General features: G+C 53.5%; 61 protein-coding genes and 3 pseudogenes (2 of these 64 only partly in view). 28 read left to right on the top strand and 36 right to left on the bottom strand.

Features of this window, described 5'->3' with window-relative positions; all coding sequences use genetic code 11:
• Positions 1-1,012 carry the 5' portion of a DUF4942 domain-containing protein gene (locus tag J1836_RS00580; protein WP_207249213.1) on the bottom strand. 713 nt of this gene lie to the left of the window's left edge, so 1,012 of the gene's 1,725 nt are visible here — the first part of the coding sequence; it begins with the start codon at positions 1,010-1,012; its stop codon lies beyond the left edge, outside the window.
• A gap of 11 nt (positions 1,013-1,023) precedes the next feature.
• Positions 1,024-1,212 carry a hypothetical protein gene (locus tag J1836_RS00585; protein ID WP_207249214.1) on the bottom strand — a complete coding sequence of 63 codons (189 nt, stop codon included), beginning with the start codon at positions 1,210-1,212 and terminating at the stop codon, positions 1,024-1,026.
• A gap of 310 nt (positions 1,213-1,522) precedes the next feature.
• On the opposite strand from J1836_RS00585, the gene J1836_RS00590 reads away from it, so the two are divergent.
• Positions 1,523-1,897 carry a hypothetical protein gene (locus J1836_RS00590; RefSeq protein WP_207249215.1) on the top strand — a complete coding sequence of 125 codons (375 nt, stop codon included), beginning with the start codon at positions 1,523-1,525 and terminating at the stop codon, positions 1,895-1,897.
• A gap of 134 nt (positions 1,898-2,031) precedes the next feature.
• Here the strand turns inward: J1836_RS00590 and J1836_RS00595 are convergent, their stop codons facing one another.
• Genes J1836_RS00595 through J1836_RS00605 form a run of 3 tightly spaced genes read right to left on the bottom strand, consistent with a single transcriptional unit; the run spans position 2,032 to position 4,094 of the window.
• A complete protein-coding gene (locus tag J1836_RS00595) occupies positions 2,032-3,012 on the bottom strand; it encodes a tyrosine-type recombinase/integrase (RefSeq protein ID WP_207249216.1) in 981 nt (326 codons plus the stop codon).
• A 6-nt stretch (positions 3,013-3,018) separates the two neighbouring features.
• Entirely contained in the window at positions 3,019-3,618 is a 600-nt protein-coding gene (locus tag J1836_RS00600) for a mobile mystery protein B (RefSeq protein WP_207249217.1), read from the bottom strand.
• A gap of 20 nt (positions 3,619-3,638) precedes the next feature.
• Positions 3,639-4,094, bottom strand: coding sequence for a mobile mystery protein A (locus J1836_RS00605; RefSeq protein WP_207249218.1), 456 nt, complete (start codon positions 4,092-4,094; stop codon positions 3,639-3,641).
• 179 nt (positions 4,095-4,273) lie between these two features.
• Between J1836_RS00605 and J1836_RS00610 the strand changes: the two genes are divergently transcribed.
• From J1836_RS00610 to J1836_RS00640, 7 genes are all read left to right on the top strand, one after another.
• Positions 4,274-4,606, top strand: a complete 333-nt coding sequence (locus J1836_RS00610; RefSeq protein WP_242632659.1) for a helix-turn-helix domain-containing protein — start codon at positions 4,274-4,276, stop codon at positions 4,604-4,606.
• Positions 4,607-4,696: 90 nt separating this feature from the next.
• Positions 4,697-4,993 carry a type II toxin-antitoxin system TacA family antitoxin gene (locus tag J1836_RS00615; RefSeq protein ID WP_207249219.1) on the top strand — a complete coding sequence of 99 codons (297 nt, stop codon included), beginning with the start codon at positions 4,697-4,699 and terminating at the stop codon, positions 4,991-4,993.
• Complete coding sequence (locus J1836_RS00620; RefSeq protein ID WP_207249220.1) at positions 4,990-5,532, top strand: GNAT family N-acetyltransferase; 543 nt, start codon at positions 4,990-4,992, stop codon at positions 5,530-5,532. Before J1836_RS00615 ends, J1836_RS00620 begins: the two co-directional genes overlap by 4 nt.
• Positions 5,533-5,597: 65 nt before the next feature.
• Positions 5,598-6,023, top strand: coding sequence for a DUF4143 domain-containing protein (locus J1836_RS00625; RefSeq protein WP_242632660.1), 426 nt, complete (start codon positions 5,598-5,600; stop codon positions 6,021-6,023).
• Positions 5,935-7,452, top strand: coding sequence for an IS21 family transposase (gene istA, locus J1836_RS00630; protein WP_207249221.1), 1,518 nt, complete (start codon positions 5,935-5,937; stop codon positions 7,450-7,452). The genes J1836_RS00625 and istA overlap by 89 nt, the downstream gene beginning before the upstream one ends.
• Positions 7,445-8,197 (top strand): IS21-like element helper ATPase IstB, encoded by a 753-nt coding sequence (gene istB / locus J1836_RS00635; protein WP_207249222.1) that lies wholly within the window; start codon positions 7,445-7,447, stop codon positions 8,195-8,197. The genes istA and istB overlap by 8 nt, the downstream gene beginning before the upstream one ends.
• Positions 8,198-8,529: 332 nt before the next feature.
• A complete protein-coding gene (locus J1836_RS00640; protein ID WP_207249223.1) occupies positions 8,530-8,976 on the top strand; it encodes a helix-turn-helix domain-containing protein in 447 nt (148 codons plus the stop codon).
• 252 nt (positions 8,977-9,228) lie between these two features.
• Here the strand turns inward: J1836_RS00640 and J1836_RS00645 are convergent, their stop codons facing one another.
• A complete protein-coding gene (locus tag J1836_RS00645; protein WP_207249224.1) occupies positions 9,229-10,002 on the bottom strand; it encodes a transposase in 774 nt (257 codons plus the stop codon).
• A gap of 230 nt (positions 10,003-10,232) precedes the next feature.
• Here J1836_RS00645 and J1836_RS00650 point away from each other — a divergent pair, with 230 nt between their 5' ends.
• The 6 genes and pseudogenes from J1836_RS00650 to J1836_RS00670 all read left to right on the top strand — a co-directional run bounded on the left by J1836_RS00650 (position 10,233) and on the right by J1836_RS00670 (position 17,142).
• On the top strand, positions 10,233-11,102 hold the full coding sequence (locus J1836_RS00650) for an IS982 family transposase (RefSeq protein WP_207249225.1): 870 nt from the start codon (positions 10,233-10,235) through the stop codon (positions 11,100-11,102).
• Positions 11,103-11,209: 107 nt separating this feature from the next.
• Positions 11,210-12,934, top strand: a complete 1,725-nt coding sequence (locus tag J1836_RS00655) for a Tn3 family transposase (RefSeq protein WP_207249226.1) — start codon at positions 11,210-11,212, stop codon at positions 12,932-12,934.
• A gap of 101 nt (positions 12,935-13,035) precedes the next feature.
• Positions 13,036-13,308, top strand: a complete 273-nt coding sequence (locus J1836_RS21345) for a hypothetical protein (RefSeq protein WP_242632661.1) — start codon at positions 13,036-13,038, stop codon at positions 13,306-13,308.
• Between the two features lie 55 nt (positions 13,309-13,363).
• A complete protein-coding gene (locus J1836_RS00660) occupies positions 13,364-14,254 on the top strand; it encodes an ISAzo13 family transposase (RefSeq protein WP_242632662.1) in 891 nt (296 codons plus the stop codon).
• 209 nt (positions 14,255-14,463) lie between these two features.
• Positions 14,464-16,248: an AAA family ATPase gene (locus tag J1836_RS00665; protein ID WP_207249227.1), complete on the top strand. Its 1,785-nt coding sequence runs from the start codon at positions 14,464-14,466 to the stop codon at positions 16,246-16,248.
• Positions 16,249-16,430: 182 nt separating this feature from the next.
• A pseudogene (locus J1836_RS00670) lies at positions 16,431-17,142 on the top strand (IS1 family transposase).
• 193 nt (positions 17,143-17,335) lie between these two features.
• On the opposite strand, the gene J1836_RS00675 reads toward J1836_RS00670, so the two are convergent.
• Genes J1836_RS00675 through serC form a run of 4 tightly spaced genes read right to left on the bottom strand, consistent with a single transcriptional unit; the run spans position 17,336 to position 21,512 of the window.
• Entirely contained in the window at positions 17,336-18,523 is a 1,188-nt protein-coding gene (locus tag J1836_RS00675; RefSeq protein ID WP_207249228.1) for a hypothetical protein, read from the bottom strand.
• On the bottom strand, positions 18,510-19,532 hold the full coding sequence (locus J1836_RS00680) for a 4-phosphoerythronate dehydrogenase (protein WP_207249229.1): 1,023 nt from the start codon (positions 19,530-19,532) through the stop codon (positions 18,510-18,512). Before J1836_RS00680 ends, J1836_RS00675 begins: the two co-directional genes overlap by 14 nt.
• 3 nt (positions 19,533-19,535) lie before the next feature.
• Complete coding sequence (gene mnmL / locus J1836_RS00685; RefSeq protein WP_207249096.1) at positions 19,536-20,423, bottom strand: tRNA modification radical SAM protein MnmL/YtqA; 888 nt, start codon at positions 20,421-20,423, stop codon at positions 19,536-19,538.
• A gap of 3 nt (positions 20,424-20,426) precedes the next feature.
• Complete coding sequence (gene serC / locus J1836_RS00690) at positions 20,427-21,512, bottom strand: 3-phosphoserine/phosphohydroxythreonine transaminase (RefSeq protein ID WP_207249097.1); 1,086 nt, start codon at positions 21,510-21,512, stop codon at positions 20,427-20,429.
• 203 nt (positions 21,513-21,715) lie between these two features.
• Here serC and J1836_RS00695 point away from each other — a divergent pair, with 203 nt between their 5' ends.
• From J1836_RS00695 to J1836_RS00710, 4 genes and pseudogenes are all read left to right on the top strand, one after another.
• Positions 21,716-22,621 (top strand): TauD/TfdA family dioxygenase, encoded by a 906-nt coding sequence (locus J1836_RS00695; protein ID WP_207249098.1) that lies wholly within the window; start codon positions 21,716-21,718, stop codon positions 22,619-22,621.
• Positions 22,618-24,329, top strand: a pseudogene (locus J1836_RS00700) (ribonucleoside triphosphate reductase). Before J1836_RS00695 ends, J1836_RS00700 begins: the two are co-directional and overlap by 4 nt.
• Positions 24,314-24,505 carry an anaerobic ribonucleoside-triphosphate reductase gene (nrdD, locus tag J1836_RS00705; RefSeq protein ID WP_207249099.1) on the top strand — a complete coding sequence of 64 codons (192 nt, stop codon included), beginning with the start codon at positions 24,314-24,316 and terminating at the stop codon, positions 24,503-24,505. The pseudogene J1836_RS00700 and the gene nrdD overlap by 16 nt, the downstream one beginning before the upstream one ends.
• A complete protein-coding gene (locus J1836_RS00710) occupies positions 24,499-25,095 on the top strand; it encodes an anaerobic ribonucleoside-triphosphate reductase activating protein (RefSeq protein ID WP_242632647.1) in 597 nt (198 codons plus the stop codon). The genes nrdD and J1836_RS00710 overlap by 7 nt, the downstream gene beginning before the upstream one ends.
• A 61-nt stretch (positions 25,096-25,156) precedes the next feature.
• Here J1836_RS00710 and J1836_RS00715 read toward each other — a convergent pair whose 3' ends face one another.
• From J1836_RS00715 to J1836_RS00775, 13 genes are all read right to left on the bottom strand, one after another.
• Positions 25,157-25,525: a group I truncated hemoglobin gene (locus tag J1836_RS00715; protein WP_207249100.1), complete on the bottom strand. Its 369-nt coding sequence runs from the start codon at positions 25,523-25,525 to the stop codon at positions 25,157-25,159.
• 89 nt (positions 25,526-25,614) lie between these two features.
• The gene (locus tag J1836_RS00720) at positions 25,615-26,328 is read right to left on the bottom strand and encodes an ABC transporter ATP-binding protein (protein ID WP_207249101.1); all 714 of its coding nucleotides are present in this window, start codon (positions 26,326-26,328) and stop codon (positions 25,615-25,617) included.
• Positions 26,325-26,780 carry a hypothetical protein gene (locus J1836_RS00725; protein WP_207249102.1) on the bottom strand — a complete coding sequence of 152 codons (456 nt, stop codon included), beginning with the start codon at positions 26,778-26,780 and terminating at the stop codon, positions 26,325-26,327. Before J1836_RS00725 ends, J1836_RS00720 begins: the two co-directional genes overlap by 4 nt.
• Before the next feature lie 12 nt (positions 26,781-26,792).
• Complete coding sequence (locus tag J1836_RS00730; protein WP_207249103.1) at positions 26,793-27,260, bottom strand: hypothetical protein; 468 nt, start codon at positions 27,258-27,260, stop codon at positions 26,793-26,795.
• 54 nt (positions 27,261-27,314) lie between these two features.
• Positions 27,315-28,508 (bottom strand): ABC transporter permease, encoded by a 1,194-nt coding sequence (locus J1836_RS00735; RefSeq protein ID WP_207249104.1) that lies wholly within the window; start codon positions 28,506-28,508, stop codon positions 27,315-27,317.
• Positions 28,505-29,650 (bottom strand): efflux RND transporter periplasmic adaptor subunit, encoded by a 1,146-nt coding sequence (locus J1836_RS00740; RefSeq protein WP_207249105.1) that lies wholly within the window; start codon positions 29,648-29,650, stop codon positions 28,505-28,507. The genes J1836_RS00735 and J1836_RS00740 overlap by 4 nt, the downstream gene beginning before the upstream one ends.
• A complete protein-coding gene (locus tag J1836_RS00745; protein ID WP_207249106.1) occupies positions 29,647-30,279 on the bottom strand; it encodes a TetR/AcrR family transcriptional regulator in 633 nt (210 codons plus the stop codon). The genes J1836_RS00740 and J1836_RS00745 overlap by 4 nt, the downstream gene beginning before the upstream one ends.
• A gap of 67 nt (positions 30,280-30,346) precedes the next feature.
• The gene (locus J1836_RS00750) at positions 30,347-32,041 is read right to left on the bottom strand and encodes a nitric oxide reductase activation protein NorD (protein ID WP_207249107.1); all 1,695 of its coding nucleotides are present in this window, start codon (positions 32,039-32,041) and stop codon (positions 30,347-30,349) included.
• A 17-nt stretch (positions 32,042-32,058) separates the two neighbouring features.
• A complete protein-coding gene (locus J1836_RS00755; RefSeq protein WP_242632648.1) occupies positions 32,059-32,829 on the bottom strand; it encodes a CbbQ/NirQ/NorQ/GpvN family protein in 771 nt (256 codons plus the stop codon).
• Between the two features lie 11 nt (positions 32,830-32,840).
• Entirely contained in the window at positions 32,841-33,275 is a 435-nt protein-coding gene (locus J1836_RS00760) for a bacteriohemerythrin (RefSeq protein WP_207249109.1), read from the bottom strand.
• Between the two features lie 17 nt (positions 33,276-33,292).
• Positions 33,293-33,535: a cytochrome C oxidase subunit IV family protein gene (locus J1836_RS00765; protein ID WP_207249110.1), complete on the bottom strand. Its 243-nt coding sequence runs from the start codon at positions 33,533-33,535 to the stop codon at positions 33,293-33,295.
• A gap of 4 nt (positions 33,536-33,539) precedes the next feature.
• A complete protein-coding gene (locus J1836_RS00770; protein WP_207249111.1) occupies positions 33,540-34,142 on the bottom strand; it encodes a cytochrome c oxidase subunit 3 family protein in 603 nt (200 codons plus the stop codon).
• A 67-nt stretch (positions 34,143-34,209) separates the two neighbouring features.
• Positions 34,210-34,665, bottom strand: a complete 456-nt coding sequence (locus J1836_RS00775) for a DUF2507 domain-containing protein (RefSeq protein ID WP_207249112.1) — start codon at positions 34,663-34,665, stop codon at positions 34,210-34,212.
• Positions 34,666-34,878: 213 nt separating this feature from the next.
• Here J1836_RS00775 and J1836_RS00780 point away from each other — a divergent pair, with 213 nt between their 5' ends.
• The 7 genes from J1836_RS00780 (at position 34,879) to J1836_RS00810 (ending at position 41,010) form a co-directional block, all read left to right on the top strand.
• A complete protein-coding gene (locus tag J1836_RS00780; RefSeq protein ID WP_207249113.1) occupies positions 34,879-36,792 on the top strand; it encodes a TonB-dependent receptor plug domain-containing protein in 1,914 nt (637 codons plus the stop codon).
• Positions 36,793-36,843: 51 nt separating this feature from the next.
• The gene (ubiU, locus tag J1836_RS00785; RefSeq protein WP_372447651.1) at positions 36,844-37,887 is read left to right on the top strand and encodes a ubiquinone anaerobic biosynthesis protein UbiU; all 1,044 of its coding nucleotides are present in this window, start codon (positions 36,844-36,846) and stop codon (positions 37,885-37,887) included.
• Positions 37,888-37,906: 19 nt separating this feature from the next.
• Positions 37,907-38,797, top strand: coding sequence for a ubiquinone anaerobic biosynthesis protein UbiV (gene ubiV, locus J1836_RS00790; protein WP_207249245.1), 891 nt, complete (start codon positions 37,907-37,909; stop codon positions 38,795-38,797).
• Positions 38,798-38,838: 41 nt separating this feature from the next.
• Positions 38,839-39,297 (top strand): ubiquinone anaerobic biosynthesis accessory factor UbiT, encoded by a 459-nt coding sequence (ubiT, locus tag J1836_RS21720; RefSeq protein ID WP_207249114.1) that lies wholly within the window; start codon positions 38,839-38,841, stop codon positions 39,295-39,297.
• Positions 39,294-39,986, top strand: coding sequence for a Crp/Fnr family transcriptional regulator (locus tag J1836_RS00800; protein ID WP_207249115.1), 693 nt, complete (start codon positions 39,294-39,296; stop codon positions 39,984-39,986). Before ubiT ends, J1836_RS00800 begins: the two co-directional genes overlap by 4 nt.
• A 161-nt stretch (positions 39,987-40,147) precedes the next feature.
• Entirely contained in the window at positions 40,148-40,759 is a 612-nt protein-coding gene (locus J1836_RS00805) for a Crp/Fnr family transcriptional regulator (protein WP_207249116.1), read from the top strand.
• 68 nt (positions 40,760-40,827) lie between these two features.
• The gene (locus J1836_RS00810) at positions 40,828-41,010 is read left to right on the top strand and encodes a hypothetical protein (protein WP_207249117.1); all 183 of its coding nucleotides are present in this window, start codon (positions 40,828-40,830) and stop codon (positions 41,008-41,010) included.
• 58 nt (positions 41,011-41,068) lie between these two features.
• Here the strand turns inward: J1836_RS00810 and J1836_RS00815 are convergent, their stop codons facing one another.
• The 8 genes from J1836_RS00815 to J1836_RS00850 form a co-directional block, all read right to left on the bottom strand.
• Entirely contained in the window at positions 41,069-42,847 is a 1,779-nt protein-coding gene (locus tag J1836_RS00815) for a cytochrome D1 domain-containing protein (RefSeq protein WP_207249118.1), read from the bottom strand.
• Positions 42,848-43,069: 222 nt separating this feature from the next.
• Positions 43,070-43,360 (bottom strand): hypothetical protein, encoded by a 291-nt coding sequence (locus J1836_RS00820; protein ID WP_207249119.1) that lies wholly within the window; start codon positions 43,358-43,360, stop codon positions 43,070-43,072.
• A gap of 134 nt (positions 43,361-43,494) precedes the next feature.
• Positions 43,495-44,706 (bottom strand): NnrS family protein, encoded by a 1,212-nt coding sequence (locus J1836_RS00825; protein WP_207249120.1) that lies wholly within the window; start codon positions 44,704-44,706, stop codon positions 43,495-43,497.
• A complete protein-coding gene (locus J1836_RS00830) occupies positions 44,703-45,650 on the bottom strand; it encodes a 4Fe-4S binding protein (RefSeq protein ID WP_207249121.1) in 948 nt (315 codons plus the stop codon). Before J1836_RS00830 ends, J1836_RS00825 begins: the two co-directional genes overlap by 4 nt.
• A 165-nt stretch (positions 45,651-45,815) precedes the next feature.
• Positions 45,816-46,283: an MCP four helix bundle domain-containing protein gene (locus J1836_RS00835; RefSeq protein ID WP_207249122.1), complete on the bottom strand. Its 468-nt coding sequence runs from the start codon at positions 46,281-46,283 to the stop codon at positions 45,816-45,818.
• Positions 46,284-46,442: 159 nt separating this feature from the next.
• Entirely contained in the window at positions 46,443-47,162 is a 720-nt protein-coding gene (locus tag J1836_RS00840; protein ID WP_207249123.1) for a glutamine amidotransferase, read from the bottom strand.
• A gap of 125 nt (positions 47,163-47,287) precedes the next feature.
• Entirely contained in the window at positions 47,288-48,661 is a 1,374-nt protein-coding gene (locus tag J1836_RS00845) for a cbb3-type cytochrome c oxidase subunit I (RefSeq protein ID WP_207249124.1), read from the bottom strand.
• 12 nt (positions 48,662-48,673) lie between these two features.
• Positions 48,674-49,108: a c-type cytochrome gene (locus J1836_RS00850; protein WP_207249125.1), complete on the bottom strand. Its 435-nt coding sequence runs from the start codon at positions 49,106-49,108 to the stop codon at positions 48,674-48,676.
• Positions 49,109-49,183: 75 nt separating this feature from the next.
• On the opposite strand from J1836_RS00850, the gene J1836_RS00855 reads away from it, so the two are divergent.
• From J1836_RS00855 to J1836_RS00865, 3 genes and pseudogenes are all read left to right on the top strand, one after another.
• The gene (locus J1836_RS00855) at positions 49,184-49,417 is read left to right on the top strand and encodes a helicase HerA-like domain-containing protein (RefSeq protein ID WP_242632665.1); all 234 of its coding nucleotides are present in this window, start codon (positions 49,184-49,186) and stop codon (positions 49,415-49,417) included.
• A 99-nt stretch (positions 49,418-49,516) separates the two neighbouring features.
• Positions 49,517-49,732: pseudogene (locus J1836_RS00860) on the top strand (type II toxin-antitoxin system HigB family toxin); the annotation flags it as partial.
• Positions 49,732-50,190, top strand: coding sequence for a helix-turn-helix domain-containing protein (locus J1836_RS00865; RefSeq protein WP_207249127.1), 459 nt, complete (start codon positions 49,732-49,734; stop codon positions 50,188-50,190). The pseudogene J1836_RS00860 and the gene J1836_RS00865, both read left to right, overlap by 1 nt.
• A gap of 242 nt (positions 50,191-50,432) precedes the next feature.
• On the opposite strand, the gene J1836_RS00870 is transcribed toward J1836_RS00865, so the two are convergent.
• The 5 genes from J1836_RS00870 to J1836_RS00890 form a co-directional block, all read right to left on the bottom strand.
• Complete coding sequence (locus tag J1836_RS00870; protein WP_207249128.1) at positions 50,433-51,344, bottom strand: ATPase, T2SS/T4P/T4SS family; 912 nt, start codon at positions 51,342-51,344, stop codon at positions 50,433-50,435.
• Positions 51,341-51,802 (bottom strand): ribbon-helix-helix protein, CopG family, encoded by a 462-nt coding sequence (locus J1836_RS00875; protein WP_207249129.1) that lies wholly within the window; start codon positions 51,800-51,802, stop codon positions 51,341-51,343. Before J1836_RS00875 ends, J1836_RS00870 begins: the two co-directional genes overlap by 4 nt.
• On the bottom strand, positions 51,799-53,859 hold the full coding sequence (traG, locus tag J1836_RS00880) for an IncP-type conjugal transfer protein TraG (RefSeq protein ID WP_207249246.1): 2,061 nt from the start codon (positions 53,857-53,859) through the stop codon (positions 51,799-51,801). The genes J1836_RS00875 and traG overlap by 4 nt, the downstream gene beginning before the upstream one ends.
• 5 nt (positions 53,860-53,864) lie before the next feature.
• The gene (locus J1836_RS00885) at positions 53,865-55,808 is read right to left on the bottom strand and encodes a DUF3363 domain-containing protein (protein ID WP_207249130.1); all 1,944 of its coding nucleotides are present in this window, start codon (positions 55,806-55,808) and stop codon (positions 53,865-53,867) included.
• Positions 55,809-55,891: 83 nt separating this feature from the next.
• Positions 55,892-56,005: the 3' portion of a hypothetical protein gene (locus J1836_RS00890; RefSeq protein WP_207249131.1), read on the bottom strand. Its footprint extends 87 nt past the window's final position; the window shows 114 of its 201 coding nt (coding positions 88-201); the start codon falls outside the window, past its right edge — the gene reads right to left on this strand; the stop codon is at positions 55,892-55,894.

Consider the following 56,005-nt stretch of genomic DNA (forward strand, 5'->3'; position numbering starts at 1 on the left):
AACCGTGGATATTGGCTTCGGTGAATTCCAGTTGGGCAACTTTTTTGTATTCCGCCTGAAAGGCTTTCAGTGCTGCCGTACTAAGCTGCTCATAGAACCTGATCCCGGACAGGATGTAGTTCCATGCTTTCTCTTTCAGCTTGTCATGTTCCTTATTGAACTGGTCTTGCACGCTGCGGCTGTCTACGGCACGGGCTGCCTGTTGCTGCATGACCCGTTTGCTGCGCTCCTGATCCGACTCCAACAAGGAACCACCAAGAATGCTTGACCAGCGGGCATACTCGCAGGCCAGAACAGCATCAGACTCCAGTTTCCGGTACAGCACATCCCGTGCCGCCCGGTAAGCCCTGACGGCTGTTTCAATAATGTTCTCCGGCAAGCAAAGGTCAGTCACATCCCCCCGGATTTCCCCAAACTCAAAGGTTTCATAGTCCAGCTTCAGGCCATCCAGATAGCTGTGGGCAACCGGCGTTTCCTTTTTAAGCCACACCAAGGCACATTCAACGGCGGTTGTCCGTTGGGTATCCGGTGCAAGGAATGCCCCCTCAACATACTCAACACTACCATATGTCCCAATCATCTCCTGAAGGTATTCCCTGTCCTTGGTATTGGGGTTTCTGAGTGTTTCAGCATTCAACAGGCAAACAATCTCGGCATTCCTGACAATATGCCACGCATGGATCAGGTGTTTGGCTCCCAGCCTGAACGGTGGGTTCATAATGATATGGGTGTACAGGCGTGATGGCTCGAACGCCAAAAAATCATGCCCCACAACACTCACACCAGCGGTCTTACCCAGTATCTCCAGCCGCTCCGGGTCAATCTCACACACATCCACGATAGGCCGGTTACTGCCATAACGTGATTCTGGTATGGCTTTCACCAGATCACCCGTCCCAGCACTCGGCTCAAGGATATGCCTATCCCGGTGCAGATAGGATCCATCACGAAAGGCTTCCCACATTCTCACTGCCAGACTGACAGGGGTAGGGTAATATTGTTCCTTGTCCATACCCGTTCCCCCTAGCAGTCATCACATTCAAAATGCACAGACTCAAGCATTGGTTCTTCACCATTCTCCAGCCTGAAGCCATCCAATGAGTGGTGTTCCTCTGCCCACTCGGTCAACTGCCTGACCAGTTCTTCCTTGCTGATAGTCTCGGCTTCCACGCGGAAACCAACATTTATCCAGAAACCTGTCCTTGCTTTCATCGCTCTTCTCCAGTTGATTTAAAAGGTTGCCAGCTCAAAGCCCGGCAACCCTTGCCTCGCTGGCGAAGCGTGGGGGTAGCAAGCCGCAAGGGGAGGGGGATCACCCGGCCTGCACAAGGGAACGCAGTGGACGCGGAAGGTTGGGGATACCCCTTGCGGGGCGCGTGGGGCGAAGCCCCTAGCCATCTTCAGGACTTACGCCAAAACGTAGAATGCGGTGCATCCCTAAAAAAGTTCTTTACATTGGAAAACTCTAATATTAGAATTCTCTTATATTAGAACTTAACTGAATTTGCTAGGAAACATACACATGAAATTACAAGCTATCGCATTCGCTGCCCTGATCGCCCTGTCTGGTGCTGCTTCCGCTGAATTCTTCGACGGATTTGACAACGGTTCTGCTGTTGGTAACAGCGCAGGGCAGGGGACTGGTACGACATCTGCCAATGGCAACACTTACGGTAATGGTGCTGGCGACGTGAACGGCTGGGGTCGTGGCAAAGGCGACGCGGACGGCGAAGTTGATTTCAGCATCAACTTCAAGGGCAAAGGCAAAACTGACATGGCTACCGACATGGCGGCCAACGGCAAAGGTAATGGTGACTGGTACGGTGCAGGCAATGGCTACGGCTACGGTGCTGGCAACGGCAATGGTTACGGCTACAGCAACACTGCCAAGCAATAAGGCTTCAAACTCATTCAGTGAAGGGCGTAGAACGCCCTTTACTGCGTGCAAAATTTCCTAGCAGAGGGAGGATTTCTTCGGGAATCCTCCCTTTTTATGTAGTGAATGCTTAAACCGTCTAGCCTGCCACATCGTTAGATGATGATCTTTTCCACTTCATCCAGTGAAATTTCATCATAGGTGCGGTCGTAGAGCTTGGTGGTGCGTGGTGATTCGTGGTTGGCCATTTGCTGGGCTTTTTCCAGCGTCCCGCCATTCTTCAGATAGGTCGTGATCCCGGTTCCCCGGAAAGAATGGTTGCAGATGCCTGACAGGGAAAGCCCTGCCGCTGCAACCCTGCGCTGCACCATCTGCCAGGCATAGGTTTGCAACATCCGGTTTTCGGTCATGGTTCCGGTCTTGCCCTTGAAAGTGCGGAACAAGAACCCTTTTGGATCATCCCTAATCCCGGCAGCCTCGATATACTCATCCAGATACTGTTCCAAGGTATGGTGGGCAGGCATTTCATGGTGTTTGCCACCTTTCTCGTGCAAACGGATCCACCAGCGTTTCCCATTCGGGTAGTAATCCTTGACCCGCATTTTGGCAGCCGCATCCACACGGGCAAAACTGTAAACCATCAGGGCCAGCAAGGCCCGGTCACGCAGGCCAATCAGGGTATCCACAGGAATACTGTTAAACAGGACGCGGGTATCTTCAGGGGTCAGGATAGGGGTCTTGCCCCGCTTGACCACATACTTGGGACCGCGCACCGCCTGTGATGGGTTGGTTTCCATTACATGCCCCACCACCAGCCAGTCAAACAACTTGCGGATTGCCGCCATATGCTGCTTTACCGTCGGCGCAGAAACATGTTGCTGCAACTGCTCAACATAGGTAGCCACATGAATGGAGTGTATCTGATGGAGTTGCAGGTTCTGGGAATGGCACCAAAGGAAAAACTGGCTGATGTCCGTGTGGTACGCACGCCGGGTATTGGGGTTGCGGATCTGGGCAGTGAAGAACTCGACGAAACGGTAAGTGGCACGTTCACCGGCAGCACAAATGAGAACCGGCAACTCAGTATTGCCGAGGGTGACGATGGCAGAATTTTGGGGGGTACTGGTCAGTAACATATGCCCTTATGTCTCCTTATTGGAGGAAACAAACGCAATCAGAGGCCCGTAATCATTCTTGTCCGCTGACCGCAAAGCCTGGATATAAACCTGGCGATGCGCCCCACTCTTATCAAGTACGTTGCCTCCCCACTCAATCGGTGGTACACCAAGAACCTTTTCCATGATGACATCCGTCACGATCCGTGCGTGCCTGCCATTACCATTGGGGAACAGATGAATCTTGACCAGACGATGATGAAAACGGGCAGCAAACTCTTCCCTGCCATAGGTATCATGTTCTACCCAGTAACGGGCGTCATTCAACAAGTTACGCAGTTCAATGCCGATATAAAAGCGGTCAACACCGATATTTTTGTCGGTACGGCGGAAATTACCTGCCCATGCCCATACTGCACCGAACAGGTGTTTGTGGAAATCCAGCAAAAAAGCTTCCGTGAGAAAATCCTTATGCTTGCGCTGACGCGCCAACCACTGGTAACCATCCTGGATGTTTTGTTGTTCAAGCTGATCCAGCTCACCACGGGTTTCAATGTGCGGGTGCTTCAGCCCTCCGATTTCATCAGGATCCAGTGGGGTTGCGCCTTCTGGGTATTCAATTTCCATGGGTTGCACCCTCCAGTTTGTTACGTTTCCCATAAATCGCGGGGCATCTCACGCAGTAAGCGTTCGGTTTCAGCATCAATCTGCATTTGCAGTTTGGCTACGGGGAGTTGCTGGGACTCCAGTGCCATCTGGATATGCGCTTTGTCAACCAGCATTTTGGCTTTTTGCTGTGCCTGCTGATGCAAATAGTCAGCAATAGGTCGGCGCGGAACCAGCGCATAATACAGGTCACAGTCCAAGGCATCCGCAACGCGGCGTAATTGCTTGAGGGTGATGCGGTCTTCGGTTTCCATCCGTTCCATCTGCGATGCTTGAGCCTTGCCGATACCAATTCGGCTAGCCAGTTGGGAAGCACTCATCCCTAAGGCTTTGCGAAGGGTGCGAATCCACCCTTCACGTGGGCGAACAATCCCCTTCAGATCGGGAAGCTGTCCCAATTTTGCCTGGTACTGTTCCAGGATGATGTGCTTCATCATGATTTCTACTACCTATATGTAGCCAGACAATACGTATATAGCTACATATTTATAGCCGTAATTAACTTATTTGGCAATATATTTATAGCTTTTACGCTCGTAACATATCCCCATCATTGATTTAAGGTAAACCAAAAAATACCATAATCATGATAGAGATACATTTGGTTTACCCTATAATGTCAAAGATCGAAGCAATCATGCCGCTTACCCTGAAACGCGCCATCAGGAAACTGGGCCATGACATCAACACCGCACGGCGGCGACGGCAGTTGACCGTTACCATGATGACTGAACGAGCGGGCATTTCCAAACCCACCTACCTGCGGGTAGAGAAGGGTGACCCGAATGTGTCTTTCGGCATCTACTGCATGGTGCTGTTCGCCCTAGGAGAAGCCGACAGGATCAATGACCTGCTGGACATTTCACGGGATGAAACAGGTCTGCTGCTGGATGAAGCTAGGTTGCCTAAGCGGGTACGCACCCAAAAACAAACACCAGCGGCATTCTGAATGCACCATTAGCACTTTCACCAACGGAACTAAATGTTGCCAAAATGGCAACATTTTGCTAATCTGCCGGTATCCAGTTCAAGGAGCATTATGATGTCAGCTACCCATTTAGACCCCAAAACAGAACGGGTTGTCAGCCGCGTTTCACCTGAGGTAAAAGCCCTTTTGGCACAAGCAGCATCATGGGCGGGTTTTTCCTCCATCAACCAGTTCATCGTCCAATCAGCACTCCGTGAAGCGGAAAGGATTGTCCAGCATGAGCAGGTTATCCGCTTGAGCCTGCGTGATACCCGCGCATTCCTGCACGCCCTGGAACAACCACCCAAGGCCAATGCCGCCTTACTCCGGGCTGCCAAGCATTACAAGGTAAGTGTCACCACCGAATGATGCTTCCATACGATGACAAACTGCTCATCCAACCGTTGGACAGTAACCACCTGCGCGGCAAGTTCGACTGCGGGCAAGCTGACTTGAACAGCTATTTGCAGCAGACCGCCCAACAACACCAAAAGAAACAGGTTTCCAGAAGCTGGGTGGCAGTGCGCCCGGAAGCCCCTGAAACCATACTGGGTTTCTATACCATCACGCTGGCGGAGATTCCTCCAGAACACCTTAACAGCAAAGACGCCAAGAAACTGCCCAAGGCCAATTTGCCCGTTGTCCGGCTATCAAGGCTGGCGGTTGACCAAAACCATCAAGGGTTACAGATCGGGCAACGCTTGCTGGTTGATGCCATCGTCAGAACGGTCCGGTTATTGGGTGACTTTGCGGTCGTTGCCATGATCGTGGATGCCAAGGATGCTCGCGCATCCTCTTACTACCAACATTTTGGGTTCATCCCATTGCTGGATGACCCGCTTAAGCTCTACCTGCCTGCCCAAACATTGATTGACGTTTATGCCAGCATGACCGACAGCCAAGTGTAAGTGCTTACACATAGCTGCTGGGTATAGAAAATCCTGTGCAATTGGCAGGTCATCCAGTAGTCGGCATGAGCTGGGAAGGCTTTGTACTGGAAAATCTGCTGGCCGTATTACCTTGGCGGTCATCGGCTTTCTTTTACCGGACAGCTAAAGGGGTTGAAATGGACTTGCTGATTGAACGTGCGGATGGCTCCCTATGGGCCATCGAGATCAAGCGTTCACTGTCGGCGAAGGTGGAACGCGGATTTTATGCGGCCTGTGAAGATGTCAAACCGCAACGCGCCTTTGTGGTCTATGCCGGTGATGACCGCTACTATTCCGCGACAATTATCTTGTCCGGTCGGCGACAATTACGGTGGCCGGTTGAGTTGGTAGACTCAGGCGCATTTCTCCAAGGAGAAACTGATGCCTGGATTCCCCATCAATACTCAACAATACAGGCTCTATATGAAACTCCGAGAAGCAGGGCTCACGCAAGTGAGCGCCGCCGTTAAGGCGGGCATTTCCGAACGGACAGGCCGCCGCCTAGAACAGCCAAACCGCGTTCCCCCCGATGGACATCAAGTCCCCCGAAGCTGGCGCACCCGTACTGACCCACTGGCTGGGGTTTGGGACAGTGAGTTGCTCCCGCTGCTACAAGACAACCCCGGACTGTTACCCAAAACCTTGTGGGAATACTTGTGCCAGCGTTATCCCGACCATTATGACAGCAAGGTGGAGCGCACCCTGCAACGCCGCATCAAGGCGTGGAAGCTGCAACACGGCAACCCGCTGGAGGTGATGTTTTTGCAACGCCATGAACCGGGGCAGCAGGGCATTTCTGACTTTACCCAACTGAAGCCCAACGGTATTACCCTCAAGGGGGAGGCATTTGCCCACCGCTTTTACCATTACCGGCTGGTTTACAGCGGCTGGTGCCATGTGAAGGTCATTTGTGGCGGCGAGAGCTATGAAGCCTTGGCAACTGGCTTGCAGGATGCGTGGTGGCGCAGTGGCGGCACACCCCGCGAGCACCGCACCGACAGCCTCAGCGCGGCCTACAACAACTTGGCGGAAGAACAAACACTGACCCAGCGTTACGCGGCGTTGTGCCGCCATTACCACGTCAAGGCCAGCCGCAACAACAAGGGTGTTGCCCATGAGAACGGCGCAGTGGAAGCCGCCCACGGGCATTTCAAGCGCCGCCTCACTCAAGCCTTGCTGCTGCGGGGTTCCAGTAATTTTGACGCACTGGCGGATTACCAGGCGTTTGTGGATCAGGTGGTGCTGGTCATCAACAAAGCGTGCCGGACACGCTTTGAAGAGGAAAAACCGCAGTTGCGTCCGTTACCCAAACAGCGCACCCATGACTATGCAGAACACCCGGTGATGGTATCCAGCAGCAGCACCATCCGCTTCAAACGCATCACTTACACCGTCCCTTCGCAGTGGGTGGGTACGCCATTGTTGTTGCTGGCCTATGACGAACGGCTGGAGTTGTACCACAGCACCGTCCATTTGCTGACCCTGCCGCGCTTGTATGTGCCCAAGGGCATTAACGGGCGTTGCGTCAATTACCGCCATGTGATTGATTCGTTGGTGCGTAAGCCCCAAGCCTTCCGCTGTTCACAAATCCGCGATGACCTATTGCCGAATGCCGATTACAAGGCCATCTGGGCGCAGGTGGACGCCACCTTGCCACCCGCCGAAGCCAGCCGCTACATGGTCAAGCTGCTGTATCTGGCGGCCCAATCAGGCCAGGAGCTAGCCATCGGGCAGTTTGTCATGCAACACCTGTCCAGCCCCGCGTTGCCCAGCATTGCGCAGTGCCGCGAGCGGTTTGCCCCGGAAACCCCCAGCCATATCCCGGTCATCCAGTCACAGACCGTGCCACTGGCGGCTTATGATGCCCTGTTGGGCATGACGGGAGCTGCCTATGGCTAGTCTGGAAGCCCTCCCCATCCTGTTAAAGGAACTCCGTCTGGGTACGATGGGCAAACGTTGGGAAGCCTTGGCTCAACAGGCATTGGACGGGCAATGGTTGCCGCAGCAATACCTCGCCTCACTGTGTGAGGAGGAGGTCAATGAACGCTACCAACAACGCCTGAAACGCCACCTGCATGAAGCCCAGCTACCCGCAGGCAAACGCCTATCACACTTTGACTTCAGCGCCGTCCACGGCATCAAGGCCAACCAGGTCAAGGCATTGGTCGAACAACCCCAGTGGGTCAAACAGGCGCATAACCTGCTGCTGTTTGGCCCCAGTGGCATCGGCAAGACCCATCTGGCGTGCGGCATCGCCGCAGGCTTGCTGGAAAAGGGCTTCCGCGCCAAATTCTTCAGCGCCACCGTCCTCGTCCAGCAATTGCAGCAGGCCAAACAAAAGCTGCTGTTGGCGGAGATGTTGCAGCGTCTTGACCGTTACGAGGTACTACTGCTGGATGACATCGGCTATGTCAAAAAGAGCAACCAGGAAACCCAAGTGCTGTTTGAGCTGATTGCCCACCGCTACGAAACTGGCTCACTCATCATCACCTCCAACCATCCCTTCAGCGAGTGGGGGCAAATCTTCGAGGACAACATGATGACCATCGCCGCCATCGACCGCCTCGTCCACCATGCCACCATTCTGGAATGCCAAGGCGAGAGTTACCGCCGCCAATCCGCCATGAACAGGAGGCAAAACTAACCCCCTTTCACACGACAACTAACCGGACAAGATAGTTGTCGCCGACCGGACAAAGTAATTGACGCGGCATACCGCTACCCCATCGCGGAGGGGGTTGAGGCCATCAGCATCCGGGGGATGATAGGGGAGTTGCTCGCGGACAGCCCGCTGACACCGTCTCTGGCATGACGGGTGTGAACTTTTGCTGGGGTGTTTTTGCGCCCTACATTACATATGATAAAAGGCATTATCATATGCAATGTGACCATGATCGACTGATCAGCATGACACTTTGATAATTATTTGGCCTATAATTTTGGGTACTATTTGGCGTATCCCGGAGGCCGCACAACATGGATGGATTGGCCACACTGTCAGAACAAGATCGGCAAATTGCCTTGGAACGGTTCCATCTCCTCCAGCCGTACTTGGAGAATCAGGTACGGTTGCGCCAGATTGCACAGGATATCTCCATCCCTTACCGGACACTCCAACACTGGATTGCCAATTACCACCAATTGGGTTTGGCAGGATTGACCCGCAAAACCCGTTCCGACCAAGGCAAACGGCGCGGCTTGTCGGTTGGGCTACAACAGTTCATTGAGGGGTTGGCGTTACAAAAGCCACCGCTCCCCATCACAGCCATTCACCGTCAGGTTAGCCAACTGGCCAATGACCGGCAGGAAAAAATACCCCATTACCACCAAGTGTACAGCATCATGGGTATTTTTGCCCAAACCGACAAATCGGACTATTCCACCATTTTCCCACGTTTGAATAGTACAACGTTGGCGCACTAGCAAGGTTTCCATCGCCTGCCAGCAGGCCACCACCGTGGGGAGGTGCTGCGGTTGGGGGGCTTTGAGATGCCGGTTGGCGGTGGATCGCCGCGAATGGCGTGGCAGGTAACGGCTACAGAAGTGGAAGCGGAATGCCCCCAAGGTATTTTTCAAGGTGTCAAACAGGGTTTCAATCCGGGTGCGGTGGCAATACAGGGTGAGGATCGTTTCCGTGTCCAGCGCCAAATCCGAACACATCAGCAGGATCGGGCCTCAGGGAGTGACTGCCCACACAAATTGCAGCGGCTGCCCCAAGGGTTTCCACCACAGGATAGGGGACATCAGGCGCACCTGCTCCTCCTTGCCATAAATGCACAGGGTCACATCGCGGAAGAAATCGTCATGGTCAAAGGCTTCCCATAACACCAGCTTCATCCCGTACTGGCGTTGCCGTCCGCGTTTTCCCGGTGGTTTGGGGGGAGCCGGGAAGTACGCCACGTAGTTCTTTTTGGCGCGGGTGATGACCTGCACCAGTGGCTGTTGCAACGCCACCGACCAAACCGAGCGTGCCAACCGGAACACAGAAGCCGTTGCAAAGAACGCATCCAGCACCAGCCACACCGGGCGGTCATTACCCAGCGCAAACGACAACGCCATCTGCACCACCCGTGTCCCCAGCTTGAGCGCCGGGTCGTGGGTGTCTTCCTCCCCCAAATGCCGGAAACCCTGATGGAGCTGCAAACTCAGTGGCAGGCAAAAACAGGCGGACAGACTCCCCACCAGCAAACCCACGGCTCCCCAACACTGCCCCCGGAAATAGTCCGGTTTGCTTTGGGTCTCCGAGGTTTCCCGCAAGGAAACCACTCCCGGCATCCGCCCACCATCCTTGACCACGTGGGTAGGGTCGCCCAGCACCACCAAACGCCCCGCCACTTCCACCAGCGGCGCATGGGGCAACACCCACCGATGCCAGCTCGCCCGCAACCGCTCAGGATGGTAAGACCCGGCACGAAAAAAAATGGAGCAACCGATAGTAGCCCCGTTCATCCGATAACCAGTAACGGCACATCGACGTGACCCCGCCCATCTCGGTGGTCGCCAAGAAACTCAGGATGATGGCACAAAACAGCAGCCAAGCCTGCTGGCGCGAAAATTCACTTTTAAAGTGCTGAAGGCTCTAGTATAACCTGAGTTCGGGATAAAGAAAGGAAGCAGCCTTTCATGGGACAATGTGAGTAACCACACTCTGCGTTGACCCCACCAAAGGCTGCCCCCAAATGCTAACACGCTTATTCTGTGAGATTGACGATTTTTGTCAGGACTTCCTTTCCGAGTGGAACAAGACGTTGTTGACACCGAAAGGTGGGCATCGCCGTCGCCATTGTGGCCTCAGCGAGAGTGAAATCATGACGATTCTGGTGCACTACCATCAAGCAGGGTATCGCACCTTCAAATGGTACTACCAACGCCATGTCGCCGTTTTCCTCAAGGGCTATTTCCCGCAACTTCCCAGTTATCAACGCTTTATTGAATTAATGCCGCGCGTTCTCTTGCCGTTAACCCTGTTTATGCAGCAACGCTGTCAGACGGGACGGGGTATCGCCTTCATCGACTCTACCCCCTTGAAAGTGTGTGAGAATCTGCGCATTCCCCGTCATCATACCTTTCGCGAAAACGCGGGACGGGGCAAATCGTCAACGGGCTGGTTTTACGGGTTCAAACTCCACTTGGTCGTGGATGACTGCGGCAACATTTTGTCGTTTGCCCTCACTTCCGGTAATACGGATGACCGTACACCGGTTCCTACCTTGCTGAAGGCTATCGTGGGCAAAGTCTTTGGTGATCGGGGCTATATTTCCAAAGCCTTGACGGCATCATTGGCAGAACAGGGGATCGAGTGGATTACCTCGTTGAAGAAAAATATGAAAACAGTGGCGCGGGATACCTTCGATGTACTGATGCTGCGCAAACGGAGCATCATCGAGACCATCAATGACCCGTTGAAAAACATTTCGCAGCTTGAGCATACACGCCACCGTTCCCTCGCTAACTATATGATTAACATCATCGCTGGCTTGGTGGCATATTCCTATCAAGACAAAAAACCAGCGCTGAATTTGAAAACATCAGCACTGGTGGTGATTTGAATTAGCAGTGAGCTTATCCCGAACTCAGGTTAGTATAAATCGGATAGCATGATGTCCCTTGGATAATAGGTCGCTGGTAACGCCTACTCTAAGGGATTTCATACTGCTTGGGGGAATCGGGAGAACTTACGACTGTTGAGACTGACAAAGCACCCACCGATTTTCTGGAAGCAGAGGAAAGTGCCGCGCTAGTCCGGGAATATGGGACATTCCGCCCTTCGCTTTACAAAGTTTTCCTGTTCCAGCACGTTGCTGAAGCGGTCAAATCCGGTCACTTGAATCTCCCGCAATCCTACAAATACCGCCCGATGGACAGCTACCTGATTGACCGGGAACGTTGGCAACGTGACAAACAGATGCTGTTGGAACGGGCAGGGCTTACTGGCTTCATTGATCCCGAACCCGTACTCAAAACCTTGGATGCCGCCTTGTTACGGCAATATCAGGACACCAACGCCGCCATTGGCAACAACCCGCACCTGAACTTTCGGGCTGATGGCAGTTTCTACGTACACACACCGGCACTGGATGACAACGAAACCGGCACGCTACAGGAACTATTCCCCCAGCGGCACGATGTGCCGCTGGCCCAAGTACTGGACACCATCGACCAGCATTGCGGGATGCTCAGTGCTTTCGGGCACTGGCAGCAAACCCATACCCCGCAAGCAGCGTCACGGCCTGTGCTGCTGGCTGGCATCATGGGGCTGGGCTGTGGGATCGGTGTCCGCAAAATGGCACGGATTTCTTCGCGCCTGACGGAAAACAAGCTGGAGCATGTGGTCAACTGGCGCTTTTCGCTGGAAAACATCCGCTCCGCCAATGACCGGGTACTCAAGGCGATGGACGCGATGGAACTGCCCAACCGCTACCGGCGTGAGGCGGGTAGGCTCCATACTGCCAGCGATGGCCAGAAATTCGAGGTGCGCGGTGAGTCCCTTCATGCCAGCCGCTCGTTCAAGTATTTTGGGCAGGGGCAAGGTGTCAGTGCCTACACGTTTGTGGATGAGCGCCACTTCCTGTGGCATTCCCTGATGATCAGCGCGGCTGACCGGGAAAGCGCCTATGTCATTGACGGGCTGATGCGCAACGATGTGGTCAAAAGCGACATCCATTCCACCGATACCCACGGCTATACCGAAGCCATTTTTGGTATTATCCACCTGCTCGGCTTTTCCTTTGCCCCGCGCATCAAGGGCATCGGCAAACAGACCCTGTATATCTTCCGCCCCAAAAACCGGGCAGACCCGGACTGGAAAATTGCCCCGGACAAAACGGTCAACGCTGACCTGATCCGCGAAAACTGGGATGACCTGTTACGCCTTGTGACCACCATCCAGCTCAAGGAAAATACCGCCTCCGACATTTTCCGCCGTCTCAATTCTTACTCCCGGCAACACGCGCTTTACCAAACGCTGAAGGCGTTCGGTCAGATTATCAAATCGTTGTTCATCCTCCGCTATGTCAACGAAATCGAACTCCGACAAGCCATTGAAAAGCAGCTCAACAAGGTTGAACTGTCCAACAAGTTCGCCCGTGCGGTGGCGGTTGGCAACCCCCATGAATACACCCAAACCGAAAAGGAAGAGCAGGAAATCGCCGAAGGCTGCAACCGGCTGATCAAAAACAGCATCATCTGCTGGAATTACCTCTATCTGGAACGGCAACTGGAACGGACGGTTGACCCGGAAGCCAAGGAAAAACTGCTGCGCACGATTGCCACCCATTCACCCATGAGCTGGGCGCACGTCAACATGCTGGGGGAATACGATTTCTCTGACGAAAAGCTCAGGGATTCGGTCGGGGTTCTTCCCCCGAAATCGGTGGCTTGAAACGGGGGGAATTCCGGGGAAGGCTAAAATGCTTAGGAACTGTCCCGAAATAACTTCCCTCTTTTCTGCCAACAGCGAATGGGGGAAGATAGCTCCCCGCAATGCCAATCAGCACCAAGGATGAGCCAGTGGATGTTTACCCATCAGCCGTAGAAAAACAAATGCAGCGTTTCTACCAGTCCCTCAATGAACGTGACCGCCGCCGTTACGCTGCGGTGGAAGCCGTCCGGCTTGGGCACGGGGGGCAGGACTACATTTCCCGGTTATTAGGCTGTGACCCCAAGACCATCCGCCACGGATTAACGGAGTTGGAGTCAGAGGACGGCTTGTCCACCGTAGGGCATCGAAAAAAAGGGGCGGACGCAAACGGTTGAACGACATGCTCCCGCAATTGGGGGAACATTTCTGCCAAGTTTTACAGGCGACCCGATGCGTGAGGCGGTGAAATGGACGAACCTGTCACGTCGACAGATTGCCCAGCGCGTGCAGGCATTGGGTACATCGGCAGGGAAAAACGTGGTGTCGCGCCTGTTGCGGGAACACGGTTATCGTCGCCGCAAGCCCCAAAAGAAACGCACCCTGGGGCAACACGCCGACCGAAATGCCCAGTTTGAAAAGATTGCCCAACTCAAACAAACCTACCTGCAAGCAGGCAAACCCGTGATCAGCATTGACACCAAAAAGAAGGAACTGCTGGGCAACTTTTACCGTGAAGGGGTGACGGATGCCGTCGAACCCACGGAGGTCAATGACCATGACTTCCCCAGCTATGGCAATGGGCAAGTGATCCCCCACGGCATCTACGACCTTGCCCGCAACGAAGCGGCACTGCACCTGAACACCAGCCACGACACCACGGAGTTTGCCTGCGAAAGCCTTGGCTTATGGTGGCGCGAGCAAGGAAAACCTAACTACCCCGAAGCTGACGGGCTATTGATCCTATGTGACGGTGGTGGCAGCAACAGTTCCTCTGCGTACCTGTTCAAGCAAGACTTGCAGGCATTGGCGGACAACCTGAACCTGAAAATACGCATCGCCCACTACCCGCCCTATTGCTCCAAATACAACCCGATTGAACACCGCCTGTTCCCCCATGTGACCCGTGCCTGCCGGGGTGTGCCGTTGGAAACTGTCGAAACAGCCAAACACTACATGGCAAAAACTGAAACCACCACTGGCATGAAGGTCGTTGTCCGCATCATCAGCAAAGCCTTTGAAACCGGGCGTAAGTATGCCCAAGCGTTCAAGGAGAACATGACCATCCAGTTCGATGATTTCCTGCCAAAATGGAACTACTCTGCTGTCCCTCAGTTTCCCTGATTTCGGGAAGTTATTTCGGGACAGTTCCTTACAGACCTTGTGAATTCAGGCTAATGCAGAGTTTCCTTGGTACCTTTATGCAGATAGACCCATTTCTTAACAATTTTCTGGGTGAAGCCGTCGCGTGATGGTTGCAATGGCTAATCACGAACAGCCCCCCTCACCCGTTGTGCTATTCTGAAGGCATCAACATTCTAGGATTTGTTAGCATGATTCGCTTTCCTTACGGCATCAGTAATTTTCACGCCATCCGCACTGAAGGCTATTTATACCTTGACCGTACTCAGCATATTCCCCTGCTGGAAGAAGCAGGCAAGCAACTGGTGTTCCTGCGCCCGCGCCGTTTTGGCAAATCCCTGCTGCTATCCACACTTGCGAATTATTACGACATCAAGACCGCTGACCAATTCGATACCTTGTTTAGCGGGCTGGAAGTCGGGCGTAACCCAACCCCAGAGCATAACCGTTACCTGATCCTGCGCTGGGATTTTTCCAAAGTATCGGCGCAAGGCAGCATTGATGACATTAGAAGCAGTTTATTCGAAGTGTTGAATCAGGAGTTTGAAGGATTCATTGAAACCTACCGAGATCATCTAACTTCTCCGGTGAACATCCGTGAAGATGCATTGGCTACCTTCATGGCGGTGCTGAATAGCGTACATCTGAGCGGGCAGCAGCTTTACCTGCTGATTGACGAATACGATAACTTCGCCAACGAAGTATTGGTGCGTGACCCGCACAACAGCCGCCGCTATCAGGATTTGCTGGAAGGTGAAGGTATCCTCAAATCGTTATTCAAGATCATCAAGGGCAGTGCCGCTGAAGGCAAAATCGGGCGCGTGTTTATTACGGGTGTATCGCCACTGGTACTGGCGGATATGACCAGCGGCTATAATGTAGCCACCGATATTTCCCTCATGCCACGTTTCAACGCCCTGTGTGGTATTACCCAATTGGAACTGGGCGGGCTGGTAACAGGTGTTTTGCAGCACTGCAAACAGGATGAAAATCAACGCGACGGCTTGCTGCAAACCTTGAAACAGTTTTACAACGGCTACCGTTTCTGTGACCAACTGGACAAGCCGCTGTTATACAATCCCATCCTGTGTTTTTATTTCCTGCGTCACTATCAGGATGAATGCAAAGCCCCGCGCCAAATGCTCGACGGCAACCTGATGATGGACGCCGCCCGTATCCGTTACCTCGCCACCCAACCCAGTGGCACGGGTGTGGTGGAACGTATTCTCGATGAAGAAAACACCATCACCCTCGACATCCTCGAAACCCGTTTCGGCGTGGAAAAACTCGCTGACCTGCAACAGGATGAACGTTACCTGCTGTCGCTGTTGTATTACTTCGGCGTACTGACCATTGTTGACACCGATATTTTAGGCAAACTGACGCTGGGCATCCCCAATCTTGTCACCCGTGCCTTGTACGTGGACGAATTGCGCCAGCGCATTCTACCAGCCCCCAAAGACCGCATTGCGGTTGCGAATATGGCAGAAAAGTTCTACCAATCCGCCGACCTGCAACCTTTGGCGGATTATCTGGAGCAAAAATATTTCGCCGCATTCAACAACCGTGATTATGCGTGGAGTAACGAACTCACCATCAAAACCGCATTCCTGACCCTGCTATTCAACGACATTTACTACGTGGTTGATTCGGAAACCGCCCTGCAACGCCGTTATGCCGATCTGGTGCTGGTCATCCGCCCCAGTATGCGCCAGTACCCTACCCTGAAAGACATTGTGCTGGAATTCAAATACCTGTCGTTGAGCGATCTGAAACTAACAGGCGAACAAGTGCGCGAACAATCCCGTGAGAGTCTGGCACAACTGCCTGCTGTGCAAGCTGCCCTGAACGCAGCCTTGCAACAATTGCAGCACTACCGCTCAGTATTGGCGGAAAAATACCAAGAACCGCAGCGGTTGCATTGCATTGCCGTGATCGCCTTGGGCTTTGACCGTGTGGTGTGGCAGGCACTATAAGCTGTCAGTGGGTAGCTGGCGCAGGCAACTCTGCCAGCGTCTGCTTGTGCTTGACCAACGGGCGCAACGATACCCCCCACCCCCGCCACTGCCCCTAGGTAATACAACGCGGTCGTGCTTTAGATGAGTTGGAACCTGGTTTGAAGTAGTATGGGCTTTTTGTCTTGATGAGGTCGTAACCGATGGCAAGCATTCTGGTGAAATGTCCATCCTGTCAAAGTGAGTTGGTCTACGACATGGCAAAGCACGCAGTGGTCTTCAACGCTATCGCTGCCGTGACTGCCAGCACTGCTTCCAACTGGACTACCTGTACGAAGCCAATAAGCTTGGTGTTGCTGACAAGATTGTGGATATGGCTCTCAACGGTTCTGGGGTACGTGATACCGGACGTGTGCTGGGGATCAGCGTCACCACGGTCATTGCCCACTTAAAAAACTCGCCCCACCGACCGTCTCACCGATCCCGTTCAATGCCGTCAGCGACACAATCGGGCTAGAATGGGTCTGCGAAATGGATGAGCAGTGGTCTTATGTCGGTAAGAAATCGCAACAACGCTGGTTATGGTATGCGTGGTCGCCGCATTTCAAACGGATATTTGCTTATGCTTTTGGCTCGCGGGCTGATGAAACGTTCAAGACCTTACTGGAGAGGCTCAAAGGTTTCACCTTCCGTCTGTTTTGCACGGATAATTGGGGAGCCTATGATCGGCTGTTGCCAGAGGACAAACACCTAGTCACCAAGCAGTTCACCCAAAGCATTGAACGCCAGAACCTCAACTTCCGTACCCGGATCAAACGCCTTCAGCGCAAAACCATCTGCTTCTCAAAGTCAGCAGAAATGCACGATAAAGTCATCGGGGAGTTCATCAATCGGGAGTTCTTTCAACTCATCTAAAGCATGACCCCCGCTTATACTCAGGAAATCGCCATGCTTGCCGGAAAAACTTTAACAGTATGCTGAAGGCTAAAAAATGCTTACAGACCTTGTGAATTCAGGCTAATGCAGAGTTTCCTGTGGGACTTTTGGTATCTTTGTTGGGATGAACCCGATGTTACGCCGTCCGGGCGGAGATCCAGTACAATAGAGTTTATTTATGAGTAAATCTGACAAACTGGTCTGCGGACAGCAAATATTTGAGGACAGCCTGCCTGCATCGCCCTCTTTGTAGGTTGTCGGGTACTTCAAGGGGCTGAACCTCACCATACTGGATAGCAAGCTGCTTGGCGGCAAAAGTACGCACCGGGGTTTCCGGGAAATTAGACAGGCTGACGTGATCCAGCGCATGGCTGTTGATGGCCTTGCTCAGAGCTTTGCGCAGGATGGGAAGGACATGGGTGCGGCGCTCATCTTGGGCGGGGATGCTGGGAAGAGTGTCAGCCACGATGCGTTTGCTGCTACTGTATTCTGCTACCCGCTGTTCCAACCATACCTTTAGCTGGGCAAAATCCCTACCGCCGTTTTGCCGTCGGTATTCACCAAAGGTCAGATTGCTGAACCTGTCCATGAAGGCGTAGTACCTAAAACGTTTTAGCCCAACGCTGACTAACTGGTGTTGTGCCGGGATACCGAAACGGTCATCCACAATATCCGCCGTCTGCTTGCCAGGTATGCCCAGCAAACGGTTATTGCCAAGCGCCAGCTTGCCGTATTGCAAGCGTGGTTTTCCAGCCCCCTCAGCGGCAAAATCAAGGATATAGACCATGCCTTCTTCCGCCAGATTGCCGCCGATGCGGGCGGGATAGAGGTGGATGACCGGAACTTTGCCATCCACAGCCTGCAAGGTATTGCCCGATATTTCACCGCTCAGCAAGCCATTAATGACAATGAAATGTTCCCCAGCCGTCTGGATGCGGTTACCGACCAACCTGAGATTAGCAAACAGCCCATCCGCCCCGAAAATACCTTGCAAAGGGCTGGCACGGGAACGGATGGCGCAACCGTGAACCGTGACATTCTCCAGAATTGCCCCGCTCATCTGGTCGCAAACCACCCAGTCCTCCCCCTGAACACCCGCCATTGAGCGGCGGCTCTTGTCAATCGTCCGGGGCGGGATCAACTGAATGGCATCCCGATGGGCTACCGTGTAAACCCGCTTATCCAGAATATTCAGGTTGGTGACGAGGGCATTGCCTTTCCAGATATGGACGGCATCGGTTTGGCTGCCAATAAGTTCAATGGAGCGTCCGCCCGCTAGTGTGCCGCCCGCATTGCCGTCAGCCATGAGGGTGGCACTTAGCAGCAGACCAGCCAGCCAGTGGGCTTTAGGATAAGCCACTGTATTCCCGCCTTACCGGATAGGTCTTGCGCAACTGGTCGAAATAGCGGGCAGTATCCAGCGTCTTGTCATGCAGCAGTGCTTTCAGCCGCCCGTCATCAGAGCGGATGTCGTAGGTGTGGAGGCTGTCACGCCGTTCCACCGGGGCAAGCGGGGATTCCCAACGCGGTGCTACTTGCAAGAATTCGCAGCAAGCTCGGTAGACCATTTCCGTGCCACGGATTTTGCCATCCAGACTGTAACCGGCAATATGCGGCGTGCCGAGTAGGGTATGTTGGAGCATTTCCAAGTTGATGGCGGGTTCATTTTCCCACGTATCCAACACCACATCCAAATCAGCACGGGTTTGTAAGCGTGCCAGCAAGGTGCTTTCATCCACCACCCCGCCGCGTGCCGTGTTCAGCAGTAACGTGCCGGGGCGCAAGCGGGCAATCCGTGCCGCATCTAGCAGCCGGAAGGTCGGGTGTTCACCAGCGTGGGTAAAAGGGACGTGGAAGGTGACAATATCGCAGGCAAGAGCCGCTTCCAGTGAATACAAATCGCTGTACCCTGGCGTTTGTAGGGGCGGGTCATTGACCACGCAACACATACCTTGTGCTTCACACAATTGCCTGACCCGTGAGCCAACATTGCCATGCCCGATAATGCCAATGCTGCGCCCCTGCAACGGTTTGTCCCGCAGCAATGCCCAGTGGCTAAGGGCAGTAAGCACATATTCCGCCGCCGATACCGCATTGCAACCAGGCGCACGCGCAAAGCCGATGCCCTGTCCGCGCAGGTAGTCGAGGTCAATGTGGTCAAAGCCCGCCGTGGCGGTGGCAACAAAACGCACCGGCGTACCTGCTAGCAGTTGCGCATTCACCTTGGTGACGGAACGGACTACCAGTATATCAGTCTCCTGCAAATCGGCATTGTGCATGACCCGTCCCGCTACCAGTCGGGTTTGTCCCAGCGTATCGAAGGCTTCCGCAGCGTGGGGGATGTTTTCATCAAGGGTAATTGTCAGCACGGTTTAAGCTCCCAATTGTTCGGCAATTTTGTTCAGTACCAACCACTTTTTGCTGCACCATTGTGGCGCAAGCAGGATGTCAGATGAAGCGGTGGCGGTTACACGGTGAAAGGTAACGTCCGGTGGCGTTTTGCGGATCAGGGTGACGGCAAGTTCCACGTATTCATCCAATGTCAGAGGTTGGTATTCATTGCACCGCCATTCATTTGCTAATTGCGTGCCTTTGACGACGTGTAACGGGTGTAATTTCAAGCCTTCCACGCCCAAATCCAGTATCCGTTGCAGAGTTACGTGACTGTGGGAAGCACCTTCACCGGGTAATCCGGCAATCAGGTGGGTACACACCGGCAACTGGCGGGCATGGGCGCGGCGCACCGCATCCACGTAGGCGGCGAAGCCATGCCCCCGGTTAACGCGGCGCAAGGTGCGGTCGAAGCTGGATTGCAATCCCAGTTCCAGCCATACCTCATAGCCTTGGTCGCGGTAGCTGGCGAGTAAATCCAGTACCGCATTGGGGACGCAATCCGGGCGTGTGCCGATGCTCAAGCCAATCACGTCGGGTTCTGCCAAGGCTTGATCGTACAGCGGCTTTAGCACCGCCAGCGTGGCATAGGTGTTGGTGTATGCTTGAAAATAGGCAATAAATTTTTTCGCGCCAGTACGTTTTGCCAATACCGCCCGCCCTGCGGCAATTTGTTGGCTAATGCTGGGCGGTTGCCTACCTTGTGGGTTAAAGGAAGCGTTATTGCAAAAAGTGCAACCGCCACGCCCAATGCTGCCATCGCGGTTGGGGCAGGTGAAGCTGGCATTGAGGGCGAGTTTATGCACCCGCTCGCCGTGGCGGTGCAGCAGGTATTGCCCGAAAGTGTTGAGGTGTTTGGCAAGGTTCATTGATTAGCCATACCGTGGCATGAAATCTTGCATAAAATCCACCAACGCATCTACGCCTGCTTCAGGCATGGCGTTGTAGATGCTGGCACGCATTCCACCCAGAAAACGGTGCCCTTGCAGGTTAGCAAGTCCTGATTCCAAAGCTTCCGCTAAAAACAGGTTTTCATGATGCTTATCAGCCAGCATGAATGGCACACTCATCCGGGAACGGTACGGCGGTTCAACTGGGTTTTGATAGAAACCGTGAGATGCATCAATGGTTGCGTATAATTTCTGGGCTTTACGCGCATTAGTAGCCGCGAGGCTTGCCACCCCACCTTGCTGCTTAATCCATTGGAAAACCAGACCGGATAAATACCACGCATAGGTGGGTGGGGTGTTATACATGGATTGGTTATCAGCAAGTATTTGGTAATCGTACAAGCTTGGCGTGCCACTGACGCTGTTATCGAGAAGATCATCACGGACGATAACCACGACCAAGCCTGCTGGGCCGATGTTTTTCTGTGCGCCAGCATAAATCAGCCCGAACTGACTAATATTGACTGGGCGCGACAGGATGCTGGAAGACATATCCGCCACCAGTGGTACATCGCCAGTTTCTGGCACAAAGGGGAACTCAACGCCCCGGATCGTTTCGTTCGGGGTGTAGTGAAGGTAGGCAGCATGGGGGTTACGATTCCAGCTAGTGAATGCCGGAATACGGGTGTAGCTACTGGCTTTCGTGGAAGTAACTACATTGGCGTTGCAGTATTTGTTCGCTTCGTGGATGGCTTTGGATGACCAATCCCCCGTTTCAACATAATCAGCAGTACGTTTGCCACGCAATAAATTCATCGGAATCATGGCAAATTGGCTGCTGGCACCACCTTGCAAAAACAGCACCTTATAATTCGGTGGGATACCCATAATGTCACGCAAGTCCGCTTCTGCTTGGGCGGCGATGGACATAAATTCCGCTCCCCGATGGCTCATTTCCATGACAGACATTCCCGTGCCTTGCCAGTTGAGCATTTCACGTTGCGCTTGTTCGAGGACGGGTTGCGGCAACATAGCGGGGCCAGCACTAAAATTAAATACGTGGTTCACATTGACTCAACTCTGGGGGTTAAAGGTGTAACGTTGTCCGGCAACAGGAGTGGCTTGCCTCCTTGCTTGGTGTATGCCTAGTGTAATTTTCTTAGTCTTCACCGCATTGACTTAAGTCAAGGTTACTCGCTTGAAACCTACATATAGTGTTTTTCTTAAACTAAAATACTACATGTAGTACTCAAAACGAGGTATCACTAACGATGTATAGCCCTTTCCTGCCCGACAATGATGCTCTGTACCAACGCTGGCGTGAGCAAAAGCTGCAACACTACCCTGTGTATCTGGAAGACCTGATCGTGGAAGTCCGTGACCCGCGCAACCTAAGTGATGCCGAGCATCAAGCGATGCTGACACGTTGCCGCAAAGCCAATATGGTGATTTATGCGGGCAAGACCGGGGATGATCCCGACCGCTCCATTCCGCACAGGATGGCACAACAATTTGGTTTACAGCACCTCGACCATAACTGGTTGGCGGATGATGACGGGCTGACTTCCCTGACCGTTGCTGCGGCGGATAGCGGGGAGCGTGAACATTACATCCCCTACAGCAACCGTCTGATCCAGTGGCACACCGATGGCTATTACAACCTGCCAGAGCAACAAATCCACGGCCTGCTGCTGCATTGTGTGCGTAGTGCGCCGGAGGGTGGGGAAAACCGCTTGCTGGATCACGAAATTGCCTACCTGCGCCTGCGTGACCAGAACCCGGATTACATCCGCGCCCTGATGCAGTCGGACGTGATGACCATCCCTGCCCGTACTGACGGCGATACGGTTGCCCGTGCGGAAAATGTCGGGCCTGTGTTTGCCGTTGACCCGCTGACAGGGGATTTGCACATGCGCTACACCATCCGTGGGCGCAATGTGGTGTGGAAGGATGACTCACTGACCCGCCAAGCACTTGCCGCCCTGAGTGACTGGCTGGAATGCGGCTCCAGCTACATTTTCCGGGGCAAGCTCGAACCGGGCATGGGGCTGGTCAGCAATAACGTGCTGCACGACCGCAGCGGCTTTACGGACACTGAAAACCACCGCCGCCTGCTGTACCGCGCCCGCTATATGGACAGGATTGCAGGCACAAGTATCCGGGAGTGGCTGGCATGAGCTGCGTGGAGGTTGCCGACACCATCGACAGTTACCTGCAACAGCGTGACTGGCGGGTGAATGCCAACGCCAATCAGGGTTATTCCGTGGGCGGGCTGATCCTGAACACGGCCGGGAAAATGATTGCCAATTACTGGCTTGATCATGTGTACCCACCGGAGATTGGGCAGGCGCACCGTGAGGGCGATGTGCATATCCACGACCTCGACATGCTGGGGGGGTATTGCGCGGGCTGGTCATTGCGTACCCTGTTGCACGAAGGCTTCAATGGTGTGCCGGGGCGTACCGATGCCAAAGCACCCAAACATCTGGACAGCGCCTTGTGGCAGGCGGTGAATTTCCTCGGCACATTGCAGAACGAATGGGCGGGCGCACAGGCGTTCAGTTCCTTCGATACCTATCTTGCTCCCTACATCCGCAAGGATGCGCTGGACTACGGGTATGTGCGGCAACTGATGCAGTCGTTCATTTTCAACCTGAATTTCCCCTCGCGCTGGGGGTCGCAGACACCTTTCACGAATTTGACCTTCGACTGGACTTGCCCGGATGACCTGAAAACCCAAATCCCGGCGATTGCTGGGGAAGAAATGCCGTTCACCTACGGCGACTGCCAAGCGGAAATGGGCATGATCAACCGCGCTTTCCTCGAAATCATGGAAGAAGGTGATGCGTGTGGGCGGGTGTTTACCTTTCCCATCCCCACCTACAACATTACCCGCGATTTCCCGTGGGATGATCCTGACACCGACCTGCTGTTCCGGGTGACGGCAAAATACGGTTTGCCGTCACCCGGAACTTCCTCAAATCAGGGTTGGAACCGGGCATGGTGCGCTCGATGTGTTGCCGCTTGCAACTTGACCTGCGCCAACTGGAACGGCGTGGCAATGGCCTGTTCGGTTCGGCGGAACAGACTGGCTCGCTGGGGGTATTTACCATTAACTGCGCCCGTCTTGGCTATGTGTATCGGGGTGACAAGGCGGGGCTGTTTGCGCGGCTGGATACCTTGCTGGAACTGGGGCGCGACAGCCTTGAGATTAAGCGCAAGGTGATCCAACAGCACATGGATCAGGGGCTTTACCCCTATACCAAACGTTATCTGGGGACATTGCGTAACCATTTCTCCACCATCGGCGTGAACGGAGTGAATGAGATGATCCGCAACTTCAGCGGGGATACTGCCCACATCGCCGAAGCAGATGGGCAAGCCTTGGCGGTGCGTTTGTTACGTCGCATTCGCCGCCGCTTGCGTGAGTTTCAGGCGGAAACTGGACATCTGTACAATCTGGAGGCTACCCCGGCGGAAGGCACGACTTACCGTTTTGCCAAGGAAGACCGCAAACGCTTCCCCGACATTTTGCAGGCGGGTACGCCGGAACGCCCATACTACACCAATTCCACCCAGTTGCCAGTGGGTTACACTGATGACCCATTCGTGGCACTGAGCCTGCAAGACGGTTTGCAAACGCTGTACAACGGCGGCACGGTGCTGCATCTGTACATGCAGGAACGTATTTCCAGTGTGGCAGCGTGCAAGCAATTGGTGCGCCGTAGTCTGGGACGTTTTCGCCTACCATACATAACTATTACCCCCACCTTTTCCATCTGCCCCAAGCACGGTTATCTCGCCGGGGAACACGAGTTTTGCCCGCGCTGTGATGACGAATTATTACGCCAAAAACAACAGGAATCCTTATGCACCATCGAGTAAACCCGCAACCAGTCAGGTTGGAAAACAGTGAACGCCAGCGTTGCGAAGTGTGGACACGGGTCATGGGCTACCACCGCCCGGTCAGCTCTTTCAACCCCGGCAAGCAAAGCGAACATGCCGAACGCCTTCCTTTTGTAGAACCCGCCCCACGGTTGGAAGGAAAACGCCCGTGTTGAAATTAGGCGGGATGGTTCCGCTGACCAGCATCGACTTTCCTGGGCATTTGGCAGCCGTGTTGTTTTGTCAGGGCTGCCCGTGGCATTGCCGCTACTGCCATAACCCGCACCTGCTGCGCACTGATGTATCCAGCAAGCTGGAATGGGCAGAAGTAATGCGTTTTTTGCGGGAACGGGTTGGGTTTTTGGATGGGGTGGTGTTCAGCGGCGGCGAGCCATTGTTACAACCCCGTTTGCTGGAAGCGATACGTGAAGTGAAGGCGTTGGGATTTAAGGTTGCTCTGCACACAGCGGGGATCATGCCTGCACGCTTGGCGAAAGTGTTGCCCTATGTGGATTGGGTGGGGCTGGACATCAAAGCACCTTTCGATGCCTACAAAAAAGTAACGGGCTTGGCAGGCAGCGGTTTCAAAGCTGAAGAGAGCTTAGATTTGTTGCTGGCTGCTAGGCATGTAGATTATGAAATAAGAACGACAGTTGACCCTGCGCTGCTGGGGAGAGATGACATTGAGCGTTTGGCAGAATCACTGGCAAAGCTCGGGGTAAAGCATTTCTCATTGCAGGCTTGCCAACCAACGGCAAATCCCTGAATGGTAGCTGCGCGTGTTTTGTTGGCACGGATGGCATAGCACCACCCGCGCCCTGTTCAATTTACCGACATAGCACGTCGGTACGGGTACTTTCCACGATTGCACCGGCTTCCGCGATAATGTTTTCAGGAACATTTAAATCGCGCAAGGCTTTTACTAAGTTTTCCAGTGTGGCATCGAAATGCACATCGGCAAGCCCCATATGATCCACCATGTGTTGGTGGGCAGAACGCATGTCCTTACCCGCATAACCATCTTCTGCACCCAAAGCGAAGCCGATGAAATCCTTCTGGTGCTGGCGTTGTTTTTCCATGTTGATATTAGCGAAAAAGTGTTTTACACGCTCATCCGTCAGCATGTATTCGTAAAAACGGTCTACAGCAGCGTCAACAGCGGCTTTGCCACCAATGCGTTTGAATACGTCTCTCATCAAGTCTTTCCTTTTTACAAAAAATGGAATGTGTATCTTCAACTAACTGATAGCATACAGCATTGAAGTTGATCAAATTGATAGGGTATTTATCCCACGCTTTCCTCATACGTTTTGCCGTCGCGGATGTGGTAAATCCGCTTGAACAGGGGGATGATCTTTTCATCGTGCGTCACCACGATAATGGCGGTCTGGTGCTGTTGCGCCATTGCATTGAGGATACCCATTACCCCCAAGGCACGTTCGCTATCCAGCGGGGCTGTGGGTTCATCGGCAAGAATAATCGGCGGGTTATTCGCCAAGGCGCGGGCTATTGACACGCGCTGCTGTTCACCGCCAGAAAGCTGTGACGGGTTGGCTTTGGCACGATGCCCCATATCCAGGGCTTCCAGCAATTCCAGCGCCCGGCGACGGGCTTCGCGGTTGGACTTGCCCGCCAGCATCGGCAACAGCGCCACATTGTCGGTCACATCCAGAAATGGAATCAGGTACGGAGCCTGAAACACAAAGCCAATCCGGTCACGGCGCAAGGTGCGTAAATCTTTTACCTTCCATACCCCATCGAAAATGGCTTCACCCCCCAGAAACATCTGCCCCGCCGTCGGGTCAATCACCGCACCCAAACTTTTCAGCAGGGTGCTTTTGCCCGAACCGCTGGGGCCGACCAAACCGACCACTTCACCGGGGGCAATACGCATGTCCACGCCTTTGAGCGCGTCCACTGCCGTATCGCCGCTACCATAACGCTTGCACAGGCCGCGCAATTCAATCGCAGGGGTGTTGTTAGCGCGGGTGTCGATCATCGTTGCCAACCGGGATGGTTAAAATAATCGGGGTACTGATGCAAGGCGTGCCTTATTTTCTCCATACCTTCAGAGGATTCGGGGTTTTTGCTGAGCATGTCCGCTCCCGTCAATAACTGGCCAATGATGCCATGCAAGGCCGCGTCCGCTTTGGAGTCGAGTTTGCAGTTGGCTATCAGGTAACTCACCTGCTCCTTGGTGGTGCTCGCCAAGGCTACCCCTTGTTGTTGAGCAGCGGCATCTCGGATACGCTGCATTCCCAGCCGTAACGGTTCGTCTGTTTCCCAGCGTTTACCTGCGTTTAACTCCATGCTGACAGCGCCGTGGGCTTCATGAGCATCGGCTTCGTGCATGTGGGCCTCGCCTTCGTGTAAATGTGTCCATTCAGCTATGCCGCCCACAATACCGAGCGCCAACACGCCGACAATAATGATAATTTGATGTTTATTCATTTCAGATTTCCACTACTCTACGTTTTCAGCAAAGCGATAAATAGCATGACAAGCAATGCAATTATTCATCGCGGTGCTTAGTTGTGTCATGGTGTGCTGAGCGTCCTTCAGCGTCTCGGCATCAGCCGCTATTTCATCGAATTTTTGGCGTGTATCAAACCCCAGCTTTTTCATCTCAAGGGGAATTTTTCTAAAGAGTGAACCGGGCGTATCAGCTTCAGCCGCCATGCCAGAAGCTTTTGCCGCATTAGCTACCAGCACAAAGTCTTGTTTTGATGTGGCTGCCAGTATCGCCTGTGAGCTTTGTAACCACTTACGCATTTCGAGCAATAAGGCATTACGTTCATCCTTGGTTAGCTTGACCTCTTGTCGCCCATCAGTAGAGGGTTGCACCTCACCTGCCGTAAATTTGTAAGCAAACACTGCCACCACCAAACATAGAATCGCGACCAGACTCCAACTTAATTTACAAGATTTCATAAGCTATCCTTTGAAAATACATTAAAAAATTAACGGGATATCTTCCACTTTTCATTAGCCTCCAATCGCTTCGGCGGGGTCTACTTTCAACGCCGCACGGATTGCCATCACACTCGCCACGGTACACACCAGCACAATCACCAACAACCCCAGCACCGCATCCAGCGGCAGCAGCAACACATACTTGGGGAAGACAGGTACCCACAGGGTCGCCACGGTTTTGCCGATAATGAAACCGACCAGTCCCAGACCGATGGATTCCTGCAAAATCATCCACGCAATCGTGCTGTTGCGTGTGCCGATCAGCTTGAGGACGGCAATTTCACGGATTTTCCCCAGTGTCATGGTGTAGATGATGAAGGACACAATCGCGGTACTGACAATAGTGAGAATGACGAGGAACAGACCAATCTGCTTGGCGGAGGTGGCGATCAGCTTTTGGACAGCAATCTCTTCCATGTCGGCGTAGGTGTAGGCTTGCAAGTGTTTCCAGCGCTGGATGTCGGCGGCCACTTGCGTCGCATCCCAGCCGGGGCGTACCCGCACCAGCACGGCATTGACATTGTGGCTGGTGGTCTGGCTAGCTTGCACCGCTTCCAGCAAGCCCGGTACGTTGGGACGGTTGAAAGCGGGATTCGCGGCGGTACGTTCGCGCCCGCTGACAATCGCATCGTTGTCTTTCTGGAATTGTGCTGCTTGTGCATCGGCCAGCGGGATGAACACCATTGGATCGCCACCCGTCGATACCGTGCGCTGGCTTAAGCCCACAATGGTGTAATCGTTGCGGCGGATGCGGATTTTTTCACCCAGCTTGAAACCCGCTTTTACGTCCGCCACCGCTTCGTAATGCGAACGGGTGACATGGCGACCTGCAATCAGCGACGGTGGTGCGCCCGGTTGCCCCGGTTCAAAGCCGACCACCATCACGCGGGTATCCTTGCCCCGATGCTGCACCTGCATGGTGAAATAGGTGACGTTGGCAGCCTGTTCCACGCCGGGCATTCCCAGCACACCCCGGTATATATCATCGGGCAGGCTGGACGATTCGGCATAAGGGCCTTGGGTGTCTTTTTGCACCACCCACACATCGGCATGGCTGTTGCGCAATAACACTTGTGCATCATCCACCATGCCGCGATAAATGCCCGCCATCGAGAACGTGACCCCGATCAGCAGACCCAATCCAACGCCGGTGAACACGTATTTCGACCACGAATGCGCAATGTCGCGGGCGGCGAGGCTGATCATGGCTTGACTCCAGCCAATTGCTGCACCACTTTGATTTTGCTGGCAGCGCTGAGGGCTTTGCTGGTATACACCACAATGTTGTCATCAGCCTGCAAGCCGCTGAGAATTTCCACCTGACCGTCGAGTGACTGGATGCCGGTTTGGATGGGAGTAAATTGCAAGGTGCTGTCACCATTGAGTTTCCACACCCCGGTTTGCCCGTCATGCTGCTGGATGGCGGCATTGGGGATTACCAGTGCATCAGACTTTTGCCCGGTTTGCAGGGTGACTTCTGCCAGTTCGCCGGAAGATAACGACGCAGGAACCGGGGTAAAAGCAATGCCCACAAGGCGTTCTTCGGTAATGCTGTCGCTGACTGGTTCGATCCGTGTCAGCTTGCCTGTGAGTACTTGTTGCGGGGCAGAACGCAAGGTAATGCTGGCGACCTGCCCTACCTGCAAACCGAGCGCCTGACTTTGGTCAATACGGGCTTTTACCCAGTAACTTTGCGGGTCGGCAAGGGTGAGGACAGGCTGGCCCGCCACCAGCGTTGTGCCAGACTCAGCATCGCGGGTGGTGATCATGCCTGCCACAGGCGCAGTCAGGGTGAGGTTGGCTTGTTGCTGGCGCAAGGCTTTTTGTTCGGCTTGCAGGCGTTGCTGTTCTTTTTTGGCTACATCCAGCGCGGCTAGGGCAATGGCGGCTTGCTGCTGGCTGGTATCCGCACTGCTTTGGCTAACCAATGCACGGGCAGCCAAGCTCGTGGTTCGCCGATTTTCAGTTTGCGTCAACTTGAGGGTGGCAACCGCCGTCGCAATGCTGGCAGTGGCACGTTCAGCAGCCAAGCCTGCGGCCTGAATGCGGGCATCGAGATCAACGCCCTCCATAACAGCCAAGGTTTGCCCTGCCTGCACGCTGTCGCCGACATCGACCAACACTTGCTTAATACGCCCGGCGGCAGTGGGGCCAATGCGGTAGCTGTAACGCGCTTCCACCGTGCCAATGCCAAACACGCTGGCGGCTATCGCTTGGCGGACGACAGGGGCAACAGTGACTTGCACCGGAGCCAGCGGCCCTTGTTGGGTGACAACCCAGCCGAACCCACCCAATATCAGCAGCACAATCAGCGGAAGCAATAGCTTTTTTAAAGACGGTATTTTCATTCGCTCATGTCCTTGCAAATAGCCCGCAGATACAGCGCCAATACCCCGGCAATCAGCGGCTGTAGGGCAGGAAAACCCGCCAACATGGATTGCATCACCAACCCTTGGATTGAGCCAATGAACAGGGTGGCAGCACTGCGTTCATCCAGTTCCGGTAAGACCTGTCCCTGCGCTTTCGCCTGTTGCAGCACCCGGATCAGGATGCCGCTGTAACCTTGCAACATCCCCGCCACTTGCTGCTTAACCGGAGAATCGGCGGGTTGCTGCAATTCGTGGAAGATGAAACGCGGTACACCGGGGTTTTCCTGCACAAATTGCAGGTGGGCGCGGAAGATATTGCCGAGGCTTTCCAGCGGGTCGGGTGAAGAAGTGGCAGCAGTTTGGATTAGGGGTAGCAGGGTTGCCTCCAGCCATTGCGCCACATTCAGCCAAATCGCCTGTTTGCTGGGGAAATGGCGAAATACTGCACCTTGGCTGAGGCCGATGGCTTTTGCTATGTCGGTGGTAGTGATGCTGGCGGGTTCTTGTTGTGCAGCGAGTGCCAGCACTGCTTGCACCATTTCGGCTTGGCGAGCTTCGGCTGGTTGGCGTAGGGATGCGGTAGCAGCATTCATAGCATGGTATTCCATTGGGGTTATGTTAGTGAGTACTTGCTAACATAATATGGCGAACAAATGCGTAACACAAGCCCCATTCCTATCGCCCTGTCAGTAAGGCATACAACTGCGGCAGTTTCTGTGGCAGTTTCTTTGCCTTTTTTAGCAGCACCCAGCCATTTTTCCCAAACAATCGCGGCAAGTAATCTTCTGCTTTATCGTCGATGGTGACACAAAACGGCTTCAAGCCCTTGCGTCGCGCTTCCTGCAACGCCATACGGGTATCTTCCAACCCGTAACGGCCTTCGTAAATATCGAGGTCATTCGGTTTACCATCGGTTAGTAGCAATAGCAGTTTTTGTTGCGACGGCTCGGCTTCCAGTAATTGTGTAGCGTGGCGGATAGCTGCACCCATGCGGGTGTAATAGCCCGGTTGAGTCGCCATGATGCGCCCGCGTACCTGCGCGTCGTAACGTTCCGTAAACTTTTTCAACTGGTAAAAGCGCACGTTTTGGCGATTGAGCGAGGAAAATCCGTACAGGGCGAAACGGTCACGGGTGGCACTCAGGCTCTCAGCAAACAGGATCAGTGCATCACGCACCACATCCACCACCCGTGAAGTATTGCTCACCCAGCTATCGGTAGACATGGAAAAATCTGCCAGCAACAGGCAGGATAAATCGCGACCGTGTTCACGGCAATCGCGGTAGACCATCGGCATATCGACTTTTCCGCGCTGGCGTTCGGTCAGGTGCAGAATGTAACTGTCAGTATCGAGTTCTGCACCGTCTTGCTGGTGGTTACGCCATTCGCGGCGGGGTTGCAGAGCTTCAAAGCGGCGACGCAGTTTGTGGGCAGAGGCTTGCAAATGGGTGGGCAGGGCGAGTGCTTCTGCACCTCTGGGCAGCATCACTTGCAGGCGGCAATGGTTGGAGAGCAGGCGTTGCTTGCGGTAATCCCATTCGGGCAACGGGATGCCTTCGCCTTGCGGGATGTCGTCGTATTCGGCGTTGGGCAAATCCAGATCGAGTTTGATTTTCTGGGAACTGGCTTTGCGGTCACGCGCTACGGTGATCACATCCATGTCTTCGGCGGCGCGGGCGGCATCATCGTTGTCGTCATTGTCAGTGGTGCGGTCAACAGGGGTGTATTCTGTCCACGAAAACAGGCTTTCGAGGCGGAACATCAGCAAGCCGCTTTTACCATCGGGCATGTCAGTGCGTTCGGCGCGTTGGCGTTTGCTGCTGGTCGCCGTGGGTTTGCTGTCAGGGAATGCTTCAGGAGGGGGAGATGCCAAAGAAACGGGGATAGTGGATGGTGGGTTGTTGGGTGGCGGAATCAGGTTCAGGGGTAATTCGGTGGCTTCGGGATGCAGGCTTCGCCATGCAGAAAGCAGACGTTGGTGGTGGGATTGTGAAGAAGCACGTATGCCATACGCCGCTACGGAAGATCCCTCTTCGCTCCCCAATACTGTCAGCCATAAGTACATTTCGCGGTTGAGTTCGCGTTGCGGGAAAATGGCGATGCTGTCGGGCAGGTTCAAGCTATCAGCATCACGCCATGCTGCGCTGGTTTTCAGCCCTGTTCCGGCAATGCGTTGCATCAGGCTGCGTGGTGCATCGCTGGCAACATCCACGCTTTGGCGGATTTGCAAACTGGCATCGCCGCTCAAGGCGCGTAACACAATGCCGAGGGTTTTGCGCATTTCATCTAAATTGACCCGCGCTTGCGGGTAGTCATAGTTGACACTATGTGTCACCCATTTGTGCCAAACTTTGCCGACCCATTCTTCCATCGTTACCCTTTTACACTTTAAGCGAAAAACGTTTTGACCACTTCCATCAAGGCTTCTACCGTTTCGGAGTCATCGGTCAGTGGTTCGACCAGTGCGGCACGGCAGGCGGCTAGTGGCTCGAAACCATCCTGTATCAAGGTGGCGGTGTAGACCAGCAAACGGGTGGAGGCAGATTCTTCCAGATCGTGTTCTTTCAATACCCGTAAGGCATTCGCTAGTGCCACCAGTTGTGTTGCCAGCTTGTCATCTACGCAGGTTTCTTGTGCCACAATGCGGGCTTCCAGCTCCGGCTTGGGGTAATCGAAACGCAGTGCTACAAAACGCTGGCGGGTGGATGGCTTCATACCCTTGAGCAAATTCTGGTAGCCGGGGTTGTAAGACACCACCAGCATGAATTCGGGCAGCGCGTGCAAGGTTTCCCCGGTACGTTCGATGGGCAGGATGCGGCGGTTGTCGGAAAGTGGGTGCAAGATTACAGTGGTATCTTTGCGGGCTTCCACCACTTCATCCAGATAGCAGATTGCACCTTCGCGCACGGCACGGGTTAAGGGGCCGTCGTTCCAGTAGGTTTCACCATCGCCGATCAAATGCCGCCCAACCAAATCCGCCGCGCTCAAATCGTCGTGGCAGGCAACGGTGTACAACGGTCTGCCGAGCTTGGCTGCCATGTGTTCGACGAAGCGGGTTTTGCCGCAGCCCGTGGGGCCTTTGAGCAAGACAGGCAACTGGCGGCGGAAAGCGTGTTCAAACAGCGTCACTTCCTGCCCTTGCTCTTGGTAGTGGGGCATGATGAGCGCCATTACAATTCCACCTGAATATTGAACGAGCTGAGGAATTGCGCGGTGACAAAATCCATCGTGCTAATGTGCTGTTGCAGCCATTCGCGCCAATGCTGGATGTAATCCAGCAACGCGGCAGTATCACGCTCGCGTAACCATTGCTGTTGTACGCCCAACAATTGCAGCAACGCCTGTTCGTGTTCACCCTGATGGCAGGGAGCGGCAAAGAAGTTATATTCCTGCATCAAATGCTCTTCGCGGGCAAAATGCACTTGGGTGTGTTCGACCCATGCGGATATTTGTGCGTCGATGCTGGCGGGTGCAGCAGCATTGTTGAGGCTTGCCAGCAAGCGCGTAACCAATGCCAGCTCATCGCTATGCACGGTGTTCATAAACGGCATTGCCACGTTCGGCAACGCATCCCAATCGACAGAATAAGGTTCAGTGTAAGCCATTGTCATACCCTTTGAATTCACAGCCAATACGCCAAAAAAATCAAACCCAACACTAACACCAACCAGCCATGCACCAACATCCGCCAGCGCAATGCCACCCCGCGCAAACCCATAAAATCCGCAATCACGAAATGCCCTTTGATGAACACCGAAATCAGCAGCGCCACCACCAGCCATTGTCCGCTGTAACCCGCTTGCCCTGCCCACCACGTCAGCAAGGTCAATACCACCAATAAAAGCCACACCAGATACGCTTTCATGCTGTTACCTCATTACGTAAACCAGCGGGAACAGCACAATCCACACCAGATCGACCATGTGCCAATACGATGCGCCGGTTTCTACGCCCGTGTGTTGGGTGGCGGAATACTCGCCCGTATGCGCTTTCCACGCGACTGCACCGAGGATAATCATGCCCATGATGACGTGCATGAAATGGAAAAATGTCAATGACAAGTAAAACATATAGAACGTATTGGTGCTAAGGCTGATGCCGTGTGCAAACTTGTCGGCAAATTCCACTCCTTTGAGGATCAAAAACAACGTCCCAGTCACCACACTCGCCAACAACCAATTGCGGCATAACAGGCTATTGCCCGTTTTGATCGCTTGCACCGCCAACACCACAAACAGGCTACCCGTCAGTAAAATCACCGTATTCGCCGCCCCAATATCGCAGTTAAGGGTTTGCTGGTAGTGGTTGAACAGTTCCACATTGCCACTACGTGCAAAGGCGTAAGAGGTAAAAAACACCGCAAACACCAACAGTTCAGCGAGGATAAAAATCCACATCGCCAAGTCCCCCGGCAGGGGAACAGGACGATGGGTTTCGGAGGAGTCAACGAGGGTAAAAACGCTTGAATTCATGAGTGCCTAGGCTACAGCAAGGTAGCAGCGTTGTACCTTGATTCAGGTCAAGAAGGGAAAAGCCCTTTCAATCGTGAATCTGCAAGTCAAAACCGCATGTCTCATGCCCAAAACCACCAATACAGGAAACTTCGTGCGCCTGTACGTGCTTACCCAGAATGCTTTCCACCGCTCCTGCCATCAACCCCCCTTCAAAATGGCACAACATGCGCCCGACAGGGGATAAGCCTGCACAGGTCACGCATTCATGCACATCCACATGGATAAGTTCAGCGGTCATGGTGGGAATCTTGATCTGACCGATCTTGAGTTGTTCACACAAGGCGAGAAAATCGTCGAGTTTTTTAAGTTGCAGCTCCTTACCCATCTTTTTGCCTGCGTAATAACTGACAGCGGATGCACCACTACCCAAAATATCTTCCAGCGCCACCAAACGGAGTAATCGGTACAAACCTACTCCCACCATTTCACCTGTTTCAGGGCGGTTGATTTGTAAAGCGTTAGCAATATCAATGGGTTTCATTGAGGTCTCCAGCTATTTGGTAAATTATTAAGTACGGATTATGATTTATGTAGCTAAGCACCCTATTTAACGCCACCCTATCGCGGTATTCGTTGATCTGTATCAACTCCACTACAGACACTAGATACCACTTAACCTAAGTCAAGGCATTCCATCGTCCTCCTTGCTTTATTGGCAACATGCCCAATGCCGTCCACTAAGGAGATGCTGACTATGCCCAAAAAACTACTGGTCATCCTGATCGCCGCTATCTGTTCCAGCGCATGGGCAGAAGAACCTGACACTCTTGCTGAAATCACCGTGACCGCCACCCGCGCGGAAGCCAACGTTAAACAAGCCCCCAGCAGTGTCAGCATCATCACCCGCAAAGAAATAGGGCAAAAAGGTGCTGAAAACGTACTGGATGCCATCCGTGCTACACCCGGCATCACCTTGCAAGGTATCGGCTCAGGCGGACGTAAAACCATCAGCCTGCGCGGGATGGAAAGCAAACACACCCTGCTGCTGCTCGACGGCAAACGCCTGCCCGCCAGCAACGATGTCATTGGCCCCAACACCGATTACCAATACGACTGGATTCCAGTGGAACAAATCGAACGCATTGAAGTCGTGCGTGGCCCCATGTCAGTGCTGTACGGTTCTGATGCCTTGGGTGGCGTAATCAATATCATCACCCGCAAACCCAGCCAAGCCCTATCAGGTAGTACCAAACTGACCAGCCACCTCGCTTCTGGTGATGCAGGCGGTGACGGTAACGATTTGGAACTCAACCTCAGCGGCGGCGTGCGCGACAACCTGCAACTCAGCATCGGTGGACAACAATCTCGCCGTTCCGCTGTCGCCAGCCAGCTCGACTCACACCAATCCGCCATCGAAGGCAAGGAAAAACAGCAGATTTCCCTCCGTGTCGACTGGCAACCCGCTGCCGGTCACAACGTCACGTTGGAACACAGCGCCGGGCAAGAAAACCGCTGGTACAATACCATCACCCGTACCAACACTACTTACCAAAGCAGCTACGACATTGACCGGCAAGAAACGTCACTGGGTTGGAAAGGCTCGTTGGGCAAAACCACCTCTTCCTTGCGGGCTTACCAAAGCAGCGTAGACATTACCAACCATGCCACTGCACCCGGTACTGCCACCGACCCGCAAACCCTGCAAGACACCGTAGTGGAAGGCAATACACGTTTTGCCATCGGCGACAAACACTTCATTACTACTGGCTTGGAACACCGCACCGAACGCCTAGAAAATCCCAAGTTGGCAGGTGGCAAGGATGACATCAGCCTCAAATCAGCCTACGTACAAGATGAAATCGAAGTTTCCAAACGTACCCATGTCACTCTGGGGGTAAGGCAGGACGAACACCAAACCTTCGGCGGCGAAACCAGCCCGCGTATCTCCGTTGTGCGTGATGTCAACGCCAACCTGACCCTCAAAGCCAGCTACGGGCACGGCTTCCGCGCCCCGACCATCAAACAGGTATCCCCCGGTTACGCTTTCCAGACCGGCAAGATCATCATCAAAAGTAGCCCCGACCTGCAACCGGAAACCAATGACGCGATGGAACTGGGTGCGAATTACACCCACGGCAAACTCAACCTCAACGCTGCCGTATTCGACAACAAGGTTAAGAACTTGATTGATACACGCCTGAATAAAACCTTGGTTGGTGGGGTGCAAGAATGGGTATACGCCAATACTCATGAAGCCCGCTTGCAGGGGACAGAAGTTTCAGCCGATCTAAACATACGGGACGGGTTGACATTGAACACCAGCTACCAATACCTCGATGCCAAAGACGGGGACGGTCAACGGCTGGATCGCCGCCCACGCCACACGCTTGCCACGGGCGTTGCATGGGAAAAGCATGGCTGGAAAACCCATTTGCAGATGGAACACCTTGCTGACCAAACCATTGCTTCCCCCACGACGGGTGTCCTGAGCGATGTGCCGGATTACACCTTGTGGAATGCCGGAGTACGCAAAACCGTTGCCAAGCATCTGGAGGTGGGTGTTGGCATCGAAAACTTGACGGATGTGCGGCTGGAAGAAAAATCCACGGCTTTCCGGCATGAGGAATATCCACGTACCGTGCGGCTGGAATTGAAGGGGGATTTCTGAAAACGTGGCCTTAGTTGATCTGGGTCAAGGTGCTCAGACAGGTGGCAGGTTATGAAGTACATTCTCGGCAATCAGGAATCCGTTATGCCCAAACCATTGCTCGAACTCATCTGCCCCGCAGGTAGTCTGCCCGCGCTCAAGGCAGCGGTAGACCACGGCGCGGACGGCGTTTATCTGGGGCTAAAAGACAATACCAACGCCCGCAATTTCAGCGGCTTGAATTTCGACGCCAAAGCACTCGCCGAAGGTGTCCGCTATGCCCATGCCAAAAACTGCAAGGTGCTTATGGCGCTCAACACTTACCCACAACCCACCACACTCAAACGCTGGCAGCAAGCGGTGGACACCGCCGCCACTGCCGGGCTGGACGCGATCATCCTCGCTGACCCCGGTCTGATGGCGTATGCGATGAAAACCCACCCGCAGTTGCGCCTGCACCTCTCCGTGCAAGGTTCGGCGACCAATTACGAGGCGATCAACTTCTACCACGAACATTTTGGCATCCAGCGGGCAGTCGTGCCGCGTGTGCTGTCGCTACCGCAAGTGGAAAATGTGGTGCAACACACCCATGTGGAAATCGAACTGTTCGGTTTCGGCGGCTTGTGCGTGATGGTGGAAGGGCGCTGTTTGCTCTCCTCGTATGCGTGCGGCGACTCTCCCAACACGTTCGGCGCATGTTCCCCCGGTCATGCTGTGCGCTGGCAACAGACCCCCAAAGGTATGGAAACGCGCCTCAACGGGGTGCTGATCGACCGTTACGCCGACCACGAAAAGGCAGGCTACCCCACGCTGTGCAAAGGCCGCTTTGAAGTGCAAGGCGAAACTTATTACGCGCTGGAAGAGCCAACCAGCCTCAACACCCTAGAGATGCTGCCGGAAATGCACCGCATTGGCATTGCCGCCATCAAAATCGAAGGCCGCCAACGCAGCCCCGCCTACGTCGCGCAAGTCACGCAAGTGTGGCGTGCCGCGATTGATGCAGTGAAACGCAATCCTGCCGCTTTCAAGCCGCAAGCCGCGTGGCTGGCACAACTCGACAAAGTATCCGAGGGCAGTATGCACACCCTCGGCGCTTATTACCGCCCGTGGAAATGAGGCACTGATGACATCACCCATCAAACTGGCTCTTGGGCCATTGCTGTATTACTGGCCCCGTGACAAGGTGCTGTCCTTCTATGAACAAGCGGCGGCGTGGGCGGTGGATACCGTTTACCTCGGCGAAACCGTGTGTTCGCGCCGCCACGAATTGCGCCTTGACGACTGGCTGTACTTGGCAGAAATGCTCACCGCAGCAGGCAAGGAAGTGGTACTTTCCACCCAGACCCTGATCGAGTCCGAGTCTGACCTCAAAGCATTGCGCAAGGTCGTGGATAACGGGCCATTCCGGGTGGAAGCCAACGAGTTTGGCGCTGTCAGGCTGCTGTTTGAAGCGGGCATGGCGTTTGTGGCAGGCCCGGCGTTGAATGTGTACAACCCCGACACGCTGGCTTTGCTGGCAAGTTGGGGAGCAGTGCGCTGGGTTCCGCCAGTGGAAATGCCGCGTACCATGCTCGCTGCCATGCCTATCCCAGCGGGGATGGAAACGGAGGTGTTTGCCTACGGGCGCTTGCCACTGGCGTTTTCGTCGCGCTGTTTCACCGCACGGCATTACAATTTGCAGAAGGATTCCTGCCAGTTTCGCTGTATCGACCACCCAGAGGGCTTGTTGATGAATACCCGTGAAGGCGAAGGTTTCCTCACTATCAACGGCACACAAACCCAGTCCGGCAAGGTGCATACGCTGGCGCTGCGGCTGGACGAACTGGTGGGGATGCCAGTGACGGGGTTGCGTTTGTCGCCGCAAGCGCAGCATATGGCTGAGGTGGTGGCAACGTTCCGGGATGCGCTGGATGGCGTATTGCCTACGGCACAAGTGGCGGCACGCTTGCAGCCGTTCCTGCCCGCACTTGCCTGTGATGGGTATTGGTTGGGGAAGGCGGGATTGGCGTATACCCACAACATGTAGGGGCAGCCCCTACCCCGTTTAACCCAATGGATACGATAACGATGATTGCATTCCCTTCTTCGCTGGCAGCCCTGATTTCCCGCCTGCCTGCTTACCCACCATCACTGACGTTTGCCACCGCGTTCAACCTCACGGTGTGGAAAAGCCTGCAAGATTTGGAGTGGGAAGCCCTGCAAGACCGCCGCTTTTGTGTGGCTGTGCGCGATACCGGCATCAAGCTGTGGTTCTCGATGGCAACATCGGGCTTGAAGGCAGAAACAGCGGGGCAAGCCGATGTCACTTTCACCGCTACGCTGCTGGATTTCACCCGTTTGGCGTTGCGGCTGGAAGACCCCGACACGCTGTTTTTCAACCGCCGCTTGCTGATCGAAGGCGATACCGATCTTGGCTTACGGGTGAAAAACATGCTGGATGGGGTGGAGTTTGAAACCTTACTGGAGAGTTTCCCCAGTGTGTTAGGGCGTTTGGTGAACCAGGTACGTAAACAAGGCATGGCATGAAATTTGATAATCATACCCTGATTTTGTTACGCCGCTCACCGCTGTTCCGAGCACTTGAACCTAGTCAGTTCAATGCCTTAGTGGATACTGCCCGCCTGTATACCCTGAATGAAGGCGAACTGCTGTTCCGGCAGGGCGACCCGCTGAATGAGGTGTTCGTCAACATCAAAGGCTTCGTAAAACTGTTCCGCCTTACCCCCAATGGTGATGAGAAAGTAGTGGACATCATCGTCCCCGGTAGCAGTTTTGCCGAAGCCGTGCTATTCATGGGCGGGCGGCAATATCCGGTACATGCCGTGGCGCTCAAACCTGCCACCGTGGTTGGCATCAATGCCGTGCAATACGAGCAAATGCTGCGTTCCTCCGTCGACGTGTGCTTCGGCATGATGGGGCTGATGAGTCGCCGGATGCACTGGCTACTCAACGAAGTCGACCGATTGACCCTGCATAATGCCACCTTCCGTTTGGTTATCTGGCTGCTGGAGGCGCGTTGTAGTGACCCTACCTGCAATCGCATCGCGCTGGATGTGCCCAAGCATGTGGTGGCTTCGCGCCTGTCGATCAAGCCGGAAACCTTTTCACGCATCCTCAAACGCCTCGCCAACCACCAACTCATTTCTGTCAATGACCAGCACATTGACTTGCTGGATGTGGCGATGTTGGAGGAAATGATTCGGGTGGAACTCTAAGCGAAAAATGCCCATTTCCCCTTGATGCAGATCAAGTCGCCTTTACCATCAAACCCGTTATAACTATACACATTGGGTATTTCACAGGAATAACGCTTGTGTATGATGGATTATCAGCTTTTGGGTGTTTTAAACGCTTACCTCAAGAACAACGCCGGTACTTGTTACAAGATGCCCGTCCCGTCACCGTACCCCGTCTAGAACGGTTGTTTGAGGCCGGAAACCTGCCTGCTGGGGTGTTTTGTTTAAAAGCGGGCAGTATCAGGATTGGTATCGTTGCCGATAGCGGTCATGAGCGCACCATTGATGTGGTGTTGCCCGGTGGAACCTTCGGGGAAGCCAGTATTTTCAAATCCTCTGAAGCACCTGTGTACGCTCAGGCGCTTATACAGTCAGATTTACTGTGTATCAGCAATGAAACCATACTAACAGGTATTCAACAATGGCCAGAAATGGCAACGGTCTTTCTGGAGTTGGCCTGTACACGCATCAACCAATTACTGGCGGGCATGTATGTTTGCTGTTTGCGTAACGCCCATCAACGGGTGAATGATTTTTTACTGAAAAATGCCCAACCTGTGGGGGGGAGTCGGATTCAGGGAATAGTCTCCTTGTTGGTCAGCAAGTCCGTGGTGGCATCCAGCTTGAACCTGACTCCCGAAACCTTTTCACGCGAACTCCACTCATTGTCCGACCAAGGTTTAATCAAGGTGGAGCGTGCCTTGATTCACGTTTACGATCTTGAAAAACTGCGTCGCCAGGGCATTGCTTAGGGGCAACGTCTACATGCTGCTAGACAGACCTTGCCGACCACCCCATCGCCTTCCCCACCACAGGTGTCATGGCAGATGCGCCGAATTACACCCTGTGGAATACAGGGGTACGCAAAGCGGTCAGCAAACATCTGGAAATAGGTGTCTGGATTGAAAACCTGACTGATGTACGGCTGGAAGAAAAATCCACCGCTTTCCGCCATGAGGAATACCTACGTACCTTGCGGCTGGAATTGAAGGAGATTTCTTAAATAAACGGAGAGCAGGTTATTATAGCCTGCCCTCCTTTCCTTTCTAGCGTGTTTAGTATTAGTAAATATCGTTCATGGTGTTGTAAACGTTGAATTTGCCCGTTGGGGTAATCAGGCGGTCATCCTTGATGACCTGCTTGAGCTTGCGAGTTTTGTCGTCGATGATCACGATAGCGGATTTCTGGGTTTTGCCGTTCCATACCGACAGCCAAACTTCATCCCCCGCCTTGTTGTATTCAGGCTGGACTACCCGTTTGGGGCCTTCGCCGAGATCAGCCCATTGTGCTATCGGCAACACGTCAAAGCCTTTTTCGAGGTTGTTGATGTCAAACACCGCAACCGATTGGCTGAGCTTTTCATCGGGATTTAAACCTGTGTCGACCCACAAATTGCTGGATTTTGGATGGGTTTTGATGAACAACGAACCGCCACCTTGTCCTTTGAGCGTTTCAACTACTTTCCAAGCGTTGTCTTTGTGACCTTTCGGGTCAGTGCCGATTAGGGTGATTTTTTCATTACCCAAGGCACTGGTTGCCCAGACGGGGCCAAACTTGGGATGGACAAAGTTTGCACCGCGCCCCGGATGCGGGGTCTTGTCCACGTCAATCAACGCGGTCAGTTTGCGTTCTTTGGAGTCAATGACTGCCACCTTGTCGGATTTGTTGGCGGCGGTCATGAAGTAACGGTGGGTCGAATCCCAACCACCATCATGCAGGAATAAGGCCGCAGGAATAGAGGTGGTGGTCAGGTTGTTCACATCCTCGTAATTCACCAGCAAGACCTTGCCGGTTTCCTTGACGTTGACGATGAATTCGGGGTGTTCGTGTGAAGCAACGATGGCAGCAACACGCGGTTCAGGGTGGTATTCCTGTGTGCCAGTGGTCATGCCACGGGTGGAAACGATCTGTTCCGGTTCTAGCGAATCGCCCTTCATGATGACGTATTGCGGCGGCCAGTAAGAGCCTGCAATGGCGAGTTTGTCCTCAAAGCCTTTATACTTGGAGGTTTCCACGGAACGTGCTTCCAACCCTATCTTGATTTCAGCAACGGTGTCGGGCTTTTCCATCCACAAGTCGATGAGGTTGATTCTGGCATCGCGTCCGATCACGAACAGGTAACGCCCTGATGCTGAAAGGCGGGAAATGTGGACAGCGTAACCCGTTTTGATGATATTGATGATTTGTTTGGTATCGCCGTCAATCAGGGCAATTTGACCGGCATCCCGCAATGTCACCGAGAAAATGTTGCTGATATTGTACTGGTTCATCTGCTTGGTGGGGCGGTCTTCCGGCTTGATGACAACTTTCCAGCTATCTTTCATCTCCTTCATGCCCCATTCGGGTGGCTGGGGGACATCCTGCTGGATATAACGTGCCATCAGGTCGACTTCTGCTTGGGTCAGTTCACCAGAGGTTCCCCAGTTGGGCATCCCTGCCGGTGAACCGCCATTGATGAACACCTTGAGGTATTCTGTGCCTTTGGCGCGGGTAATGTCCGGGGTTAATGGCTTGCCGGTAGCACCTTTGCGCAGCACGCCGTGGCAGCCAGCGCAACGTTGGAAAAATATCTGCTTGCCGTGCTCAAATTCTTCCGGGGTAATAGGAGGGGCTGGTGGCAAAGGTGCAGCAGCCTGTTCCTGCTTGCTATCGGCTAGCTTCGCATCTTTGGCAGCCGGTACTCCCGGCATGGCTGGTGGGGATGCGGTATTAGCTCCCATTTCCGCCTTGTGAGTTGCGGTGGGGTCAGTCGGGCTGGTGATCGCCGCTGTTTCTGCATAGGCAATAGCTGATGCTGACAAAATGGCAGCAATGACCAGATTTAATGACAACTGTTTCATGAAAACGCCTCCCGTTCCTTGCGTGTAAGTAACCTCTATCTGGTCATACTGCTACGCTGAATAGGGTTATTCCTTGACTTGAATCAAGCGGCTTTTTTTGAAAAATCAAGCTCATCTAGCTCTGTCCCCTATTACCACTTCCCCGCTTGTGCCAAGGCTGAACCATAAATCCCAACTGGTGTTTGCTGGACAAACTTAGCAAGATTGATTCAGGTCAAGCTATCAGTAGCCTTGCCATGTTCCTATATCAGGCGTTGAAATTGGATTCAGCATTTTGAGGCTAGTGATTGTGGCAAAATTATTACCGCGATGGCTGTTAGTATTGGTGGTCATAGCTAGGTATTCATCGCGCCCACCAGTGGGAATATAGGTTTGGGCGGCTACCAAGATGTCTTTTTCAGGCAGTCCACGAGCCTTCATTACATCCTGAAGGGTGGCTTCTGACCAAACTAACCCCGGTAGAACCGCAGTCGTAGCTACGGCTACTGCCAGCAATCTTTTTTGAAGTTTCATATCACTGTGTCTTGAAGTCTGGAATAGGTCGGGTAACGCACTGGAAATACTGCTTCATTTCAAACAGTTGGCATTGTGAAATCACGCCGCCCGTTACACCTTGACCTGAGTTAAGCCGAGGACGGCGGCAAAATTCAGCCGTACTTCCCATCAATCCGTGGCTTGACCAGCATCGGCAAATACTGCCAGACAAACAGGCTGAAGGCGGCTATCCACAGCAATTGTGCCGCCAGTATCCACACCGCATGGAATGGCGGGAACAGCCACACCGCCACCACCCGGACAAATGCGCCGCAGAACAGCAACAGGAATACTGGGATGACGCTACGCGGCGGGGCAAACACATTGCGCCCGGTATGCCCCAGACTTACCCGCGCCATCATCCCGACCGTCATCATCGCAATGCCGCCATAGGCAAAAGCATGTACCGCCAGCCAAGGAGAAACACCAGCCACCACCGTGAGGAATTTCAGCAAGAAACCCAACAACAACCAGCCATAAGCCAAATACAGCACCCACAACAGCGGCTTTTGCCAGATATTGGGGTGATGCCAGCCTGCCAGACGGATGCCGTGTAACCCAACTTGCACCAAGGCAAGCGCAGCAACGCAATAAGCAGCACTGGCACTGCCAGTCCCCAACACCAGCAAATCCGCCAAAGCAAAAGCCACAAACAACCCCATGCTGAGGCGGTCTACCCACACGTTGTTACGCGCCTCAAACGGGCAACCCACCCCACGTTCGATAAAAAACGGGATGACCCGCCGCCCCATCGTAAAGATCAGCGCCAGAATGATGTAGAAACCGGCATACAGACCCAGTTGCATCCCTACCGGCCAGTACCCCAGCAAGCCCAAATAGAAAACCGCATTAGCCACCAGCAGCAAGGCAACCTCGCCTACAATAGCCAGATGCTGCCACTGTTTTACCCAGACAATCGGTTGCGCTGTTGCCACCAGCAGCCACAATAGGAACAGCGTATCCGCCAGTACTGTAAACGCCAGCGGCAAGCCCGTGAAAGGCAGCATACGAGCCAGCAACCAGACACCCACCAACCCCAGCAAAGGCAAACCGTGCAAGGTCTGTTGCCCCGTCCAGTTCTTGATGGCAGTCAGCAGAAAACCAGCCGCCACTGCCACTGCATAGCCGAATACCATTTCATGGGCGTGCCAGATGATGGCAGGATAATCAGCAGGTAAACCAGCCCAGCCAAAGCTATAAATTCCTGTCCACAGCACCATGCCGATCACTGCAAACAATCCCGCAGCGAGGAAAAAAGGCCGGAAGCCGAGGTGGGAAAGCGCATACTTGCCCGTCACGGGCGGTTCAATATTCAATTTGATCATGGGGACTTCTTCTTGCCATGTTGAAAACAATTTGCTGGAGGGTTCGTCGCCACCCCAGCATCCTTTGCCACTGCCTTGGCACACTCGCCATCCACCCATTGCAGCAGGGAAACTCCACTGGCGTGTTCCTGTACCTTCCCGCAGGCATCAATGCAGCTATGGCACTGGGTGCAGGTGAACATATTGCGCTTGATAGTGCGCGGTTTCAGACGCATCGGGCAGGCATGTTCACAAGACGCATCGCAATCGCTGCACAGCTTGGCGCGTTTACTATCGAAACCCACCACCAACGCCTTGCGGTTACCCATCCAGATAAAGCTTTGTGCCAGACCAATGGCACAGCCAAAGCGGCAGAACAAATGGCGTGCCAAAGTAAACTCAAGGATGAGTAACAACGTACCCATGCCAATAAAAATGGCTTGGTTGCGGGTCAGCGAAAACGTCAGCAGGTTGGTGTAAATTTCTTTTGGTGGCAACAAGTAGGTCAATAACACCACCGCCCAGAGAAAAGAAACCAGCCCGACTACCAGCACGGTCACAGGCCAATACCAAGAATTACGGGGAATATGCTTACCATCCGATTGGTGTTCTGGCAGAGGTTGTTTCTCCCACAGGCTAGGTTTGCCAGATGCCCGCCTCATCAGGGCGTTGATAATCTCCACCACCGCGAAATGCGGGCAAAGCCAGCCGCAGTATAAACGCCCATATTTCCATGAAATCCAGCCCCCTACACCGACTACCAGAAAAATAGGCATGAATATACGTAAAAAGATGCTGCCAACCATTTGCAGGCTGTCCGATTGTGCCGTGAAACCAAGCTGCCACGGTTCCCCCAGAAAAAACAGGTGGTTGGCGTTCAGGTCAAAGCGGAACGAATCTAGCGGTGGAGCGAGGATAAATAGGAGGAAAAAAGCCAGCCGGGATAGCGTGCGGTAATGCTGCATACTCAACACCTAAAGTTCATTCGGAAAATGTCATCACAATTGTTGAGTAATAAACTAAGAAAAGAGGCTGCTATGCGCCTTGACCCAAGTCAAGCTTGCTGGACATGCAAAAACCGGCGGGCATATATCACCAGCCGGTAACTTTTCAGGCTCTACCTATGAAGGTTATTTTGCACCTGCCTCTAGTTTTGCTGCTGGATCAGGTTTTGCACCCAATTCGGAGAGTGTCCCTTTCATCGCTTTCATTCGTTCTGCCTGAACGGTTATGGCCAATTTCTTGGCATCTTCCACTTTTCCGGCTTTGATGGCGGGAATAATTTCATCGTCACGGGTCTTTTTGAACTCGCCCCAGACTTTGTTAAACGCTTCCAGTTTTGTCACCTGTTCCGGCAATGTCCCCTTATCAGCCAAGGCAGCAGCAACACCGTCATCCACACCCTTGGTCGCCTTGGTGATCTCCTCCTGATACTTGTCTTGGGCGGCAGCATCGGGAGTACCAATCATAGCCACCAGATTCTCACGGGCGGTCATTAAGGATGTCTTAATGGCATCGGCATCTACCGCAGCCTGAGCCATCTGGGTAAACAGCAAAGAAACCAACAGTGTCGTAAACACCTGTATTATCTTCTTCATAATCCTATCCTTTTAGCAAAAGAGAAGTTAAGAACGTTACACAACAAAATATAAATCCAAGCAAGGCATGGTTTAATTTTACACAGAAATGCTATGCTTTCAGGAGGCTGAACCACATTGACTTGAGTCAAGCCAAATTCTGGTAAAGCAAAGCGGCTGCTATGCACCTTGCCCCAATTCAAGCTCATCCAGCCATGCGCCGATCACTGCTTCACCAGCCTGACACAAGGCTGCACCATACTCTACGGCTTGCTGGCGTAATGACGACAGGTCAACCCCGGCATTCAATAACTCGGCGCAATGCCCAATCAACCATTGTTCAATACGGCGAGCATCCGCTTCTAGATGAAATTGCAAGGCCAGCGCATGATTGCCCACGCTAAATGCCTGATGCGGACACAGCGGTGTTTGTGCCAATGCCGCCAACCCCGCCGGAATCTCAAACTGATCACCATGCCAATGCAGGACAGGCAAATCCGCTGGCAGATATTGCAACGTCGACTCGCTACCCGCTGCCGTCAAGGTCAACGGCGCAAAGCCAATTTCCTTAGCAGGCATCGGCGCAACCCGAGCACCCAAAGCACGGGCCATCAATTGCGCACCCAGACAGATGCCCAGTGTGGGTAAACCTTGCCGTAAACGTTCGGTAATTAACGCCATTTCATCCGCAAGGAAGGGGTATAAAGCGTCGTCATATGCCCCAATCGGTGCGCCTAATACCACTAGCAAACCAATCTGGACATTGTGCAGGGCGGTCAGTGAATCGACCCCAACATCACAATAACGCAGGGAGTAACCACGCTGTTCCAGCACGGGTTGCAGCGTTCCCATATCTTCAAACGCCACATGACGGATGGCAACTACGGTTTTGTGTGGCATAACAACACTCCTTGGCTAACATAAAAAAACCGGCTGGAGAGAAGTCTTCAGCCGGAGTGAATACCGTCTTTAGTACACATTTACCACCAAAGGAGTCGACGGCTCGATACTACAGAAGGGGTTGCTTATACCTGTTGCGCTTTGCGATCCGGCAAGAAACTCAGGATAAACAGGATTACCCCGACGAAGAACACCAGCCCGGTAAATTCCCGCATCCAGTAGAATAGGCTGATTTTTTCCTGCACGATCATGAATGCCTGTGGCGCATCACTGTAACGTTGCAGGTAAACTTGCAGAATGCCAGCGCCCGTGAGGAACAAAGTGATGAACACGATGGAGATAGTCATCAACCAGAATGACCACATTTCCATGACCTGCTTGGCATTGCTCTTCGCTTCGCGACCAAACATGATGGGAACAGCATAAGAAATAATGGTTAGTACCACCATGACATATGCGCCGTAGAACGCCATGTGTCCGTGCGCTGCGGTGATTTGCGTGCCATGAGTGTAGTAGTTGACAGGCGCTAAGGTATGCAGGAAACCCCATACACCCGCCCCAAGGAATGCCATGACTGCCGTTCCCATTGCCCACAGTACTGCGGCCTTGTTCGGATGTTCACGCTTGCGCTTGTTGATGGTGTTGAAAGCAAACAGGGTCAACATAAAGAATGGGATAGGCTCGAGTGCAGAGAAAATGGAACCCCACCACTGCCAGTATTCCGGTGTACCAATCCAGTAGAAATGGTGACCTGTACCGATAATGCCGGTAATCAGGGTCATGGCAATAATGATGTACAGCCATTTTTCGATCACTTCGCGGTCAACGCCGGTGACTTTGATCAGCACGAACGCGAGGATGGCGGCCAGAATCAGTTCCCACACGCCTTCGACCCACAGATGCACGACCCACCACCAGTAGTATTTGTCCTTCACCAGATTGTCGGGGTTGTAGAACGAGAACAAGAAGAACACTGCTAGGCCAAGCAAACCTGTCAGCAACACGATGGTGACCACGGTTTTGCGTCCGGTCAGCACGGTCATGCCAATGTTGTAGAGGAATGCCAGTGCCACCACCACAATGCCGATTTTAGTAATGGTCGGCTGTTCGAGGAATTCACGCCCCATCGTGGGGAGTAGGTCGTTGCCAGTGATTTTCGCCAAGGTTGCATACGGAACGGCTAGATAACCGATTACGGTTAACGTCGCAGCCACCAGAAACACCCAAAACATCAGCACCGCGAGTTTCGGGGAATACAGCTCCCGCTGTGACTCTTCCGGCACGAGGTAATAGGCAGCGCCCATGAAACCCATCAACAGCCATACGATCAGGGAGTTGGTATGAACCATCCGCGCCACATTGAAGGGAATTTCCGGGAACAGGAAATCGCCCACGACGTACTGAAGACCCATGATCAGGCCAAACAGCACTTGTGCCACGAACAGCCCGATGGCAGCGATAAAATACAGTTTCGCCACCGACTGGGATTGATATTGCATAATGTATCCTCCTTAACCCTGAATATTCGGTGGCCAATTATTGGTGTTGATTTCACTGGCATATTTCAGGAATTCAACAATTTCATCCAGTTCTGCATCGGTAAAATTGAATTGCGGCATACTGCGACGACCGGGAATACCATCCACTGGTCGGCTACGAATGAAGCCTTTGATCGCTTCTTTGTTTTCGCCGAAACGCTTGTAGACGTTGCCGAGTTCCGGGGCGAAATACGCACCTTCACCCAGCAGGGTATGGCAACCGATGCAGTTATTGCGTTCCCACAAGCGTTTGCCTGCGGAAACTTGCGGGGTGATGTTTTGATGGTTGTCACGCGCAGGCCAAGCGTTGTGCGTGTCAAAGGTTAGGGCAAGAAATAACAGCAGGAAAAAGGCCGAGCCGCCGTAGTAAATATTTCTCGCCATGCTTTTGGTGAAAACTTCCTGCATGGTGTGAGTCCCTCCGTATTTGCAAAGTGTCGAACACAGGCTAAGGCTAAGGGATCGGCGCGGAGGGTCGCCTTGATGCAGATCAAGCGCTACAATTGGGATTGCTTGGCTCGATCAACCCGCAGCGGCACGGAACTGCGCCACGTCATTTTTCTGGATGAGGCGCACAAGTTTTTCAGTAAGGATAACGATGACATTATCAATGTGATGGCGCGGGAAGCCCGCAAGTTTGGCATTGAGTTATGGTGCGCCAGCCAAAACCCGACAGATTTCCCGGATAGTTTTCTCACCAATGTGGGGCTACGCTGATTTGGTGGCTGCACGGTAGCCATTGGCAACGGGCAACCAGCAAGCTGCGCATCAGTCTGGAGACGCTGAAACACATCAGGCCGAAGCAGGTGGTGGTGCGGCAGTTTTGCCAACCCTCTGGAGTTGAAAGCCGTGTTTCCCAGTCTGGATAATTTTCGTTACAAGGACAAATGATGGGTTATCGACATTGGCGGCAGTAACCTGCGCTTACTGGCCTTCATTGAGTTCCGCGATAACCGTATGTATGTGAAACATATTGTTACCCACGCCGACTATGACAAGCTCTGCAAGAAATATGCACGGGAGGCAGATTGATGGACTTTGCGTCTGTAAAAATCAAGGCGAAAGAACTTTTCGCACAAGCCAGCTTCCTTACTGAGATTCGGGATGATGCTGACTATAAAAATGCACTGGCATTGATGGAAGAGTTGCTGGAGGATTATGACGAACACCGCACCTTGATCGGTATTCTCGCTCATGCGATTGAGGAATGGGAAAATACCGCACCGGAATTTGCTGAATTTAACCAGCGGGTGGCGCAACTGGATGATGGGGTGGCAGTGCTGAGGACGCTAATCGACCAATACCAGCTTAAAGCCGAAGACCTGAAAGAAGAAATTGGTAGTAAGAGTTTGGTTTCGATGATCCTGAATGGCTCGCGCAACATGACCCGTGAACATATCCAAGCATTGTCTTTGCGGTTCAAGCTGAATCCTGCGATTTTTTTCCATACAACGGGATTACGGTTGGTCTCAACGTCAAGGACAACGTAGCTAGGCATACTTTTCGTTGTACAAACGGAATCACCCTGCCCGAAAAACCTACCCGCATCTCAACAAACTCACCCTTTTTTCCGGGTCGTAGCTGAGCATGGGTCTGTCGCTGCCGTAAAATGCAGTTGGTCAAACAGGGTGTTCTCCGCCACCCATTCCGCCACTTCCAACATATCTTCATCTTCAACAATGAAATCGACGGCTGCGCCTAAGCGGCGGCAAATAGGGTTGCCTAGATAATATCAAGACAGCCGAATTATTTGTCCTACACATCTCATAACAGGACGACGAGAATCTTCGGTTAAATACACCACAGCCCCCACCATTCGCCTGATCTCCGGCATAAAATCAAACTGCGGCTGTGCCTGCTGCGCCAGCCGGTTGAGCCGGTGCAGTGCATTTTCCGCACTGGATGCATGAATAGTGCAGATATTCCCCGGATGCCCGGTATTCCATATCGAAATCAGGTCGTAGGCACTCCGATCCCGCACCTCCCCCACAATAATCCGGCTCGGATACTCCCGCAACGAGTCAAATATTGCCTTGGAAAGCGTCAGCTCCGGCGGATTGACCAGCTTTCTGACCAGATTCTCCACCGGGCACTGCAATTCCAAGTTATCTTCAATCAGAACCACCCGATCATTGGAACCAGCAATCTCATGCAGCAAGGCATTCACCAGCGTGGTCTTACCTGATCCTGTACCACCCGCCACTAATATATTCTTCTTTTCCCGCACGGCCTGTTTCATGGTTTCTGCCTGCTCATAGGTCATGATCCCCTGTTCCACATACTCATCCAGCGTGTAGATGCGTCGAGCTGGCAAACGGAAGTTGAACGTCGGCCCGTCCACACTGTAAGGCGGGATGGATGCCTGCACTCTGGCTCCCCAGTGTGGCAGTTTCGCAGCAAGGCTTGGCTTGTCCGGGGTAATCTCCATCCCTGCCTCGGTCGCAATCAGGCGGATAATCCGGTTAGCCGCTTCGCTATTGAGGATAATCCCAGTCTTGTACATCCCCACACCCTGCTCATTCACCCACACCTTGCCATCTGGGTTGAGCATGATCTCGGTAATGGTGTCTTTCTCCAGCCAAGGTGTAATCGGCTCCAGTGCTGACTTGAGCATATCCAGACGGCGTTTGGCAGATTCGCTCATGCCTTGCCCTCCCTTTCCATGTCCAGCAAGGCACGGATGTCCTCGTTCTTTAACAGGTCGTCTTCCGCAACTTGGGCAATGAAGGTTTTGTTTTGTTTGATTTGGTGCTGGATAAAGGTAATAAACTGGTCAAACCGCTCTGCTGCCATGGCTTGCGCCGCTTCTTTCTGTCCGGTTGGTAACGGCGGATTATAAGCCAGCCACATCTGTACAAAACCCGCTAAACCCGCATCCATGACATCCAGATTGCGCTCTATCCGCCCTACCCCACGCCGTAACCTGCCCAGCTCCCGCAAGATCAGGGTTGCCTGGCTGGAATCATCCAGGTATTCACGCAAGGCAGCCTCCACAATACTGCCCTGTGATTGACCTTTGGCAGCCGCATAGGCTTCCAGCCGTTTCTTGGTAGCGTTCTGTATCCTGATATTCAAAGCCGCATAAGGGACTGGCTTACTCATAACGGCATCCCCCCCCCACTCGGCTGGCGTGATTGCTCGATGGCCCGCTGCCTGCCCAGTTGCCGGTTACGTTCCGTGCGTTGCTGCTCCAGTTCACGCATTTTGCGTTTTTCTGCATCCTGATGACAATCATCCGGCTCCAGCTTGGATTTTGATTTTTCAGGCTGTTGCCTGTCATCAACAGAAATTCCCCATTCCGGGTTATGCTGGATTTCACCCTCCAGCAGTACACCACCAGCGATCCCCGCTGATGCAGCATTGCTATTAGCACCTGACGGCTGCTCTGGCTCCACTGTCGGGGCTGGCAGTTGTAACCAAGCGCTGGGAAGCCCCAGCCCCTTGAGTTCTTTTCCCTGCCATTCGGCGGCATCAGGGCGTGGCAACTTTGCCCTGCCCATGAAGCGCCTGTCTTCGTAGTACCTGACCTTCAATCCCCGGTAAGGTGGGTTTCCGCCCACCATCACTAAGGCTTCAGTAGCCGGAAACTGTAGCACTTCACCCGGCGTCAACAAGGCACGCGGTGATTCCTGCTCACTGACCATGACGTGTCCTAACCACGGTGCAAGCCGGTGGCCTGCATAGTTCGTTTGCCGCCGGTTTTCGGTCGCTGTCCCCAGCATTTCCGAGATACGTTTGGCGGTGCGGTCATCCAGCGTACCGTAAGTAACCCGGATATGGCTGTTGTCGAGAATGGAGTTGTTTGGCCCGTAGGCTTTTTCAATCTGGTTGAGGGACTGCGCAATCAACAAGGCGCGGATACCGTAACCTGCCATGTAGGCCAGTTCACTTTCAAAAAATGTCAAGCGTCCCAAGGTCGGAAACTCGTCCAACAACATCAGTAAGTCATGCCGGTGCGGCTTACCCTCCTGCCCCATGCTTTCCGTCAGGCGGCGGCCTATCTGGTTGAGCATCAGGCGTATCAGCGGACGGGTACGGTCAGCATCACTGGGTGGGACAACGATATACAGGCTGACCGGGTTCTTGGCATTCATCAGGTCAACAATCGTAAAGTCACTAACGGCAGTGTTACGGGAAATGATCGGGTCACGGTATAGCCCCAGAAAACTCATCGCCGTGGACAGGACACCGGACAGCTCATTCTCACTCTTGTTCAGCAACTCACGGGCGGCAGAAGCCACCACGGGATGCACCCGATCACCCAAGTGCCTGCATCGGAGCATGTGGTTCAGGGTCTTGAAGAATGTCCGGTCAGGGTCACTCAGAAACTTGGCGACCCCCGTCAGGGTTTTGTCAGGTTCAGCATAAAGGACGTGCAGGATAGCCCCCACCAGCAGGGAATGCCCGGTCTTTTCCCAATGATCCATGTGATCCTTACTACCATCGGGATCCACCAAAATGTCGGCAATGTTTTGCACATCGCGGACTTCATTTTCCCCTTTGCGCACTTCCAACAGCGGATTGAAACGCACTGAGAAAGAAGCAGTCGGTTCAAACCGCAGTACATGGGAAAACTGCTTACGCCAACCGGCGGTAATGTCCCAGTTCTCGCGCTTCATGTCATAGACCAGTACCGATGCCCGCCAGCTTAGCAAGGTCGGGATAACAATCCCCACCCCTTTACCGCTGCGGGTGGGTGCAAACACGAAACAGTGTTCCGGGCCACTGTGCCGTAACAAGGTGTGCTCACGGTCATGCGTTTGTGCCAGCACAATCCCCTCTTCTGCCAACACTCCGGCTTTCTTCAGATCTTTCACGGTTGCCCAACGGGCTGTACCGTAAGCATCTGGATGCTTGTTACGCTTAGCCCGGTTCACCGACATGAACACGATCACCATGAAAATCACCAGGACACCGCCGTAAATGATCAGGGAACCCTGAAAGAAAACGGTCTTGGCGTAATAGTCGTACTGGTACAGCCATGCCCAATATTTCCATGGCCAGTAACACGGTGTCCCGAACACGTGGTAGGCAGGCTCCCCCAGAGCCTCCTGATACCCCAGTTTATGTGCCACAAACTGGGTGGCGGTTTGCAGGGCAATCATGGCTCCAATGAAGGCCACGATGAACTGTCCCCACAAGATGGTTGTGCCTCGCATTTGACTCATCGTGCGATCCCCTTCTGAATCTGTTTACTCCACGCCCTACCCTGTGGGTTGATGCCAATGGCCATGTTCATGCCTTTGGGTGGCAGGGGTTCCTGTTTCCACGGAACCATAGAAAACTCCTTACTGTTGGCTACCACGGCATAGCGGCGGTTGGATGGGACATCGACCACCCCCAACACCTTGCCTTGCATGGATTCACCGGCTGCCAACGGGCGGAAAGGCAGCCCTGTCTTTTGCCTGACCTGAGCCGCTAGTGTCTGGCGTTCCATGTCGTCCAGTGCCGAACGGGAAGCCTGTGTCCCCGCTTCCAGCCCCTGCCCTGTCAGCCATTGCGCCCGTAACGCAGCCGCATTGCGCAACTTGATGGCGACACCTTGCGGCCTACCGTCTTCTATCAGCTCGTGATAATGCTCATCTAGCCAAGTACGGCCACGGTAAGTGACTTGGGTATCTATAGGGAGTTGGTGCTGGGCAACGAACACGGTGCGGGTAGTACGGCTGTCTTTTTGTGCCAATGCTTGCACTTGGTCAGGCAGGTTGTCCGGGATTTGCCAGCGATTACCCTCAAGGGATTTCACCACACCCAGTCTGGACAGGGTATTCAAACGGAGTTGATGGGCATGGCGATAACTCTCTTGCTGTGTGGGGGTAATCTTGCCCTCCCCCATTGCCCACGACGCATGGGATTCCGCATGGTAAATCCCGTCATGCGCCGCCGCGTAACCGGCAATGTTCCAATCAGTCGCTTTAACAGATTTCTCCTCCAACACCTGCACCCGGATAATCTGGCCGACCCTGCTTTCTTCCTGTGCGAGGTTGCTGACAGCAACCTGATGCAAGATGCCATCACGGCTTCCCACAATAAGGTAGCCCCGTTCAGATACCTCATCACTCAGACCACGCTCAAGCACCACCCCTTCCAACGGCTTGCCAATAGCAGGATCATGCAGGCGGTAGCCACTGGCTGGATGCCCTAACTGCTGTTCTGCACGTTTTAGCCGGATCATCGCCTCATCATACTGTCCCAGTTGTTTCAGTTTGTCTGACAAGTTATCTGCCAAGCGCCATTGCTGCCCGGCAAGCTTTTCCGCATAACCAAAACATTCCAGTTCCTGCAAACGTCCCAATAACTTGGAACGTTGCAAGCGGGCAGCCGGAGAATTCTTGGCTGCCTCAATAGTCAGCTTATTATCCTGTGCTTGCTGGATCAGTTCCCGGTCGGTACGGGTAAATAACTTCGCCTTGATTTCTTTCTGGATGGAATCACGGATCTCATGTTCCAATCGGTGGCCGAGTTCCTGTGTTGCTAGCGCAGATGCCCGATGGCGGATGCCGTTGGAGATGTACTCACGGTCAATGAAAACTTCTTCACCTTTCCGGTCAAGACCGTGGATGACAATGTGGGTGTGGGGATTATCGGTGTTGTAGTGGTTGATAGCCTTCCAGTCCAGCTTGCGCCCAAGGTCAGATTCCACCTGTTCCATCAGCTTGCGGGTGTAATCCGTCAGATTCAAACGTTCTGCATCTTCCGGGGACACAATCAGACGAAATTGGTGCGGCTCTCCCTCTCGAATCGCATCGACTGCCTCCCGCTGGATACCGTCCTGTTCACGATCAAAAAAACCTTCGCGTTCTTCTGTCTGCCCAGTCCCTTCACGGTCAAGGTAACGCAGGTGAAGTTTGGCAGCACCGACCCCATAAGCCGTCATTTTGATTACCCTAGCTTTGACCACTACCCTGCGAGATCCTAGGATGTCAGACTTACGGGTTGCAGGTGCGGATACGCCACGGATAGGCCCGATGCGCTTGGGTTTTACGTTGGCAGGACGTTTAGACGTTGCACCGCCACGGCGCAAGGAAACGGCAGGCTCTCCTTTCTTTTTTGCCCGAAGATCAACGCGAAGTGGAAGATCGTCGTAAGTATCCTTTTGCGCCATCATTACATCCTGTAGAATACTTATTGCTTTAAATACAATAAGTTGTTATCAGCAATCGACAAACCTACACACCGTTGTAGAATCATTTAGTGTTGGTTTTCAGGGACTTGAAAAGTACCAGCTACAACACTTTTATCTTGCACTAATCCAATCTCAAGTTGACCAATGACAAGCGGTACTTTTTTTACTACCACCTGATT

The organism is Thiothrix fructosivorans (assembly GCF_017349355.1).
In the GTDB taxonomy this organism is placed as follows: Bacteria; Pseudomonadota; Gammaproteobacteria; order Thiotrichales; family Thiotrichaceae; genus Thiothrix; species Thiothrix fructosivorans.

Excerpts from the sequence above, each read along its gene's own strand:
- J1836_RS00585 (WP_207249214.1), bottom strand. The coding sequence starts at position 1,212 with ATGAAAGCAAGGACAGGTTTCTGGATAAATGTTGGTTTCCGCGTGGAA.
- J1836_RS00590 (WP_207249215.1), top strand. The coding sequence starts at position 1,523 with ATGAAATTACAAGCTATCGCATTCGCTGCCCTGATCGCCCTGTCTGGT.
- J1836_RS00595 (WP_207249216.1), bottom strand. The coding sequence starts at position 3,012 with ATGTTACTGACCAGTACCCCCCAAAATTCTGCCATCGTCACCCTCGGC.
- J1836_RS00600 (WP_207249217.1), bottom strand. The coding sequence starts at position 3,618 with ATGGAAATTGAATACCCAGAAGGCGCAACCCCACTGGATCCTGATGAA.
- J1836_RS00605 (WP_207249218.1), bottom strand. The coding sequence starts at position 4,094 with ATGATGAAGCACATCATCCTGGAACAGTACCAGGCAAAATTGGGACAG.
- J1836_RS00610 (WP_242632659.1), top strand. The coding sequence starts at position 4,274 with ATGTCAAAGATCGAAGCAATCATGCCGCTTACCCTGAAACGCGCCATC.
- J1836_RS00615 (WP_207249219.1), top strand. The coding sequence starts at position 4,697 with ATGATGTCAGCTACCCATTTAGACCCCAAAACAGAACGGGTTGTCAGC.
- J1836_RS00620 (WP_207249220.1), top strand. The coding sequence starts at position 4,990 with ATGATGCTTCCATACGATGACAAACTGCTCATCCAACCGTTGGACAGT.
- J1836_RS00625 (WP_242632660.1), top strand. The coding sequence starts at position 5,598 with ATGAGCTGGGAAGGCTTTGTACTGGAAAATCTGCTGGCCGTATTACCT.
- istA (WP_207249221.1), top strand. The coding sequence starts at position 5,935 with ATGCCTGGATTCCCCATCAATACTCAACAATACAGGCTCTATATGAAA.
- istB (WP_207249222.1), top strand. The coding sequence starts at position 7,445 with ATGGCTAGTCTGGAAGCCCTCCCCATCCTGTTAAAGGAACTCCGTCTG.
- J1836_RS00640 (WP_207249223.1), top strand. The coding sequence starts at position 8,530 with ATGGATGGATTGGCCACACTGTCAGAACAAGATCGGCAAATTGCCTTG.
- J1836_RS00645 (WP_207249224.1), bottom strand. The coding sequence starts at position 10,002 with ATGAACGGGGCTACTATCGGTTGCTCCATTTTTTTTCGTGCCGGGTCT.
- J1836_RS00650 (WP_207249225.1), top strand. The coding sequence starts at position 10,233 with ATGCTAACACGCTTATTCTGTGAGATTGACGATTTTTGTCAGGACTTC.
- J1836_RS21345 (WP_242632661.1), top strand. The coding sequence starts at position 13,036 with ATGCCAATCAGCACCAAGGATGAGCCAGTGGATGTTTACCCATCAGCC.
- J1836_RS00660 (WP_242632662.1), top strand. The coding sequence starts at position 13,364 with ATGCGTGAGGCGGTGAAATGGACGAACCTGTCACGTCGACAGATTGCC.
- J1836_RS00665 (WP_207249227.1), top strand. The coding sequence starts at position 14,464 with ATGATTCGCTTTCCTTACGGCATCAGTAATTTTCACGCCATCCGCACT.
- mnmL (WP_207249096.1), bottom strand. The coding sequence starts at position 20,423 with ATGAACCTTGCCAAACACCTCAACACTTTCGGGCAATACCTGCTGCAC.
- J1836_RS00695 (WP_207249098.1), top strand. The coding sequence starts at position 21,716 with ATGTATAGCCCTTTCCTGCCCGACAATGATGCTCTGTACCAACGCTGG.
- nrdD (WP_207249099.1), top strand. The coding sequence starts at position 24,314 with ATGCACCATCGAGTAAACCCGCAACCAGTCAGGTTGGAAAACAGTGAA.
- J1836_RS00715 (WP_207249100.1), bottom strand. The coding sequence starts at position 25,525 with ATGAGAGACGTATTCAAACGCATTGGTGGCAAAGCCGCTGTTGACGCT.
- J1836_RS00720 (WP_207249101.1), bottom strand. The coding sequence starts at position 26,328 with ATGATCGACACCCGCGCTAACAACACCCCTGCGATTGAATTGCGCGGC.
- J1836_RS00725 (WP_207249102.1), bottom strand. The coding sequence starts at position 26,780 with ATGAATAAACATCAAATTATCATTATTGTCGGCGTGTTGGCGCTCGGT.
- J1836_RS00730 (WP_207249103.1), bottom strand. The coding sequence starts at position 27,260 with ATGAAATCTTGTAAATTAAGTTGGAGTCTGGTCGCGATTCTATGTTTG.
- J1836_RS00735 (WP_207249104.1), bottom strand. The coding sequence starts at position 28,508 with ATGATCAGCCTCGCCGCCCGCGACATTGCGCATTCGTGGTCGAAATAC.
- J1836_RS00740 (WP_207249105.1), bottom strand. The coding sequence starts at position 29,650 with ATGAAAATACCGTCTTTAAAAAAGCTATTGCTTCCGCTGATTGTGCTG.
- J1836_RS00745 (WP_207249106.1), bottom strand. The coding sequence starts at position 30,279 with ATGGAATACCATGCTATGAATGCTGCTACCGCATCCCTACGCCAACCA.
- J1836_RS00750 (WP_207249107.1), bottom strand. The coding sequence starts at position 32,041 with ATGGAAGAATGGGTCGGCAAAGTTTGGCACAAATGGGTGACACATAGT.
- J1836_RS00755 (WP_242632648.1), bottom strand. The coding sequence starts at position 32,829 with ATGCCCCACTACCAAGAGCAAGGGCAGGAAGTGACGCTGTTTGAACAC.
- J1836_RS00760 (WP_207249109.1), bottom strand. The coding sequence starts at position 33,275 with ATGGCTTACACTGAACCTTATTCTGTCGATTGGGATGCGTTGCCGAAC.
- J1836_RS00765 (WP_207249110.1), bottom strand. The coding sequence starts at position 33,535 with ATGAAAGCGTATCTGGTGTGGCTTTTATTGGTGGTATTGACCTTGCTG.
- J1836_RS00770 (WP_207249111.1), bottom strand. The coding sequence starts at position 34,142 with ATGAATTCAAGCGTTTTTACCCTCGTTGACTCCTCCGAAACCCATCGT.
- J1836_RS00775 (WP_207249112.1), bottom strand. The coding sequence starts at position 34,665 with ATGAAACCCATTGATATTGCTAACGCTTTACAAATCAACCGCCCTGAA.
- J1836_RS00780 (WP_207249113.1), top strand. The coding sequence starts at position 34,879 with ATGCCCAAAAAACTACTGGTCATCCTGATCGCCGCTATCTGTTCCAGC.
- ubiU (WP_372447651.1), top strand. The coding sequence starts at position 36,844 with ATGAAGTACATTCTCGGCAATCAGGAATCCGTTATGCCCAAACCATTG.
- ubiT (WP_207249114.1), top strand. The coding sequence starts at position 38,839 with ATGATTGCATTCCCTTCTTCGCTGGCAGCCCTGATTTCCCGCCTGCCT.
- J1836_RS00800 (WP_207249115.1), top strand. The coding sequence starts at position 39,294 with ATGAAATTTGATAATCATACCCTGATTTTGTTACGCCGCTCACCGCTG.
- J1836_RS00810 (WP_207249117.1), top strand. The coding sequence starts at position 40,828 with ATGGCAGATGCGCCGAATTACACCCTGTGGAATACAGGGGTACGCAAA.
- J1836_RS00815 (WP_207249118.1), bottom strand. The coding sequence starts at position 42,847 with ATGAAACAGTTGTCATTAAATCTGGTCATTGCTGCCATTTTGTCAGCA.
- J1836_RS00820 (WP_207249119.1), bottom strand. The coding sequence starts at position 43,360 with ATGAAACTTCAAAAAAGATTGCTGGCAGTAGCCGTAGCTACGACTGCG.
- J1836_RS00825 (WP_207249120.1), bottom strand. The coding sequence starts at position 44,706 with ATGATCAAATTGAATATTGAACCGCCCGTGACGGGCAAGTATGCGCTT.
- J1836_RS00830 (WP_207249121.1), bottom strand. The coding sequence starts at position 45,650 with ATGCAGCATTACCGCACGCTATCCCGGCTGGCTTTTTTCCTCCTATTT.
- J1836_RS00835 (WP_207249122.1), bottom strand. The coding sequence starts at position 46,283 with ATGAAGAAGATAATACAGGTGTTTACGACACTGTTGGTTTCTTTGCTG.
- J1836_RS00840 (WP_207249123.1), bottom strand. The coding sequence starts at position 47,162 with ATGCCACACAAAACCGTAGTTGCCATCCGTCATGTGGCGTTTGAAGAT.
- J1836_RS00845 (WP_207249124.1), bottom strand. The coding sequence starts at position 48,661 with ATGCAATATCAATCCCAGTCGGTGGCGAAACTGTATTTTATCGCTGCC.
- J1836_RS00850 (WP_207249125.1), bottom strand. The coding sequence starts at position 49,108 with ATGCAGGAAGTTTTCACCAAAAGCATGGCGAGAAATATTTACTACGGC.
- J1836_RS00855 (WP_242632665.1), top strand. The coding sequence starts at position 49,184 with ATGCAGATCAAGCGCTACAATTGGGATTGCTTGGCTCGATCAACCCGC.
- J1836_RS00865 (WP_207249127.1), top strand. The coding sequence starts at position 49,732 with ATGGACTTTGCGTCTGTAAAAATCAAGGCGAAAGAACTTTTCGCACAA.
- J1836_RS00870 (WP_207249128.1), bottom strand. The coding sequence starts at position 51,344 with ATGAGCGAATCTGCCAAACGCCGTCTGGATATGCTCAAGTCAGCACTG.
- J1836_RS00875 (WP_207249129.1), bottom strand. The coding sequence starts at position 51,802 with ATGAGTAAGCCAGTCCCTTATGCGGCTTTGAATATCAGGATACAGAAC.
- traG (WP_207249246.1), bottom strand. The coding sequence starts at position 53,859 with ATGCGAGGCACAACCATCTTGTGGGGACAGTTCATCGTGGCCTTCATT.
- J1836_RS00885 (WP_207249130.1), bottom strand. The coding sequence starts at position 55,808 with ATGATGGCGCAAAAGGATACTTACGACGATCTTCCACTTCGCGTTGAT.